The sequence below is a fragment of the Mesorhizobium tamadayense genome (genome assembly GCF_003863365.1).
GTDB lineage: Bacteria > Pseudomonadota > Alphaproteobacteria > Rhizobiales > Rhizobiaceae > Mesorhizobium > Mesorhizobium tamadayense.
The window spans coordinates 1-56914 of record NZ_RQXT01000017.1 but is presented as its reverse complement, the minus strand read 5'-3'; the positions used below and the strand labels follow the sequence as shown (position 1 = coordinate 56914).

Below are 56914 nucleotides of genomic sequence, written 5' to 3'. Positions count from 1 at the left end.
TCGCCTGAGCGCGCGTGCAGCCGTCGATCATCGCCGCTTCCTCCAGGTCCCTCGGGATGCCGTCGAAGAAGGACTGCATCAGGAAGGTGGCGAAGGCGGTGTTGAAGGCAGTGTAGATGATGATCAGCCCGGTCAGGCTGTTGGTCAGGCCCAGATCGCCCATGATGCGATAGATCGGCGGGATGACCATGACCAGCGGGAAGGTCTGGGTCAGAAGCAACAGGATGGCTAAAGTCGCCTTGCCGCGGAAGGTGAAGCGCGACATGGCGTAGCCAGCGAGCGTGGCGATGACCGTCACCAGCGCCGCAGTCGAAACCGAGACGATGACGCTGTTCAGGAAATAGCGCGGGAAGTCTGAGGCCTCCAGCACGGTGACGAAGTTCTGAAATGTCGTCTGCGACGGCCAGAAGGTGATGCCTTCCGAATAGAGCAGACGCTCCGGCGTCACCGAGATCTTCAGCGTCCAGAAGATCGGAAACAGCGCGAAGACAACAAAGATGCCGACCGCCAGGTAAAGCCCGATGCCGCCGGCGATGCGCGAAGTGGTGGAGCGACCGGCTATCATCAGACGTGCCTCACAAGCGTGCGGCGGATGGCGATCAGAGCCACTGCATAGGCAATGAGCAGCACAAGCAGCAGCACGGCGACGGCCGAGGCGTAACCTTTGTCCAGCGACTTGAAAGCGCTGACATAGATGTAGACCGGCACCGTGCTGGTCGCGCCCGCCGGCCCGCCCTCGGTCATGACGAAGATCAGGTCGGCGAAGGTGGCGATCCAGATGGTTCGCAGCATGACGGTGATGACGATTGTCGGCGCAAGAAAAGGCAACGTGACCTTGGTGAAGCGCTGCCAGGGTGAGGCGCCGTCGATCGCCGCCGCCTCATGCAATTCCGACGGAATCGACTTCAGCGCGGCCAGCAGCGTGATGGCGAAGAAAGGAATGCCGAACCAGATGTTGGCGACGATCGGCCCCCACATTGCGGTGGCCGGATCGGACAGCACATTGGTGGGCTCCGCCTTCAGCCCAAGCGCGAAGAGCCAATGCGGCAACGGACCGATGATCGGATTGAACAGCCAGGCCCAGGTAAGGCCGGATAAGAAGGACGGCACCGCCCAGGGCAGGAACACCACCGCCTGCACAACCTTGCGGCCATAGAACGGCTTGTCGAGCAGCAGCGCCAGGCCAAGCCCGAGGAAGAACTGGAAGAACAGGCTGGCGACCGTCCACCATAGCGTGTTGATGAGCGCCTGGCCGAGCACGGCGTCGGAGAGCATCGCCTGGTACTGGCCAAGCCCGACATATTCCGACTTGAAGGCCGAGAACTTGCGGAAGGAATAGCTGATGCCGATGATCAGCGGTACCAGCAGCACCACGACCAGCAGGACGATAGCCGGCGAAAGATAGAGCCATGGCTCGATCGCAGCCTTTGTCAGCCGCTTCTTTCGCGGCCGGCCGGCGGATCGGATTTCGGACACTGCGTAGGTCATACGGGTGCTCACGGTGGAAGATGGGTGCCGGCGTGGCAGCAGCGTCCTTCTCCCCGTTCACGGGGGGAAGATGCCGGCAGGCAGATGAGGGGCGGGGCGAACTTGCGAAAGCATGGCGCTGCCCCTCATCCGGTCCTTCGGACCACCTTCTCCCCGTTCAACGGGGAGAAGGAAAAACCTGCGTCTACTTCTTGTTCTTGGCCAACCAGGCCTGCTGCTCTTTGGTCAGGAACGCGGCCCATTCGTCGGCCACCTGCTTGGCGGGCTTCTGGCCGAGCAGCACTTCCTGGAAGTTCTTGATCGCCACCTGGTCGACGAAGTTGCCGAGATTCTCCAGATGGGTCGGCGGCGTCACCATTTCATATTTGGAGGTGTCGCTGAGCTCGGTGAACCAGCCCTTGAACTGCTCGGTCTTGAAATGGGCGTCCTGATCGGCGCCGTTGTGGATCGGGACGACGCCGACCTCCTTGGCCCATTCCAGATTGTCCTTCGGCGACAGCAGCGTCGCCATCAGCTTCCAGGCTTCGTCTTTGTGCTGCGAATTGGCGAACATCGCCCAGCCGGCATAGCCGAGCGTCGGATAGGATTTGCCGCTCGGGCCGACCGGCAACGGCGCGACCGCGAAGTCGTCGGCGCTCATCTTGTCGGCGATGCCGAGCAGCGCGTCCGGATCCTGGTTGAGCATGGCGCAGGTGCCGGAATAGAAACCGGTCACCGTCTCGTTGAAGCCCCAGCTGACGGCATCCTTCGGCGCCAGGCCGTTCTTGTACATGTCGGCCAGCATCTGCAGCCCCTTGACCGAGCCCTCATCGTTGATGGTCGAGGTGCCGTCCTCGGTGAAGTAGCCGCCCTTGCCGTCGGCGATGTTCATGAACATGTGCATGCCGTTGAAGGCGCCCGGGCCGCCGCGCAGGCAGTAGCCGTATTTGCCGGGGATGGCCGAGATCTTCTTGGAGAACTCGACGAACTCGTCGAGGGTTGCCGGCGGACGGTCGAGGCCCGCTTCCTTGAACAGCTTCTTGTTCCAGAACAGCGCGTTCACATAGTAGCCATAGGGGATCATGAACTGAGTGTTGTTGACGGTCGAGCCGAACTGCTTGGCGCGGTCGCCGAGCGTCTTGGCGTCGTCCCACTTGGCCATGTAGGGGCCGAGATCCTCGAGCTGTCCGTTGTTGGCATAGAGGCCCATCCAGCGTTCCGGCATCTCGACGACATCGGGCGTGTCGCCGGCCTGGACCATGGTGAGGAATTTCTCGAAAGCCTGGCCCCAGGGCAGCGAGACGAGCTCGACCTTGATGCCGGGATTGGCGGCTTCGAACTCGGCGATCTGCTTCTTCAGGAATTCGGTGCGGGGCGGGCTGGTGATGACCTCGACCATCTTGACGGTGGTGTCGGCCAGCGCGGCTCCGGCGGAGATCGCCAGGCCGGCGACGGCGGCGAGCATGACTGTCAGTCTTTTCATGTTCAGGACTCCCATTTTTAACGCGTTATTTTTTTGCCTTGTCGAAGGCCTGGGCGATGTCAGCCCAGAGATCCTCGACATTTTCCAATCCGACATTGAAGCGGATGGTTCGGGGGCTGACGCCGAAGCGCGCCATCGAATTCAGACCCGGCGTCTGCTCGAGCGAGGCCTTTGCCGGCACGACCAGGCTTTCATGGCCGCCCCAGCTGACGCCGATGCGGAAGAGCTTCAGCGCATCGACGAAAGCTGGGATGTCGACATCCTCGGCAACTTCGAAGGAGAACAGCCCGGCATAGCCGGCTAGCGTTTTCTTGCCGGGATGATTGGAATAGGCGGGGTGGTTGACCCGCTCGACTTGGCCATGCGCCTTCAGCCGTTCGGCAAGGGTGAGCCCGCTCTTCATGTGATGCGGCAGCCTGAGCGGTAAGGTTCGCAGGCCACGCAAGAGCAGCCAGCCCTCGAACGGCGACAGCTTGCCGCCGAGCGAGGAATAGGTCTGCTCGTTGATGTGCCTGATGTGCGCGGCCGAGCCCGCCACGACGCCGGCGACCGTGTCGCTGTGGCCGCCGAGATATTTTGAGGCCGAATGCAGCACCAGATCGACGCCGTGCGCGATCGGCTTCTGGAAGACAGGCGTGGCCCAGGAATTGTCGATGGTGGTGACGATCCCCTGCTCCTTCGCCAGCCGCGTCAGACGCTCAATGTCCTGCAGCTCGAACATCATCGAGGTCGGGCTTTCGAGGTAGAGCAGCTTGGCGCCGGGAAGCGCTGCGGCAACTGCGTCAGGATCGGAGCCATCGACATAGTCGACCTTGATGTTGAGGCGCGGAAACAGCCGCTCGAACAGACGGTAGGCGTCGCCATAGCAGTTGCGCACAGCAACGATGCGCTCGCCCGCGCCGACGAAGGCGAGCACGGTTGCGCTGATCGCCGCCATGCCGCTGGAGAAACCGCGCGCGGCCTCGGCGCCTTCCAGCGCTGCGACGCGCGCCTCGAACTCCATCACCGTCGGATTGTCGCCGCGCGAATAGATCGGCTGCCGACGACGGCCGGCGAAGGTGTCGGCCATGTCGGCGTAATTGTCGAAGGTGAACAGCGAGGTCTGGTAGATCGGCGGCACCACCGCGCCGCCGGGGAACGGATCGTCATGCGCGAGAAGCGTCGCCGCCTCGCCGAGATAGTCGCTGGCCAGGGGAGCCGGGTCGAAGGCGGCGGGGTGCTCGTTCATTTGCGGTCCAAAAGCTTGAGGTTGGCGGCGCCGCGCTTCAGATCGTCCTCGACGGTCGCGATGAGCTTCAGCGCCTCGGCGCGGGCCCCCAGCGGATCGTGCGCGGCGATGCAATTGAAGATGCTGCGGTGATAGGGAAAGCTGGCGTGGCCGAAGTCTCGCACGCCGAGCGGATGCTCCCAGAAGCGGTGGAACAGCTCGTGCATGGCGCTGATGATCTGCTCGAACAGCGGATTGCCAGAGGCGCGGTAGACCGACTGGTGGAATTCCCAGTCCTCCTCCGACGACATGCCGGCGCGGGTGCGGAAGGCCTCTTCCATGATGTCGAGCTTGCGCTCGATCTCGGCGATCTCGGCCTTGCCGGCGCGGACAGCGCAAAGCGCGGCGGCCTCGGCCTCGAGCGCGCGGCGGATCTCCAGCGTGCGCATCAGGCCGGCGAAGTCGTTGCCGCCCGCAAGCGTCAGCGGCATGTGCAGCATGTCGGGCGAGACCGCCGCCTTGAGATAAGTGCCGCTGCCCTGGCGCCGTTCGACGAGGCCCAGCCCCTCCCAGCGCGTCAGCGCCTCGCGCACCGTGTTGCGGCTGACCTTGAGCCGTTCGGCCAGAATGCGCTCTGTCGGCAGTCTTTCACCGGGGCCTAGCGACTCCTGCCTGACGAAGCCAGCCAACGCCTTCAGCACCGCGTCATCGCGGGCCGTGGTCTGAATGGGCGGGAGGCTGTCTGTCACGCCAGCGGGGCCTAAAGTGGTTCAATGGTCCAACCAATTTCTGCACAGACCGAATGGGAGAGTCAACAACCGAAATCGAGACAGAACCGAACGGAGATGCGCCGTTCGGCCCGATCGGCTCAGTCGCGGATGCGCGCCGGCGTGGTGGCCGAGCCGGCGCCGCGCCAGCGGGCAAACATTTCCTCGCGGGCCCGCCGCGAAGCCGCAAGGCGTTCTTTCGCCTGCGCCAGCACGGCCGGCGCAGCTTCAGCCGGCGTGCCTGACCGGAAGGGAGGAGCTGGAGCATATTCGAGCGAAAGCTGCACCGTTTCGGCCTCTGCCTGTCCGAGAAGCCTGGCGACCAACGCCAGGCCGAAATCGATCCCCGACGTGACGCCGCCGGCGGTGATCAGATTGCCGTCCTCCACAATTCGCGCATCGACAGGAACCGCGCCGAACTCGACAAGGAAATCATGCGCGTACCAATGCGTCGTCGCCCGCTTGCCCTTGAGCAGTCCGGCGGCGCCGAGCACCAGGGCACCGCTGCACACCGAGGTGACGTAGCGCGCCTGCGCCGCGCGCTGCCGCACGAAGTCGAGGACCTCCTGGTCCTCCAACAGCGCGTTGACGCCTCCCCCGCCTGGAACGCACAGCACATCAAGAGGCGGGCAATCCTCGAAGGTCACCGTCGGGCTGAGGGACAGTCGCGTCGACGAGACCACCGGACTGCGATCCTTCCAGATCAATTCCACCTCGGCGCCCTTTGCCGATGCCAGGACTTCGTAAGGACCGGTGAGGTCGAGTTGTTGGACATTGGGGAACACGAGGATGCCGAAACGAAGGGTCATGGAAATCTCCGCAGGTTGACTGCCGACACTCTAAGGCATCATGCTTTGGCGCGATTGCCAATCATCCCTCGTTTCAGGCCAAATCAAAATGCGCCGCATCGAAATCCTTGCCTATCCCGACGTCCAGCTCCTTGACGTAAGCGGGCCACTCCAGGTTTTCGCCAGCGCCAACGACTTCATGCTGCAGGCCGGCGAGCCGGCAGCGTATGAGGTAGTGGTCGTCGCCGCTTCCACGCGGATCAGGACGTCGGCAGGTCTCGTGCTGGAGACCGCGGCGCTCTCGCCGCTCGAAGCCGAGATCGACACGCTGATCGTGCCAGGTGGAAGGGGTGTCAACGCTGCCTGCGAGCAAGCGGAGCTGGTCGATTGGGTGGTCGGCCGCTCGCGCGGCGCCAGGCGAACGGCTTCAGTCTGCAGCGGCGCCTTCCTGCTGGCGACGACCGGCCTGCTCGACGGCCGTCGCGCGGTCACCCATTGGGGACGCTGCGCGGAATTCGCCCGGCGCTTTCCGGCAGTCCGGCTCGAGCCTGACCCGATCTTCATTCGCGACGGCAATGTGTGGACGTCCGCAGGCGTGACAGCGGGCATCGATCTGGCGCTTTCCTTCGTCGAGGCCGATCTCGGCCGGCGCATGGCGCTCGCGGTGGCCCGCCAGCTCGTCGTCTTCCTGAAACGTCCCGGCGGCCAGGCGCAGTTCAGCCAGACCCTCAAGCTGCAGGATGGTGACGAGCGCTTCGACAAGCTGCATGGCTGGATGCTGGACAATCTGGGCGGCGACCTTTCGCTGACGAGATTGGCCGAACGCGCCAATATGAGCCCACGCAGCTTTTCGCGGCACTATCGGGACGCAACCGGCCGCACACCCGCCCGCGCGGTCGAAGAGATACGGATCGAGGCGGCGCGACGGATGCTGGAGCAGGGACTGGCCGTCAACCAGGCGGCCCGCCGCTGCGGCTTCGGCTCGGAAGAGACGATGCGACGCGGCTTCCTGCGCGCCCTCGGCACGAACCCGCGCGACTATCGCGAGCGTTTCTGACGCGCGGGACAGTTGAATTCACAAAGCGCCAGACCTGACCGGCCACCTACAAGGAGCGAGGCGACGAGCCCTCGACCGCCCCATGTGACTGCAAGGCGGCCTGCCCGATTTCGGTCAGCGCGTAGATGCCGCGCTCGGCCCTGGCGAACCAGCCATAATAGTTGTGCAGCAGGATGCTGGCCGCGCGCGGCGAAAGGGTTTTGAGGTCGCGCGGCCGCTTCGGGCCGTCGGCCATGGCGGCGGCGCAGGCGATCGCTTCCTGCCGGTAGGCGGTCATGATCGGCTTTCGCCGCGTGCTGCCGCCGATGGACGGATCGCCCTTGCGCCGGTGATGCTCCTCGACCAGGCGCGAGCGCCGCCTCGGATCGCGCCGCGGCGGCACTGCGGCCGGGTTGAGCAGCAGCTCGACCTTGCCCTTTCCGTCAACCGCCAGCAGGCCGAAGCCGAGACGGCGGCAGAGCGCGCGAAAACGGCGGTCGTGCTCGCGGCCTTTGCCGCGCGCCGACATGCGCGCCGCAAGCCAGACCTCGTCGCAGGCCGCCGCGCGGTCGACGCCCTGCAGGACGAGCTCGAGATTGAACTGCAGCTTCAGCTCGCAGATGACGACCACGGGCGGCTCGCCTTCGCGCAGCCCAACGATGTCGCAACCGCCGACCTCGCCCTTGACGGTGAAATCCAGGCTCTCGAGGAACTGCTTCACCGGAGCATAGAGGGACGTTTCCTGCATGGGTGAGGCATAGCCGATTCGAGCCCGGCCGGCACGGCAGATGCGGCGGCGAGATCGCCCACCGCTATTGCCTGGTGAACGCTCCCGTGTAGGTCTGGCCGGCAAGCGCGTAGGTGGCGGACAATGTTCCGTCGGGCTGCATCGCAAAGGTGGCGTCGGCGCCATTCGGAAGGCGCCCGAGCTTCAATGTGTTCCCGACAATCCTGCCGGCGCCGTCGGCCACTCCCGGCTTGTTGTCGGCCACATCGCCCCATGCATAGCTGACCGTCACCTGCCCGCCCGAAGAAACGGTCAGCACCGCCAGCTTGCCTTCATACTGACCATCCAGCCGTCCGGCCCATATGCCTGAAAACGCGGCATATTTTGCCGGAACGCCCTTGCCGGGCGGAGTGACCGCCACGGTTTGATCCAACACCGCCGAATCCGGGGAAGCAGGAGCCGTGACAGAAGCCGGAGCAGGTTGGGGCGGCGGAGACGGCGGCGTTTCAGGCGCCGACTGGCAGGCAACGAGTGCGAATGCCACGCAGCCGAGCGTGAGAGAAAGACTGTATGGCGGAGCCAATCGGAGACTACCCTCTGTTCAAAAAATATAACAAAACCAAATAGATCGCTTGCATGCCGGGCGAGACAATGTACCCGGTTTATCTACCATTTTTGTACCCGGTTGCAAAGTTTGAGTTTCCTCGTGAGCACAATAGGCCGGCAGGACTTTTGCCAATCGTGCATTTGAGGCCTATGCTGCTCACATCGGTCGCCAGCGTTGCGGATGCAGCCGACAGTAAGAGGTACGTGCTCTTGCCCGTCAGGGAGAGCCCCGTGCCCCAATCCCTTCTTCGTAACCATGTATTGAAAGCCCTCTGCCCTGAGGATTTCGCGCTGCTGCAGCCGTCAATGCATCATGTCGAGCTTGACATCAAAGCCCGACTGGAAGTCGCGTATCAGCCGATCGAGCATGTGTATTTTCCGGAGGCGGGTATCGCTTCGGTGGTCGCCACCATGACCGGCGGGCGGCAAAGCGAGGTCGGCATCGTCGGCTTTGACGGCATGACAGGGGTTGCCGTCATCCTCGGCCAAGACAGCTCTCCCAATGAAACCTATATCCAAGTTGCCGGCAATGGCTGGTGCCTGCCGGTTGAAAATCTTCGCCCTGTGATCGCGGCAAGCCAGTCGCTTCGCGCATCACTGCTTCGTTATGCCCACGCGTTCCTTGTCCAGTCGTCCCGGACGGCATTGGTCAACGGTCATTCGAAGATCGAGGAACGGCTGGCCCGCTGGCTGTTGATGGTCGACGACCGAGTCGACGGCAAAAAGATTTATCTGACGCATCAATTTCTGGCGACCATGCTTGGCTCCCGGCGTCCCGGGGTTACGACTGCCCTCCAAATGCTTGAATATCGGGGGCTGGTGCACGCCAAGCGCGGCGAGATCACGATTGTCGACCGCGCCGGAATGGTAAAGCTCACACATGGTGCTTACGGCGGGGAGGAGCAACGTCTCTTCGGAATAGCCGGCGGCTGAATGTCTGTTATCGGACATAAGCTTGAAGCCCGCCGCATGTTGGCCGTAAATCGTGTTGGTTTTGGGTTCAGGAGGAACCTCGATGACCAACACTTTTCACACGGTCACGGTTGAAAGCGCGACCGAAGCCTATGTCCTCTCCCGAGGCAAAGCTCGCTTCCTCTCCATCGCACAGGCAATCCGCGCCATCCGAACGCTTATGCCGGCCTGCATGCTTACCGACCACGAGTTGGAGGAGATGCTGGCGGAGGCATGCATCGCTCATGGCGTGCCTGTCGCTTTCGACCTGACAACGGCGGGCGTCTCGGAAACGCGGCTCCATTCGTAGGCCTGGGCGTGGCGGCCCTCGCGGAGATGCCCACTATATCGGACGTTCGGCAAGCGATCGTCCGCTACCTGATCGACGATGCCGACAAACCTTGCGTTTCGATATCCGAGATGATCGGCGCCATGAGGGGGATCTTTGCCCTGTGCGAGCTCACAGATTGGCAACTCAGCGATCTTATCGCTCGAATCGCTATCGACGCGGGATTTGCAATTGAGTTCGACGCGGGGCGTCCCTGAGCGCAGGCGCTCCACCGTGCCAACGGCGTTCTTACAGCCATCTCCTCACCGCATTGATGCAAGGCGTCCCGGCGCATAGTCGCCCGGACACGTATCCGCAATCGGTAGGATGGTCTAGAGAGTGACTGGTGGAGCCAATCGGAATCGAACCGACGACCTCTTGAATGCCATTCAAGCGCTCTCCCAACTGAGCTATGGCCCCACTCCCGGCAGTCGGCCGGCGCCGTTTCCGGCGAAGAGATCCGGCGCGATTGGGAACCGCGCCGTCGTTTAGTGCTGGCGGCTTCTAGCGCCGCCTTCGGTCAAGATCAAGCCTTGAAAAGCCGCTTTTTCGTCACAGGCCAAAATGGCCGGCAAACGACCGCGCGAAGGCTAAAGGTCAGACCTCGTCCTCGTCGTCGCCGACGCCGATCATGTCGGCGACGTCGTCGTCCTCTTCCTCCTCGTCGGCAAGGAACGTGTCGTCGTCATCGTCGCCGAGATCGACATCCTCGTCTTCACCGAGATCGGGAAGATCGTCGCCACCGCCCTTGGTCTCCTCGTCCGCATCCTCGAGCGAGACGATCACGGCGCCTTCTTCTTCCTCGGCGTCGATTTCCTTTTCGGCGACTTCCTCATCCTCCTCGATGGCGGAAATCTTGCCTTCATCGAAATAGGAGCGCGGATAGCTCTTGCCGGTGTAGGGCGAGACAATCGGGTCCTTGTTCAGGTCGTAGAATTTCCGACCCGTTTCGGGGTCGATACGCTTCGTGCCAAGTTCAGGTTTTGCCACAGCAAGCCTCGTCAAAAAAAGAAGGGTCCCCTTAACCGCAGTTTACGGCGCTGTCAAAGCCAAAAGCCGGCAACGCAAAAGCTTGCATCCGAAGGCCTCGCGCGAGGGGATGACCATTGCCGCGCGCCGTGATACGAGACCGCCGCAACATGACGAACCGAGCCGGCCAGCCGGCATTTCATTTGGACGACACGATGTCTCACTCCGCCGCCCCGAAACCGGCCACGGCCCGCAAATCAGACGCGTTGAGCGGCACGGCTCGGGTGCCCGGCGACAAGTCGATCTCGCACCGCTCCTTCATGTTCGGCGGCCTTGCCTCCGGCGAGACGCGCATCACCGGCCTGCTCGAGGGCGAGGACGTAATGCGCACCGGCGCGGCCATGAAGGCGATGGGCGCGCATGTCGAGAAGAAGGGCGCCGAATGGGTGATCCGCGGCACCGGCAACGGCGCGCTGCTGCGGCCGGAAGGCCCGCTCGACTTCGGCAATGCCGGCACCGGCTCGCGGCTGACCATGGGCCTGGTCGGCACCTACGACATGGAAACGACCTTTATCGGCGATGCGTCGCTTTCCGGCCGGCCGATGGGCCGGGTGCTGGAGCCGCTGCGCCAGATGGGCGTGCAGGTGCTGAACGCCGCGCCCGGCGACCGCATGCCGATCACGCTGCGCGGCCCCAAGCACGCCGCGCCCATCACCTACCGCGTGCCGATGGCCTCGGCGCAGGTGAAGTCGGCGGTGCTGCTTGCCGGCCTCAACACGCCCGGCATCACCACGGTGATCGAGCCGGTGATGACGCGCGACCACACCGAAAAGATGCTGAAAGGCTTTGGCGCGAACCTGAGCGTCGAGACTGACGAGCGCGGCGTGCGCCACATCTTCATCGAGGGCCAGGGCAAGCTCACCGGACAGACGATCGCGGTGCCGGGCGACCCCTCCTCGGCCGGCTTCCCGCTGGTGGCGGCGCTCATCGTGCCGGGCTCCGACATTGTGATCGAGAACGTGCTGATGAACCCGACCCGCACCGGGCTGCTTTTGACACTGCAGGAAATGGGCGGCCGCATCGATGTCCTCAACCCGCGCAATGCCGGCGGCGAGGATGTCGCCGACCTGCGCGTGCGCTCCTCTGATCTGAAGGGTGTTGCGGTGCCGCCGGAGCGCGCGCCTTCGATGATCGACGAATATCCGGTGCTGGCGGTCGCGGCGAGCTTCGCCGAGGGCGAGACGCTGATGCAGGGGCTGGAGGAATTGCGCGTCAAGGAATCCGACCGGCTGTCGGCGGTGGCCAATGGCCTGAAGCTCAACGGCGTCGACTGCACCGAGGGCGAAGCCTCGCTCGCCGTGCGCGGCAAGCCCGGCGGCAAGGGGCTCGGCGCTCACCCCAACGGGCCGGACACGGCGGTGAAGACCCATCTCGACCACCGCATCGCCATGAGCTTCCTCATCATGGGGCTGGCGACGGAGAAGCCGGTGACGATCGATGATGCCAGCATGATTGCGACGAGTTTTCCGGAATTCATGGGCCTGATGACGGGGCTGGGTGCGGAAATCGAGTGAGATACGTCTACGTCCATTGGAAACATGACATACCGGAGGAGCCATCCCACCTATGGTATGAGATTGCAGACGACAGCTTTCAGAACCGCACCATAGAGTTCTATGCCGACGGATCCGCTGGCTTCGCCATTCGTGGAAGCGCCATCACGGATCGGATGACATCGAGGTCGGAGGAACAAGAAATCCCATCGAAGGCTTTCCCGATATCGAAGAGATCATTGCTGATAGCCAGTTCGAGGCTTCCGAAGTCACAGCGGCAGAGTTTGAACGTCAGTGGAGCAAAGCGCTTGAGGCGAGACCTCGCATGACCCACACCTTCACCATCGCCATCGACGGACCGGCGGGCGCCGGCAAGGGCACGTTGGCCCGGCGGCTCGCCGACCACTACCGGCTGAACCTGCTCGACACCGGGCTCACCTATCGCGCCGTCGCCCACAAGCTGCTCGAGCTCGGCCTGCCGCTCGACAACGTCTCGGCGGCCGAAACCGCAGCGCGCCAGGTTGACCTCTCGAACCTAGACCGGGCAGTGCTGTCCGCGCATGCGGTGGGCGAGGCCGCATCGAAGGTCGCGGTCATCCCAACTGTCCGGCGCATCCTGGTCGAAAAGCAGCGCGAGTTCGCCAAGGCGCCGCCGGGCGCGGTGCTCGACGGCCGCGACATCGGCACGGTGGTTTGCCCGGACGCCGACATCAAGCTCTATGTGACGGCAAGTGCCGAGGTGCGGGCGATGCGCCGGCTGGCCGAGATCGAGAGCATGGGCGGCAGCGCCGATTTCGCCACGATCCTCACCGACATCGAGCGCCGCGACGAGCGCGACATGGGCCGCGCCGACTCGCCGCTCAAACCGGCAGCCGACGCGCACTTGCTTGATACCAGCGAAATGGCTATAGAAGCCGCGTTCCTTGCGGCCATGGCGATCATCGACGATGTCCTGGCCAAGAGAAGCAAGGCCTGAGCCGGGTTTTCCTAGGCTTCCGTTGCCGGAAGCGATGAAAATACCCATATCGGGCACGAACCAGCCTGCCAGCATTCTTCATGCGCCGGACTCGCCGCTCAGAAAGCGGCCAAGGGCTCTTCAGCCCGGAACGCCGGCAGGCTTACGCAACGCTAACCCACGGCGCCCGCTCCGCTTGTTGTGCGGAGCACTCCAGGAGAAACAATGTCAGCTGCAAATCCCTCTCGCGACGATTTCGCGAGCATGCTCGAAGAATCATTCACCGCCGGCCATTCCGGCGAAGGCCAGGTTGTCCGGGGCACGATCACCGCGATCGAAAAGGACATGGCCATCATCGATGTCGGCCTCAAGGTCGAAGGCCGCGTGCCGCTGAAGGAATTCGGCGTCAAGGGCAAGGACACGACGCTCAAGGTCGGCGACACGGTCGAGGTCTATGTCGAGCGCATCGAGAACGCGCTAGGCGAAGCCATGCTGTCGCGCGAGAAGGCTCGCCGCGAGGAGAGCTGGGTCCGCCTCGAGGAGAAGTTCACTAAGGGTGAGCGCGTCGAAGGCGTCATCTTCAACCAGGTCAAGGGCGGCTTCACCGTCGATCTCGACGGCGCCGTGGCGTTCCTGCCGCGCAGCCAGGTCGACATCCGTCCGATTCGCGACGTCTCGCCGCTGATGCACAACCCGCAGCCCTTCGAGATCCTCAAGATGGATCGCCGCCGCGGCAATATCGTGGTCTCGCGCCGCACCGTGCTCGAGGAGAGCCGCGCCGAACAGCGTTCGGAGATCGTGCAGAACCTCGAGGAAGGCCAGGTGGTCGAAGGCGTGGTCAAGAACATCACCGACTACGGTGCGTTCGTCGACCTCGGCGGTATCGACGGCCTGCTGCATGTCACCGACATGGCATGGCGCCGCGTCAACCATCCGACCGAGATCCTCAACATCGGCCAGACGGTCAAGGTGCAGATCATCCGCATCAACCAGGAAACCCACCGCATCTCGCTCGGCATGAAGCAGCTCGAGAGCGATCCGTGGTCGGATATCGGCACCAAGTTCCCGATCGGCAAGAAGATCAAGGGCACTGTCACCAACATCACCGATTACGGCGCATTCGTCGAGCTGGAGCCGGGCATCGAGGGCCTCATCCACGTTTCGGAAATGTCGTGGACGAAGAAGAACGTGCACCCCGGCAAGATCCTGTCGACGACGCAGGAAGTCGACGTGGTGGTGCTCGAGGTCGATCCGGCCAAGCGCCGCATCTCGCTCGGCCTCAAGCAGACGCTGGAGAACCCGTGGGAGGCCTTCGCGCGCAGCCACCCGGTCGGCAGCCAGGTCGAGGGCGAGGTCAAGAACAAGACCGAGTTCGGCCTGTTCATCGGCCTGGAAGGCGACGTGGACGGCATGGTCCACCTCTCCGACCTCGACTGGACCCGTCCGGGCGAGCAGGTCATCGAAGAGTACAATCGCGGCGACATGGTCAAGGCGCAGGTGCTCGACGTCGACATCGAGAAGGAGCGCATCTCGCTCGGCATCAAGCAGCTGGCCAAGGACACGGTCGGTGAAGCGGCAAGCAGCGGTGAGCTGCGCAAGAACGCCGTCGTCACCTGCGAGGTCATCGGCGTCAAGGATGGCGGTCTGGAAGTGCGGCTGGTCGAGAGCGGCCTCGAGACCTTCATCAAGCGTTCGGACCTTTCCCGCGACCGCGACGAGCAGCGCCCCGAGCGCTTCACCGTCGGTCAGAAGGTCGATGCCCGCGTCATCGCCTTCGACAAGAAGACCCGCAAGCTGCAGGTCTCGATCAAGGCGCTGGAAATCGCCGAGGAGAAGGAAGCGGTCGCCCAGTACGGCTCGACCGACTCCGGCGCCTCGCTGGGCGATATCCTGGGCGCGGCGCTGAAGAAGCAGGGCAACTAAGCCCGCTCTTCGCAGGACCAAACAAAAACCCCGCCGGATCGCTCCGGCGGGGTTTTTCTTTGTCCGATGTGCCGGCGGCTGCTCAGGCCCGGCCGTAAAGCGGCACCAGCGTGCCGCTCATCGCCTGGTTGGCGGGCGAGGCGAGATAGGCAATCGCCTCGGCGGCGGCTTCGAGGCTGACCCATTTGGTGAAATCGGCGTCCGGCATGTCGGCGCGGTTGGCAGGCGTGTCGAGCGTCGACGGCGCGACCGCATTGACCAGGATGCCCTTGTGCTTCAGCTCCTCGGCCATCGCCAGCGTCATGGCCGCAACGGCCGCCTTGCTGGCGGCATAGGCGACCATGCCGGAACCACGGCGCGGCTCGAGCCCGGCGCGCGCGCTGACGTTGACGATGCGGCCCGCCGTGCCCGATGCCAGCATGGAGCGCACCGCGGCGCGGCTGCAGAGGAAGGCGGTGCGGGCGTTGGTGTCCATCATCTCGGCAAAGGACGCCGACTCGATCTTCTCCACCGGCGCCGCGGTGAACCCGCCGGCGAGATGGATCGAGCCCCAGAGCCCGGGCACCTGATGGTAGAAGGCTTCGACCTTGGCGGAGTCCGAGAGGTCGACATTGTGGGCGAGATGGACGCTGGCGTGGGCTGCGTAGGGGAAATTCGGGGGGGCAGCCGCATGGGCATTGGGCACGTGGCAGATCGCACCCTGCTCCAGCAACCTGCCGACAACCGCGCCGCCGAGCGCCCCAGTGCCGCCCGTCACCACGACATGCCTGCCGTTAAGCGTTTCCGTCATATTTCGACCGCTCCTGTCATTTTTCTTATGGTTATGCCGCCCCAGGCTCGAACGTCGCGCCTTTCGCGTTGTCACTCAATTGAAATATCGACATGGCAGGCGTCCCGTCTTTGCATGCGTCAGGCCGCCGCGGAAGATCGCGCCGCCGCGTCTTGGATTGGACCGGATTCGTGCTCTGCGGGCCCGGCGCCGGCAATGTCGAGGGTCGGCAGATGCCTGCAGGCGCCAAGCCTTCAATCGACCGTGATTTCAACAACGCGCGGCTGCCCGGCCGCCCGCGCCCGCTTCAGCGCATCGGACAGGCCGCCGATGCCGGCCAGCCGCTCGGCCTCTATGCCGTAGGCCTCGGCGAGCTTGCAGAAATCCGGCGGCGCCGGCGACACGCCGACCGGCTCGACGCCGACATCGAGCATCGAGGTCTCGATCTCGCGATAACCGCGATTGTTCCAGACGACGAAGATCACCGGCGCCCCGGCATCGAGCGCCGCGCCCAGCTCCGGCAAGGTGAACTGGAAGCCGCCATCGCCGGTCAGGCAAACGACGGGCGCCTCGGGCACGGCAAGGGCGGCGCCTATCGCCGCCGGCGAGCCGTAGCCCAGCGCGCCGAAGCCGGTCGCGGCGTTGAACCAGCCGCCCGGACGGTCATGGTCGTAATAGAGGTTGGCGGCGTAGATCGGTTGCGTCGAGTCGCCGACGATGATGGCGCCGGGCAGCGTGTCGCGGATCGCCTCCACGGCGCGCACCTGCGCGACATAGGCCGGGCTCAGCTCGGCGAGCGCAGCCGCTCGCGTTGCTGCCGCGCGGGTCTCGCCGTCTTTCGCAGCGACATAAGCGGAGCCGAGTTCAGCCAGCAGGGCACCAAGCGCCTCGGCGCAATCGGCCTGGATGCCGACCGTCACCGGACGCCGCGCGAGTTGGTCGGCGCCGATGTCGATGCGGATCAGGTTGGGCGGCAGCACGAAGCCGCCGTCGCCATAGCCGTCATAGTCGGTCGGGCCGAATTCGGTGCCGGCGGCGATGACCAGATCGGCGTCCGCCATCAATGCCCGCACCGCCTTCAGGCTGGGGCTTGCCGGCACGCAGAGCGGATGGCCATGCAGCAGGCCGCGCGCATTGGCGGTCTCGATGACCGGCGCACCCAGCATTTCGGCGAAGCGCCTGAGCGCCGCATCGGCCTGTTTGGCGCCACCACCGGCGAGAATGAGCGGACGACGGGACGCTTTGATCAACCTCGCCGCTTCGGCGACCGCCGAAGCTGCGGGAGCGGGCGGCGCGGCATTGCTGAGGACGGCCGCAATATCGTCAGCGGGCTTCACCATGACGTCGGTCGGGATCTCGATATGGACCGGGCCCGGACGCGCGGACGAAAACCGCGCGAAGGCGCGGGCGAGCGCGCCTGGCAGTTGTCCGGCCTCGGTGATGCGCTCGGAGAACAGCGCCACCTTCTCCATCATGCCGCGCTGGTCCGGCAATTCGTGCAGGAAGCCGAGGCCCTTGCCCAACGTGTCGGTAGCGTTGACGCCGGAGATCACCAGCATCGGCACGGAATCGGCGCGCGCCTGGCCCATGGCGGTGATGGTGTTGGTGAGCCCCGGCCCGGTGATGACGAAGGCTACGCCCGGCCGTCCGCTGGCGCGCGCATAGCCGTCGGCCATGAAGCCGGCGCCCTGCTCGTGGCGCGGCGTGACGTGGCGGATGTTCGAGCGCGCCAGGCCGCGATAGAGCTCGACCGTATGCACACCCGGAATGCCGAAGACGGTGTCGACGCCATGCGCCTCGAGCAAGGTGATGAGCGCTTCGCCGACCGTGGTCCCGAAGGTCGTCGCAGGGGTTGTCCCAAGCGCGGTCATTGGCGCAGCACCGGGCGCGTCAGGCAGGTCGGGCCGCCCTCGCAGGCGATGCAGAGCGCGTCCGCCGCGAAGGTCGAGACCGTGCAGCCGGCGGCCTCCATGGCGGCGGCCGTCTTCGGGAAGCCGGCGACGGCGATCACCTGATGCGGCGCGGTCGGCAGCACGTTGAGGCTGAGGCCATTGGAGGCGAAGAACTCGTCGGCGTCGCCCTCGACCAGCCTGATGCCGCGTGCCCGCAGCATCTGGTAGAAGGGCGCCGGCAGAAGCGGCGCGTAGACCAGCGCTAAATCATCGGCCAGCGGGCTGATCACCGACATCAGATGCAGGCAGGCCTCCTCGCCATGCCAGAGCGGCAGGTCGAAGCCGTAGACCTGGATGCCTTTCGGCGTCAGCAGATTGGCGAGCTGCTGGATGCCGTCCTGGTTGGTGCGCACGCCGCGGCCGACGGCAAGCGTCGTCTTGTCCACCCACACACAGTCGCCGCCCTCGACCTGGCCCGGATGCTGGATGCGGCCGAGGACCGGCACGCCCATGCGCTCATAGGCCTTCTCGTGCAAAGCCGGCTCCGAGTGGCGCAGCGCCTTGCCCATGGCAAGAATGATCGCGCCATGGTCGGTCATCAGCGAAGGATCGTGGGTGAAGACGGAATCGGCCAGCCCGTCATCGGCATCGGTCAGCCATTCGATCTCGGCGCCCGAGGCGGCGACCAGTCGCGTCAGCGCATCGTGCTGGGCGGCCGCCTTGTCCGGGTCGAAGCCAGCACCGTAATGCCATTCCTGCGGTTTGGCGTGACGCATGGCGCTTTCGGCCGAACGCATCAGCACGCGCTTCAGCCGCCCGGCCATCGACTGCGATCCGAATGCTTTGTCCACCAAATTCTCCAGAGTTCTCCCGTCGCCAGCCAATAGCCAGTCAGGCAGCCGTGATCAATGGTCCAAAAACCGTGGTTGACGGAGGCAAGCGGAACGGTCCATCTTGCGAACGGGAACTTATGTTTCGTGACGGGTAATGGGTAAAAAATTCCAGCAGCGACGAGTCCTCCGCGGAGCAGGGCGCGCATAATGGCGCAGGCTACAGCTCTCGCTGAGAAGCACAAGGCGCCGGACGGCGCCGCCGAAGCCATCCATGTCGAGAACCTGCACAAGAAGTTCGGCCAGCTGCACGTGCTGAAGGGTGTTTCGCTGTCGGCGCGCGACGGCGAGGTGATCGCCATCATCGGCGGCTCGGGCTCCGGCAAGTCGACGCTGCTGCGCTGCATCAACTGCCTGGAGAACCCGACCAGCGGCATCATCCGCGTCAATGGCGAGGAGATCAAGCTGAAGGCCGACAGCCACGGCCACACGGTTCCCGCCGACCGCAAGCAGATCGAGCGCATCCGCTCCAAGCTCGGCATGGTGTTCCAGAACTTCAACCTGTGGAGCCACATGACGCTGATCGAGAACGTCATCGAGGTTCCGGTGCATGTGCTCGGCGTCAAGCGCGACGAGGCGATCGCCCAGGCCGAGAAGCTGCTTGCCCGCGTCGGCCTCGCCGAAAAACGCGACGTCTATCCGGCATTCCTCTCGGGCGGCCAGCAGCAGCGCGCCGCGATCGCCCGGGCGCTCGCGATCAATCCGCGCGTCATGCTGTTCGACGAGCCGACTTCGGCGCTCGATCCGGAGCTGGTCGGCGAGGTGCTGAAGGTGATCGGCGACCTGGCGCGCGAGGGGCGCACCATGGTTCTGGTCACGCATGAAATGAAGTTTGCCCGCGAGGTCGCGACGCATGTCGTCTACCTCTATAACGGGCTGGTCGAGGAAGAAGGACCGCCGGAACAGCTGTTCGGCGCGCCCAAATCCGAAAGGCTCAAGCAATTCCTCCGCAACGTCGGCTAGAGCCGGCGTCAAGCGGGCGAAAAAACCGGGAACAACAACAAACTGGGAGTCCTGACATGAAGACTGTTCTCAAGACATTTGCCGCGGCGCTGCTCTTCGGCGTCGCCGCCATCGGCGTGGCCAAGGCCGATCAGGTCAAGATCGGCGTCGCCGCCGAGCCTTATCCACCCTTCACCTCGCCGGACGCCAGCGGCAAGTGGGTCGGCTGGGAGATCGACTTCATCGACGCCGTCTGCGCCGAGGAGAAGCTCGACTGCGTCATCACCCCTGTTGCCTGGGACGGCATCATTCCGGCGCTGACCACCAAGAAGATCGACCTCATCGTTTCCTCGATGTCGATCACCGACGAACGCAAGAAGACGATCGACTTCTCGGATAAGTACTATAACACGCTGCCTGCGATCATCGGCCCGAAGGACCAGAAGTTCGGCTCCTCGCCGGACGACCTCAAGGGCAAGGTCATTGGCGTCCAGGTGTCGACCACACACGCCGTCTACGCCAAGAAGCACTTCACTGGGGCGCAGGAAATCAAGGAATACCAGACACAGGACGAAGCAAACCAGGATCTGGCCGCCGGCCGGCTCGATGCGGTGCAGGCGGATTCCATCGCACTTGTTGAATACCTCAAGAGCGACCAGGGCAAGGCCTGCTGCGATCTCAAGGGGATGGTGGCGCCGGACGACGAGGTGCTGGGACCAGGCATCGGCGCCGGCGTACGCAAGGAAGACACCGCGCTGAAGGAAAAGATCAACGCCGGCATCAAGGCGATCCGCGCCAGCGGCAAGTATGACGAGATCACGAAGAAATACTTCGATTTCGACATCTACGGCGGCCCTTCGCAGTCGAACTGACGCTCCCAGGGGAATAACGAGCATGGCGCCGGTGCCATGCTCCAACCTTGCCACGCATGCCTGCCGCTGAACGCCGCGTCAGCGGTTTGCCAGCAATTCGGGGGCGAAGCTGATCAATGCCTTTCTTCCGGCCTCGGCGGCCGGCATCATCGAACTCCTGTCGCCCGTGCCGCCGGGCTGGGGTGGCACCCTGCTGGTCGGGCTGCTGCATTCGATCGAGATCGCCATCGGCGCCACCTGCCTTGGCCTGCTGATCGGCACCGGCGGCGCCTTCGGCAAGCTCTATGGCGGTCCGGTGACGCGCGACCTGCTTGCGGTCTACACGACCGTGGTCCGCGCCGTGCCGGAACTGGTGCTGATCCTGCTGCTCTATTATGCCGGCACCGACCTGATCAACCAGGTGCTGGCGGCGATGGGCTACCAGCGCGTCGACATCAGTGGGCTGGCGGCCGGCATCTTCGTTCTCGGCGTCGTCCAGGGCGCCTATTCGACCGAAGTCATCCGCGGCGCCATCCTGTCCATCCCGCAGGGTCAAATTGAAGCTGCCCGCGCCTATGGCATGTCGCCGGGCCTGATGCTGAGGCGCATAACGCTACCGGCGATGCTGCCCTTCGCCATTCCAGGTCTCGCCAATCTCTGGCTGATCGCCACCAAGGACACCGCCCTGCTTGCCGTCGTCGGATTCTTCGAGCTGACGCTTGCGACGCGGCAGGCAGCAGGCGTCACCAAGGCCTACCTGGTTTTCTTCCTCGCCGCAGGCGCGCTCTATCTCGCTTTGTCGCTGTTCTCGAACCTGATCATCGGCCGCGTCGAGGCCCGGTCCAGGCGCGGCATGCCTTCGGTCAAGGAGGCGCGCTGATGACCGGTGAGACCGCCGTGATCAACGTCGCGGCGCGCGCCTCGCTGTGGCTGCGGCCACACCGCATCGTGCTCGTCCTTATCGCGCTGGCGCTGGTCCTGTTCGCCGCCTTCTTCATGCGCTGGGATTGGCTGCCGCAATATTGGGAAATGGGCCTGCTTGGAATCTGGCGGTCGCTGTGGATCCTCGCCGTCACCTGCGCGCTGGGCTTTATGCTAGCCGTGCCGCTCGGCCTGGCGCAGGCCGGCGGGCCGTTCTGGTTCGCCGTGCCGGCCAAGGTCTTCTGCACCATCATCCGCGGGACGCCGCTGCTCCTGCAGCTCTGGCTGCTCTATTACGGCCTGGGCTCGCTCTTCCCGCAATATCCGTGGATACGCGGGTCGTGGATGTGGCCGTATCTAAGGCAAGCCTGGCCCTATGGCGTGCTGGCGCTGACCTTGTCCTTCGCCGGCTATGAGGGCGAGGTGATGCGCGGCGCCTTCGCCGGTGTCCCCAAGGGGCAGTTGGAAGCCGCCCGGGCCTTCGGCATGAGCCGCTTCAAAATCTTCCGCCGCATCTGGCTGCCGCAGGCCTTCTACCGCGCGCTGCCGACGCTGACCGGCGAAACCGTGCTGCAGCTCAAGTCGACGCCGCTGGTGGCGACGATCAGCGTCATCGACATCTTCGCCGTCTCCTCCAAGGTGCGGCAGGACACCTACCTGACCTACGAACCCTTGCTGCTCCTGGCGCTGATCTATATGTCGGTCACCGGCATTCTCGTCCTCGCCTTCAGCCGGATCGAGGCGCGGATTCCGGTCAAGATCGGGTAGAAGCGAATAGCGAACGGCTCGTTGCTTTCCCTACTCGCTACTCCCTATTCGCTATTCGCTTAGGAACCAAATCGCCATGCAACTCACTCTCGACCAGGCGACAGGGCTGTGCCGGATGGCGGCATTGGGCGCCGGCGCCAATGAGGAGGCGGCGCGGTCGCTCGCCGCCTCGATCGTCGCGGCCGAGGCCGAAGGGCTTTCCACGGTCGGGCTGTCGCATTTGATCGATTATCTCGAAGCGCTGGAAGCGGGCCGCATCGACGGCAATGCCGATCCGGTCATCACCAGGCCGGCGCTGGCCATCTATCTCTCGGACGCACGCGGCGGGCTTGCCCATACCGGCTTCGACCGCACGATCGATGATCTCGCCAAGGCGGCAAGGCTGTTCGGCGTCGCCATCTTCTCGCAGAAGAACGCCTATACCTGCGGGGCGCTCGGCTATTTCACCGGGCGGTTGGCCGGACAGGGTCTGGTCTCCTTCGCCGCCACCAACGGGCCGGCGGTGCTTGCCGGCTCCGGTTCGGTCAAGCCGGTCTACTGCACCAATCCGATGTCCTTTGCCGCGCCGGCCGCCGACGGGCCGCCGCTGGTCATCGATCAGTCGTCGAGCGCCACCGCCTTCGTCAACATCCGCAAGGCAGCGGAAGACGGCAGGAAGATCCCCGAGGGCTGGGCGCTCGACGCCAGCGGCAATCCGACCACCGACCCGGCGGCGGCGATGAAGGGCGCGATGCTCGCCTTCGGCGGCCAGCGCGGCGCCAACATCGCGCTGATGGTCGAGGTGCTGGCGGCAGGTATTTCCGGCGCCAACTGGTCGCTCGACGCGCCCTGGTTCAGCGGCGGGCCGGACAGTCCCGGAACCGGGCTCTTCGTGCTCGCCGTCGAGCCCAAGCTGCTCGACCCGGACTTCGAACGCCGCATGAAGGACCAGCTTGACCGGCTGCGGCGGCGCTACGGCGTGCATATTCCTGGCCGCGCTCGGGCCGACGCCGCCGAGAAAGCGAGCGCCCGCGGCATCGACGTGCCGAAGGCGGTCGTGCAGCGCATTTCCGAATTCGCCGAGCGCTATTCGGCCTGACCAAGACACGGCACAAGACTCGGCGTTTCTTCACGAGCCTCCTGAACCTTTTCCCATTCTGCACCGACCCATCACCGGCACCCCACATCGCAAGCCGCAAAGGGTGGCTTGGGTCGCGGCTTGCGGTTGGCGGCGCCGCGCCGGGCATCCAGGGCCGGGGCGGGCGTGCTTGCTTCACGCCGCCTTGATGCCGTCTCAGGTCAGGCCGCCTCGTTGACCCTGTTTCGGCGCGAGCACTGCCCGGAGAACCCCGCTTCGGCGGGGTTTTCTGTTCGCTGCGGCAATCGCGCTTTTGGTCACGGTATGGCGGCAACCGGCATTCGGTCGACGCACGTGTCGGCAAGGCCTTCCAAGCGGAGCAAAAACCAGGCGGCGGCGACCTCCGGTCGCTCTTTGCCTTTGACGCGAAACGGATTAAGAAGCGGCTCTAGCCAAGCTTTTGCGCGCGGAGCCAACCATGACCGAAATCCTGCAGACCCCCAAGCTTGTCGTCGTCTTCGGCGGCTCGGGATTCGTCGGCCGTCATGTCGTTCGCGCGCTCGCCAAGCGCGGCTACCGTATCCGGGTCGCCTGCCGGCGGCCCGACCTTGCCGGCCATGTGCAGCCGCTCGGCAATGTCGGTCAGATCCAGCCAGTGCAGGCCAATGTGCGCGTGCGCTGGTCGGTCGACCGCGCCGTGCAGGGCGCCGACCATGTCGTCAACCTCGTCGCCATCCTGCACCAGACCGGCCGGCAGAAATTCGGCTCCGTACACGAGTTCGGCGCGCGCGCCGTCGCGGAAGCCGCGCGCTCGGTCGGCGCCGGCCTCACCCATATCTCGGCGCTCGGCGCCGATTTGAACTCGCCGTCGGACTACGCACGCACCAAGGCGCTCGGCGAGAAGGCGGTGTTCGAGACGATTCCCGACGCCGTGATCTTCCGGCCGTCGATCAATTTCGGACCCGAGGACAGCTTCTTCAACCGCTTCGCCAACATGGCGCGCTACTCGCCTGTCCTGCCGCTGATCGGCGGCGGGCAGACAAAATTCCAGCCGGTCTATGTCGGCGACGTCGCCGAGGCCGTGGCGCGCTCGGTCGACGGCAAGGTCGAGGGCGGCCAGATCTATGAACTCGGCGGCCCGCAGGTTCTGACCTTCAAGGAATGCATGGAGGAGCTGCTTGCCGTGGTCGACCGCAAGCGGATGCTGTTGCCCGTTCCGTGGTGGGTGGCGAACCTGCAGGCCTCGATCCTTCAGCTGCTGCCCAATCCGATGCTGACCAAGGACCAGGTGCTGCAGCTGCGCGAGCACAATGTCGTCTCCGAAGAAGCCGCTAACGCTGCCAGGACGCTCGCCGGCCTCGGCATCCAGCCGCAGGCGATCGCCACGATCCTGCCGAGCTATCTCTGGCGCTTCCGCGCCGCCGGCCAGTTCCAGCAGCGCCGCCCGATAGCCGACCGATAATCAAACGCGCGCTAGTATTTGTTTTACGCAATTCCGGACGGAAGGCTACGGCGAAGTCGCCGAGCCTACCGTTACACACTTTTCCTGGAATTGCTCTGGCCGCGGCGTGAAACCTGCATCGGCAGGCCGCCCTGCGGCTGCGTGGTCAGCTTCTGCACCGGCCATGGCCGGGTTTCGGCCGTCACGTCGAAGCGGAAGCGCGACAACAGGATGGCTAAAGCGATGATCGCCTCCTGCATGGCGAAGCTGGCGCCGATGCAGACGCGCGGCCCGGCGCCGAAGGGCAGGTACTGGAAGCGGTCGATCCTGTCGCGGTTTTCCGGATGGAAGCGCTCCGGCATGAAGGCGTCCGGCCTGTCCCACAGCTTGCGGTGGCGATGCACGACCCAGGGCATCACCAGCACGGCGGCGTGTTTCGGGATGTAGAGGCCGTTCCACGTCTCCGGCTCGATCGGCTCGCGGTTGATCGAGGGCGCCGGCGGATAGAGCCGGAGCGCTTCCTCGAAGGCGGCGCGGGTGAGCGGCATGGCGTCCAGCCATTTCGTCGGATCGGGCTCCCTCGCCAGCACCGCATCGATCTCCTGCTCGATCCTGTCGCGCTCCCAGGCCGCCTCGGCGAGGCAGTAGATCGTCCAGCCCAGCGCCCGCGCCGTGGTCTCGTGACCGGCGCCGATGAAGGTGATGATGTTGTCCTCGACTTCCGCGCGGGTCAGCCCGTCCGGCCCTTCGGCCTTCAGCAGAAGCGTCAGGAAATCCTGCGGCACGCCGTCGGGATCGCGCTTCAGCCGCTCCTCGCGCATCCTCACCGTGCCGGCGACGATGTTGCGGAAATAGGCCATGGTCTTGCGGCCGCGGATGCGGGTGAGGCGCGGCAGCCATTCCGGCGCGCGCAACAGGTCGAGCGGGTCGACACGACCCATGGTTTCGAACAGGTGGTCGATCTCCTTGGCGAAGCTGCCCGGCTCGTCGGCGATCTCGCCGGAAAACAGCGTCTCGGCGAGGATGTCGTAGGTCAGCAGCGTCATGTCATGGGCGATGTCGGACGTGCCGCCGGCCTCGTAGCGGGTGACGAATTCCAGCGTGCGCCTCAGCATCGGCTCGGCGAAGCCGAAGATGTGGCGCGGCGTGAACACCGGCGCCATCGCCTTGCGCGAGCGCTTCCACACTTCGCCCTCTGCGGTGAGCAAGCCGTCGCGCAAGATCGGGCGCAGGATCAGCTGGCGCACCGTCGCCATCTTGTAGTTCCTGGCGTTGTCGACCAGCACATGGCGGATCAGGCCGGGATCGTTGGCGACGACCAGCGGCCCGCCGATGCCGGTCACCGATATCCAGGGCTCGTTGTAGGTATGCTCGCCCCACAATTCGAGCGGATTGCGGTAAACGATGCGCATCATTTCCAGCGTCGAGGGCGGCGTGGTGCGCGGCTTCGGCGCCGGCGGCACGAAGGGGGCGGGCTTGGTGTCCATTGGCATGCTCCGCTGGCAGCCAAATGTAATGCGCGGCGAAGCGGGCGTCCATGTGACGAACGGCAAGGCCTTTGCGCCGGCTTTTGCAAGTGTCGGCGCGTTCTTTACGGCTTGCGCGTCGCTCGCCGGCCAAAGACCACGAAAGCAATCTCGATCCCGGTTGCCGCCAGCCGGCAAAATGCCCGCAAAACCTTGGAAAAACGGCCATTTGCGCCTATATCTAGGACATCAAAACGGCGCGATTCGGCGCCATTTTTCCGCGCCGGATCAGCGACATCAATCAGACAGGTATTTATGAGCGACCAGACCGAGAGCGCCATTGGCGCGGAAGCCGAGTACGGTGCCGATTCCATCAAGGTTTTGAAGGGGTTGGACGCCGTCCGCAAGCGGCCGGGCATGTATATCGGCGACACCGATGACGGCTCGGGCCTGCACCATATGGTCTACGAGGTGGTGGACAACGCCATCGACGAGGCCTTGGCCGGCCACGCCGACCTCGTCTCGGTGACGCTCAACCCCGACGGCTCGGTGACCGTGATCGACAATGGCCGCGGGATTCCGACCGATATCCACTCCAGCGAGGGTGTTTCGGCGGCCGAGGTCATCATGACGCAGCTGCATGCCGGCGGCAAATTCGACCAGAATTCCTACAAGGTCTCAGGCGGCCTGCACGGCGTCGGCGTGTCGGTGGTCAACGCGCTGTCGGCCTGGCTGAAGCTCAAGATCCGCCGCAACGGCGAGATCTTCGAGATGGGCTTCACCCACGGCAATGCCGACGCGCCACTCAAGGTGACCGGCACCTATGAGCAGCACAAGCGCCCTGGCACCTATGAGGGCCGCAGCGGCACGGAGATCACCTTCTTTCCGTCGGCCGAGACTTTCACCATGGTCGAGTTCGACTATGGCACGCTGGAGCACCGGCTGCGCGAGCTCGCCTTCCTCAATTCCGGCGTGCGCATCGTGCTGACTGACGCGCGCCATGCCGACCTCGTGCGCCACGAGCTGCATTATGACGGCGGCCTCGAGGAATTCGTCAAATATCTCGACCGGGTCAAGAAGCCGCTGATCGAGAAGCCGATCGCCATCCGCGCCGAGCGCGACGGCATCACCGTCGAGGTGGCGATGTGGTGGAACGACAGCTACCACGAGAATGTGCTGGCTTTCACCAACAACATCCCGCAGCGCGACGGCGGCACGCATCTGGCCGGCTTCCGCGGGGCGCTGACCAGGCAGATCACCGGTTATGGCGAGTCCTCCGGCCAGACCAAGAAGGAGAAGGTTTCTCTCACCGGCGACGATTGCCGCGAAGGCCTGACCGCGGTGCTCTCGGTCAAGGTTCCGGATCCGAAATTCTCCTCGCAGACCAAGGACAAGCTGGTCTCATCGGAAGTCCGGCCGGTGGTGGAAAGCCTAGTCAGCGAGGCGCTCGGCACCTGGCTGGAAGAGCACCCGGCCGAAGGCAAGGTGGTGGTCGAGAAGGTGATTCAGGCGGCCGCCGCGCGCGAGGCGGCGCGCAAGGCACGCGACATCACCCGCAAGAGCTCGCTCGGCGTCACCTCGCTGCCCGGCAAGCTCGCCGACTGCCAGGAGCGCGATCCGGCGAAGTCCGAGATCTTCATCGTCGAGGGCGACTCCGCAGGCGGCTCGGCCAAGGGCGGCCGCTCGCGCCAGAACCAGGCGATCCTGCCGCTGCGCGGCAAGATCCTGAACGTCGAGCGGGCGCGCTTCGATCGCATGCTCAGTTCCGACATGATCGGGACGCTGATCACCGCGCTCGGCACCTCGATCGGCAAGGACGAGTTCAACGCCGACAAGCTGCGCTACCACAAGATCATCCTGATGACGGACGCCGACGTCGACGGCGCCCATATCCGCACGCTGCTGCTCACCTTCTTCTTCCGGCAGATGCCGGAGCTGATCGAGCGCGGCCATCTCTACATCGCCCAGCCGCCGCTCTACAAAGTGACCCGGGGCAAGAGCTCGCAATACCTCAAGGACGAGAGCGCCTATGAGGAATATCTGATCAACTCCGGATTGGAGGAGGCCTCGCTGACGCTCGGCTCCGGCGAAGTGCGGACCGGACAGGATCTGCGCAGCGCCATCGACGACGCGCTGGCGGTGCGCCACCTGATCAACGGGCTGCACACGCGCTACAACCGCAGCGTCGTCGAGCAGGCCGCGGTCGCCGGCGCGCTCAACTCCGACGTGCTCGCCGATCTCGGCAGCGCCAACGCCATGGCCGAGCGCGTCGCCAGGCGGCTCGACCTGATCGCCGAGGAGACCGAACGGGGCTGGACCGGGCACCTGTCGACCTCCAATGACGGCTCGGGCGGCTATGTCTTCGAACGCACGGTGCGCAGCGTCAAGGACTCAGTCCAACTCGATGCCGGGCTGATCAATTCTGCCGACGCCCGCCAGCTCGACCGCTACGCGCCGCGTCTCGCCGAAGTCTACGCGGAGCCTCCGGTGCTGCGCCGCAAGGAGGTTTCAGAAGTCGTTTCGGGACCGCTGGCGCTGCTCAACGCAGTGTTCGCCACCGGCCGCAAGGGCCTGACCATGCAGCGCTACAAGGGCCTCGGCGAGATGAATGCCGAGCAGCTCTGGGAAACCACGCTCGACCCGAACGTGCGCTCGCTGCTGCAGGTCAAGGTGAACGACGCGACCGACGCCGACTCGCTGTTCTCGCGGCTGATGGGCGACGAGGTGGAGCCGCGGCGCGAGTTCATCCAGGACAACGCGCTGTCGGTCGCCAATCTGGACATCTGAAATGGATCCGGCCGACAGCCTTGTGCAACAAAAAAGCCCGGCGGACTGCCGGGCTTTTTTGTTGCAGAAGCTGTGGCTGATCAATGATCAAAAGCCTTGACGATTTCCTCGGTCATCTTCTTGGCGTCACCGAGCAGCATCATGGTGCCGTCCTTGTAGAACAGCGTGTTGTCGATGCCGGCATAGCCGGAGCCGAGCGAGCGCTTGACGAACAGGCAGGTGCGGGCCTTGTCGACGTCGAGGATCGGCATGCCGTAGATGGGCGAGGCCTTGTCGTCGCGCGCGGACGGGTTGGTGACGTCGTTGGCGCCGATGACATAGGCGACGTCGGCCTGCGCGAATTCGGAGTTGATGTCCTCCAGTTCGAACACCTCGTCATAGGGCACGTTGGCCTCGGCCAAGAGCACGTTCATGTGGCCGGGCATGCGGCCGGCGACCGGATGAATGGCGTATTTGACCTCGACGCCGTTCGCCTTGAGCTTGTCGGCCATCTCGCGCAGCGCATGCTGCGCCTGGGCGACCGCCATGCCGTAGCCGGGCACGATGATGACCTTCTGCGCGTTCATCATCAGGTAGGCCGCGTCGTCGGCCGAGCCCTGCTTGACGGTGCGCTCGATGCCGTCGTTGACCACGGCCGCCGTCTCGCCGCCGAAGCCGCCGAGAATGACCGAAATGAAACTCCGGTTCATTCCCTTGCACATGATGTAGGACAGGATCGCACCGGACGAGCCGACCAGCGCGCCGGTGATGATCAGCGCCAGGTTGCCGAGTGTGAAGCCAAGCGCTGCCGCCGCCCAGCCGGAATAGGAGTTCAGCATCGACACCACGACCGGCATGTCGGCGCCGCCGATCGGGATGATCAAAAGCACGCCCAGCACCAGCGAGGCGATGACGATCAGCCAGAAGACGAGCTTGGATTCGGTGGCGACGAGCAGCACGATCAGCACCACCAGGGCGACGCCGAGCGCGATGTTGATCAGGTGGCGGCCGCCGATCATGATCGGCTTGCCGGACATGCGGCCGTCGAGCTTCAGGAAGGCGATGACCGAGCCGGTGAAGGTGATGGCGCCGATGGCGACGCCCAGGCTCATCTCGACAAGCGCCTGGGCATGGATGTCGCCCGCCGTGCCGATGCCGAAGCTTTCGGGCGCATAGATGGCCGCGGCCGCAACCATGACGGCGGCGAAGCCGACGAGGCTGTGGAAGGCGGCGACCAGTTGCGGCATCGAGGTCATGGCGATGCGGCGGGCGACATAGGCGCCGACACCGCCGCCGATGGCGAGGCCGAGCACGATCAGGCTGAAGCGGCCGGCCGAGGGCAGCGCCAGCGCCAGCGTGGTGCAAAGAGCGATGCCCATGCCGATCATGCCGTAGAGATTGCCCTGGCGGCTGGTTGTCGGATGCGAAAGCCCGCGCAGCGCCAGGATGAATAGGATGCCGGAAACCAGGTACAGGAAGGAAGCGAGATCGACGGTCACGTCACTTTTCCTTCTTCTTGTACATGGCGAGCATGCGCTGGGTAACGAGGAAGCCGCCGAAGATGTTGACCGAGACCAGCACCAGGGCGACGAAGCCGAAGCCCGAGGCAAGGCCGGAGGCCGCGATGCCGACGGCGAGCAGCGCGCCGACGACGATGACCGAGGAGATGGCGTTGGTGACGGCCATCAGCGGCGTGTGCAGCGCCGGCGTCACCGACCAGACCACATAATAGCCGACGAAGATCGCCAGCACGAAGATGGCGAAGCGGAAGACGAAGGGATCGATGGCGCCGCCCGAGAGCGCATGCGCGGCGTTGCCGGCAGCCTCGGCGCCGGCGGGCGCATTGGCCAGATCCTGCACCGCGAGGCGAACGGCGGCGGCCGCCTGATCGAGCTGGTCGAGGGCTTTCTGCAGCTGTTCCATCACACGGTCCCCTTCGGCTTGGCAGCGGACTTCTTCTTCGGCGTCGGTTTCTTGTCAGCGGCATCCGCGACTAGGAACGTGGCCGGGATCGCAGCCGGTTCCGTGCGCGGCGCCTCGGCGGCGTTGGCGAAATTGGGGTGCACGACCTTTCCGCCATCGGTCAGCATCGTCGCCTTGACCAGCTCGTCGTCGCGCTTGATGGCAAGCTCTTTCGCCGCCTTGTCGACCATCGTCTCGAGGAAGGCGTAGAGATTCTTGGCGTAGAGCAGCGAGGCCGACGCCGCGACGCGGCCCGGCACATTGAGATGGCCAACGATCTTGACGCCGTTTTCGGTCGTCACGACCTTGCCGGGCACGGCGCCCTCGACATTGCCGCCGCGCTCGACCGCGAGGTCGACGATCACCGAGCCCGGCCGCATCGAAGCGACCATGGCGGCCGAGACCAGCTTCGGCGCCGGACGTCCAGGGATCAGCGCCGTGGTGATGACGATGTCCTGCTTGGCGATATGCTCGGCGGTGAGGGCCGCCTGCGTGGCCTGATATTCCTTCGACATTTCCTTGGCGTAGCCGCCAGCGGTCTCGGCCGCCTTGAACTCCTCGTCCTCAACGGCCAGGAATTTTGCGCCGAGCGACTGCACCTGCTCCTTCACCGCCGGGCGCACATCGGTGGCGGTGACGACGGCGCCAAGACGGCGCGCGGTGGCGATCGCCTGCAGGCCGGCGACGCCGACGCCCATGATGAAGGCCCTGGCCGCCGGCACGGTACCGGCCGCCGTCATCATCATCGGCAGCGCGCGGTCATATTCGGCTGCCGCGTCGATCACCGCCTGGTAGCCGGCAAGGTTGGCCTGCGAGGAAAGCACGTCCATCGACTGCGCACGCGTGATGCGCGGCATGAACTCCATCGAAAAGGCGGTGACGCCGGCCTTGGCCATGGCGGCCACCGCCGCGTCGTTGCCGTATGGGTCCATGATGGCGATGACGGCCGCACCCGACTTGTAGCCCTTCAGCTCGGCATCGGTCGGCCGGCGCACTTTCAGCACCACATCGGCCTTCCTGGCGTCGGCCGCCGCTCCGATCGCGCCGCCGGCGCTGGCGAAATCCAGGTCGGGGATGCGGGAGCCGAGACCGGCACCCTTTTCGACGATCACCTCGAAGCCCAGGCCCACCAGCCGTTTCACCGTCTCAGGCGAGGCTGCGACACGCGGCTCGTTCGCGTCAAGCTCACGAGGGATGAATACCGTCTGCCCCACCGCATGATCCTTTCGGCTGGAACCTTGCTGCGCAAGGCGTCGGCCGGGACCTCCGGCGGAACGTCGAACGCAATGGTTTTGGAGAGTCTACCGCAGAATGAAATAGCCGAGGGCCATGATCAGGATGAACAGGATGGTCCCCGAAAAGAACCCACCGACGAAGAAACCGAAAGCCATTGCCAGGAGGAGGGCGGCGCAGGTGAGCGAACCGTATTTGGCAAGCGCGAGGAAGCCCCTGTAGGTGCGGTCATGCTCGGCATAGTCCATCTGCGCGCCTAGCTCGACAGGACCGGTCGGCGTGTGATCAGCCATAGGAATACCCCTTCGAAAATGCCTTCGAGGCACATAGCGAAAAGCCGGACCAAGAGCAATGGCGCGATTGCCGCACGGCCGGCGACAACAGCCTCAAATGAAAGTTGAAATTGGGACGGAACGCCGGCGGGGCGATTCCTGGGCCTCAGCCGGCGAGCTGCGGAAACAGCCCGAGCAGGCCGACGACGATCAGGTAGAGCGCGACGATGTAGTTGAGCAGGCGCGGCATCACCAGGATCAATATGCCGGCGATCAGCGAGATCAGCGGCGCGAGCGCAAGCGAGTGGATGGTCATGACCGTATTCCTTCCCATGAACAACCCGATATGAGCCGGCGAAACGCCTGCTGGGCAAGAATGCGGCGTCGCCCGATCGCGACGCCGCTACTCGTAACGCGGGAATCGCAGGAAAGGTCCATGATGCGCGCAAGGACGCCCGTTCAGGCGGCGTCGCGGTAGTATTTCGCCGTCGGCACGATGGACAGGGGGGTCAGCCGGTTGATGGCCGGATTGGCGAACATCATCCGCTGCTCCACCGGCGTCGACTTGAAGAACGGGAACCGTTCAAGCGTCTGGCGCAAGTTTTCGCCGCAGGGGATCTCGAACAGAGCGATCGGCGCAAGAACGCCCGGAAACACCTTGCCCTCGGTCCGCTGCACGGCATGGAAGATGCGGGTATAGTAAGCGGAATGCTCAACCTTGACCGGCGTGAGAACCGCGGTCTGGCCAAAGTAGCTGGACGCCACCATGCCGAGCCTGAGTGTCAGGAAAGGCAGGACCCCCGGCGCAGGCGCGCTGTCTGAATCGGTTGCAAAGCGGGTTCCGTCGATGAAAGTCTCTCCGCGGGCAAGCCGCTCGGCCAGTATTTCCGGATAAGCGTCGACGGAGGGCGAATAGGGGTGCTCGCTGGAAATGTAGTGGAGCCGCAGCGTGCTGACCAAGTGGCCGTCGAAATAGACGCCGAACCGGTAGGAATTCGGCAGGTTGTCCCAGCGATCCTCGAACATCCCGCTGGCGATCGGACCGCACATGCCTGAGCGCAGGTAGGATTGATAGCGAAGGCGGTAGATCGCCTCCAAATCCTCGCCCCCTGTGATGAGACGATAATCGACATGCTCCAGCAATTGCATGATCGAACGATTCAGCGCCGATCCAGCATTTGCGCCGGCGCCAGCCTGCGCATCGTTTCCCGCAGCATCCATTACCAAGTCCTCGTATCCGCCTGTGAATAGGCTATTCGAGTCGAAATGAGACACAAGCCGAAAATTCAACCCTGCTGATTTACCTTTCGTTAACCTTAACAACCGGCGGAACTCCCTTCCGACAAAGTTGCGCGCCGATCGGGCGCCCAGAACTAAACTCACGCTTGATGTGGAGGAGGTCACGAATTCGGCAGCGGGAAGCACCGATCCGGTTCAGAATCCGATAGAATCGTCGATCTACTAAAGATAGCTGACCTTATGCAGTTTTCGATAGAAACCTTCCGCGCTTCGACGACGATTATTTGGAAGCTAACCACCAAGATCGGGCTTTAAAGCTTCTGCTTTTGTGCAAACCGCCGTGCGGTCAAAGCAACGCGCATTATCAGTCCTGGTCGGCGAAATTTACGAAATACGCTACCTGGCTGTCCGCTTGGCGGCGAGACGCAGGTCCGCGGCGAATGGCCATGTGACGTTCGACATCGTCTCGATGCCGGACGCGCTGAGCGCGGCACCGAAGAGGAACCCTTGCACGAGGTCCGGTTTGACCGAATGCACCAATATCTTCAGCTGCTCGAAGGTCTCGACCCCTTCGATGGTGACGGTAAGGCCCAGCGTCCGGGTCAAGCCGACGATACCCTTCAGAAGGTCGAGCGACTTGGGACTCTGGGTCACGTCGATCAGAAAGGAGCGGTCGATCTTGATCTTGTCGAGCGGCAGCTTGTGCAGGTAGCTGAGGCTGGAGTAGCCGGTGCCGAAGTCGTCGAGCGCGATGCGGACACCCAGGGTCTTCAGCTCCTCGATCAACTCGCGGGTCAGCGATTTGTCGTCGAGCAAGGCAGTCTCCGTGACCTCGATCTCGAGCCGGTGCGGCGCAAGGCCAGCGGCCGCCAGGGCATCGCGCACCTTCTGCACGACCTCGCGGTTGCGGAAATCCTTGGCCGAGAGGTTGATCGAGACGCTGGTCTGGGCCGGCCATTTGGCGCATTCGGCGCAGGCCGCCTGCAGCACGAAGCTGCTGATCTCGGAGATGATGCCCATCTCCTCGGCCAGCGGAATGAAGATGCTCGGCGAAACCGGGCCGAGATCGGGATGATCCCAGCGGCAGAGCGCCTCGCAACTGGCGATGCGCATGGTGCTCATGGACACGATCGGCTGGTAGACGACACGCAACTCCTTGGCTTGCACGGCGCTGCGCAGGTCGGCCTTCATAAGCTGGCGGTTGCGGAAGGCGGCATCCATCGATGCCTCGAACAGCCGCCAGCTGTTCTTGCCGAGCTCCTTGGCCTTGTAGAGCGCAAGGTCCGCCTTGACGATCATGGCATCGACGTCGGTGTCCTTGACAATCGACAACACCGCGCCGCCGCTGGTCTGGATGCGTAGACCGTGGCCGGCAACGTCGACCTCGCCCTGCAAGTCCGCGAAGATATCGTCGAGCAGGCTGCTGAGATGGCTCTCATCCTCGATGCGGTCGAAATAGATCATGAACTCGTCGCCGCCGAAGCGGCTGACGTTGATGCCAGGCCCGGCGACCGCCGCCAGCCGCTCGGCCACGGCGTAGATCAACCCGTCGCCGACCGGGTGGCCGAGCGTGTCGTTGACGCTCTTGAAATCATCGAGGTCGAGCACCGCCAGGCCGCAGAGCCGGTCGCGGTCGCCGGACGCCATGGCCTCGCCGGCCAGCTCGTGGAAGTAGGCGCGGTTCGGTAGACCGGTGAGGTTGTCGTAGCGCGCCATGAAACGAATCTTTTCCTCCGCCTCGACGCGGGCCGTAACGTCCTCGAAGGTGATGACGCCGAGTTCCTGGCTGCCTTCGCGCGCGGAGAATTCGTAGTGCTGGCCGTTGGCGAGCGAAACCAGCACCTTGCGGTCCCGGCCTTCGCGCAGAGCGCGCGTCAGCTGCGCCTCGATGTAGCGGCAGTCCTTCGGCGCCAGCATGCCGCCGGCGACGCCGCGCATCAGAAGGCCGTGGATCGAGCGCCCGAGAAGCGCGTCGGCCGATTTCAGCGACATCAGGTGGGCGGCCTCGGCATTGGCGACCGCGACGCGCCCGTCCGGGCCGAGCATGACCAGGCCGTGAGACATGGTATTGAGCGCGCGGTCGAACCTGCGCGTCAGGTTCCTCGCCTGCTTGTGGCCGATGACCGCCGAGAACAGCACGTTGCGGACATGGTCGGCGCCTGTGATGGTGATGAACGTCATCGGGATAATCATCAGGCCGAGGACGACGGAGGGCGCGTCCATGCGCAGCAGGAGCGCGAGAGCGGCCGGACCGATGAAGGTGACGGAAAAAATCCGCACCATGCGCGGAGACCCGTAGTTGCGGGCGACAACCGTGACCAGGGTCGCCAGGGTCAGCGACATCGCAGCCAGCTCGGCAAAAGGATCGGGATATACATAGATCGACACGAAGCACAGCGAGCCCAACCCGAGGCCCTGCAAGCAGCCCTTGAGGATGTAACTGCGCTCCAATCGCTGCGCGTGCTCGACATCGGCAATCACGCCGCCTGTCTTCAGGAAGCCGCGAATGCCGAAGTAACGGATAAGGCTGACGGAGAGCAGAGCAAAAGAAAACGCCAGGAACAGGGGGTTGCGCGTGCGCAGATAGATCATGACCCCGAGGATCGAGTAGCACGCGCCGCCGATCAACAACATGTGCGCGTTGTCGAACAACGACCGCACAAATTGGATATAAACATCCGCGGGGATGCTTTCGGTCTTTGTTCTGCCCATATGGTCGGCCCAACGCTAAGCCTTGTCATGACACAACCGCCTTAAGAAAGGCTTAGAACAGCGGCTTCGGCAGCCCGCCAAGGCGCGGGAACAATGGGACAGGCTGGTAAATCAGGCTTCGGACAGACAGTCGGCGCAATCACTCCGCCGCGCGGAGAACCGGCTCCGGCGCGGCCTTTCGCAGGCGTTCGAGCAGCCTGGAGCGCTCGCCGGCGGCCTTCTCGGCGCTGGCCTGCCGGACATGGCCATAGCCGCGGACGAGCGCCGGCACGGAGGCGAGAGCGGCGGCGGCCTCGATCCTGCCCGGCGCAAGTACTGCGGCGATCAGCTCGAGATCGCCCTCGTATTGCGCAAGCAGCTGCCGCTCGGCGCGCCGTTCGGCGGTATGGCCGAACAGGTCGAACGCCGTGCCGCGAAGGCCTTTCATACCGGACAGCAGCCGAAATGCCTTCATCATCCAGGGGCCGAAGCTCGATTTCCTCGGCTTGCCGTCATTGCCGCGCCGTCCGAGGATCGGCGGCGCGAGGTGGAATTCCAGCCTCTCGTAGCTCTGGAACTGCCTTGCGAGATCGGCGGCGAAGGCGCCGTCGGTGTAAAGCCGCGCCACCTCATATTCGTCCTTGATCGCCATCAGCTTGAACAGGTTTTTCGCGGCGGCCTCGGTCACGGACGTCGAGCCGGGAACCGCTCTCGCCTCGGCGGCACGCAACGCGGCGACCCTGTCGGCGTAGCGCTTGCCATAGGCCGCATTCTGGTAGGCGGTGAGGAAAGCCACGCGCCGGGCGATGATGTCGTCGAGCGTTTCGGCGGCCGCGGACGCCGGCTTGCCGGTCTTGCTGACTAAGTTGCGCACGAACTCCGGCTGGTGCGCGGCGCGACGGCCCCAGCGGAAGGCGGCGACGTTCATCTGCACGGCTTCGCCGTTCAATTCTATGGCCTTTTCAACGGCTTCGGCCGACAGCGGCAGCCCGCCATGCTGGAAGGCGAAGCCGAGCATGAACATGTTGGCGCCAAGCGAATTGCCGAACAGCGCGGTCGCCGTGCGGGTGGCATCGAAGAAGTGGGCCCTGTCGTCGCCGGCGGCAGCGCGGATCGCCTTCTTCAGCCGCTCGATCGGCAGGGAGAAGTCGGCGGAACGGGTGAATTCGCCGGGCATGATTTCGGCGGTGTTGGCGAGGAACACGGTATTGCCCTCGCGCACCGCGGCGAGCACTTTCTTGGCGCCGGAGACGACGAGATCGCAGCCGAGCACGAGATCGGCCTTGCCGGCAGAAACGCGGATGGCGTGGATGTCCTCGGGCGTCGGGGCAATGCGGACATGAGTGAAGACCGAGCCGCCCTTCTGGGCAAGGCCCGCCATGTCGATCATGCCGCAGCCCTTGCCTTCGAGATGGGCGGCCATGCCGAGCACCGCGCCGATGGTGACGACACCGGTGCCGCCGACGCCGTCGATGATCGCCGCCCAGCCCTGGTCACCGAGCGGGAATTCGGCGGGCGCGGGCACGCCGTCGAGCGGATCGGCCTTGCCGGCAATGCCTTCGGCCTTCCTGATCTTGGCACCGTGCACCGTCACGAAGGACGGGCAGAAGCCGTTGAGGCAGGAGAAATCCTTGTTGCAGCTCGACTGGTCGATCCGGCGCTTGCGGCCGAATTCGGTCTCGACCGGCTGGATCGAGACGCAGTTCGACTGAACGCCGCAATCGCCGCAACCCTCGCAGACCAGCTCGTTGATGAAGACGCGCTTGTCGGGGTCTGGGAAGGTGCCGCGCTTGCGACGGCGGCGTTTCTCGGCGGCGCAGGTCTGGTCGTAGAGGAGCACCGACACGCCTTTCACGCTGCGCAATTGGCGCTGGACGAGGTCGAGATCGTCGCGGTGATGGATGGTGGCGCCGGCCGGGAAATCGGCCTTGCCGGCATATTTGTCCGGCTCGTCGGTGACGACGGCGATGCGCTCGACGCCCTCGGCGCGCACCTGCCTGGCGATCATATCCACCGTCAGACCGCCTTCATGCGGCTGGCCGCCGGTCATGGCGACCGCGTCGTTGTAGAGGATCTTGTAGGTGATGTTGGCGCCGCTCGACAGCGCGAAGCGGATCGCCAGCGCGCCCGAATGGTTATAGGTGCCGTCGCCGAGATTCTGGAAGATATGGTCGCGCTTGGAGAACGGCGCCTGGCCGACCCATTGCGCGCCCTCGCCGCCCATGGCGGTGAAGCCGACGGTGTTCCTGTCCATCCACAGCGCCATGAAGTGGCAGCCGATGCCGGCGGCGGCGAGCGAGCCCTCTGGCACCTTGGTCGAGGAATTGTGCGGGCAGCCCGAGCAGAAGAAGGGCGTGCGCGAAGCGATGTCGACGGTGTCGGCGAGCATCGCCTGGAACTGGCGCAGCTTCGCCACTCGCGCGGCTATCTCCTCCGAGGGGCCAATGGTGCGCAGGATCCGCTCGCCGAGCGCGATCGCGATCTCGTTCGGGTCGAGCGCGCCCTTGGCCGGAAACAGCCAGTCGCCGCGCTCGTCCTTCTTGCCGACGATGGCCGGCTGGATGGCGGAGCCGTAGAGGTTCTCGCGCAGTTGCACCTCGATCAGCGAGCGCTTCTCCTCGACGACGACGATGGTGTCGAGGCCGCGGGCGAAGTCGGCGATATGCTGATAATCGAGCGGCCAGGGGCAGCCGACCTTGAACAGGCGGATGCCGATGCGGTTGGCAGCCGCTTCGTCGACGCCGATGTCCTCGAGCGCCTGGCGGACGTCGAGATAGCTCTTGCCGATGGTGATGACGCCGAGCTTCGGGTTGCGGCCGCCCGAATAGACGATCCGGTTCAGTCCGTTGGCCTGGATGAAGGCGGAAGCGGCGGCGCGCTTATACTCATGCAGCCGCTCCTCCTGGCCGAGCATGTCGATCTCGTGGCGGATGTTGAGGCCGCCGGGCGGCATGTCGAAGTCCGGAATGACGATGTTCAGCCGCTCGATCGAGGCGTCGACCGAGGCCGTCGATTCGATGTTGTCCTTGACGCATTTGATCGCCGCCCAGGTGCCGGCGAAGCGCGACATGGCAAAGCCGTAGAGGCCGTAGTCGATGATCTCCTGGACGCCGGCCGGATTGAGGATCGGCGCCATGGTGTCGACGAACAGGAATTCGGTGGCATGCGCGTTGGTCGAGGACTCGGCCATGTGGTCGTCGCCCATCAGGGCGAGAACGCCGCCATTTCTCGACGAGCCGGCGAGGTTGGCGTGGCGGAAAACATCGCCGGAGCGGTCGACGCCCGGTCCCTTGCCGTACCAGACGGCAAAGACGCCGTCATGCGTGCCTTCGCCGAGCAGCTCGGTCTGCTGCGACCCCCAGCAGGCAGTGGCGGCGAGCTCTTCGTTGAGGCCCGGCTGAAAGACGATGTCGGCCTGCGCAAGCTGCCTCTTCGCTCGCCAAAGCTGCATGTCGAGGCCGCCGAGCGGCGAGCCGCGGTAGCCGGAAACGAAGCCTGCGGTGTTGAGGCCCGCGCGGCGATCGCGCTCACGCTGCATCAAAAGCATGCGCACGACGGCCTGCGCGCCAGACAGGAAGACGCGCTCCTTGCCGAGGTCGAACTTGTCGTCGAGCGCGACGTCATGCAGCGTCATCAGGCATTTCCTCTGCGGAGGCGCCTCAGATCAGGCGGCCAACGTCGGAGTGGGACGTCGCAGTCTTTCTTCCCTTGCGGGAGAGGTCAAACAAAATCGCAGAGGCCAGACGGGACGCAACAAATGGTCCGGGTGAAACCGCGCGGCGCATTTAAGTTGAAGCTAAACGCTTCATGAAGCACGAAAATTTCGGTGGCCGGCGCCTTGTGTTTGAGCACGATCTTTTCCGAACCGGAGGTTCGGGATCGTGCTCCAGGGTGTGTTGAGATTCAGGTCAGGCCGAGCCGAGAATGGTGGCTTCCGAGAACCGGAGCGGAGCGTACTTCCAGTACGTGAGCACCGGAAGCGCAGGAAACCACCGTTCGCAGGCCGGCATCACCTGAATATCAACACAGCCTAGACCGCCTTCGAGCAATCCGGCTTCGGCGCATCGGGCAGCTTGCCGTCGGGATGGCCGGCGAGGTCCGGGTTGAGCTCGTATTTCGGCCCGATCACCAGCGGCCGGTCCGGCAGCATGGTCTGGTCCTCCGACGAGGTCATCGTCGTGTCGAGGCTCTGGAGCAGCGTGCCGCTGGAATCCTCGATGCGGATCGAGACGGAATAGGGCTTGTCCTTGACGACGCAGGTGAGCGGAGGGCTGGTGAGGGTGATGTGGGGAAGCTTCGGCCAGATCTTCTGGTTGACCACGAGCGGGTCGCCGCCGGCCGGATTCTGGAAATTCACCACGGCGACCTGTCCCTCGCCCATCGGCCGCAGCGGCCTTAGCGTGATGACGTAGGTGGCGATGCCAAGCCGGTAGTTGAACTCGAACAGCTTGCCGGAAATGGCGAAGAGCTGCTCCTTGCCGGTATCGCGGCAGGCGCCGAGCGCGGTCGCGGCGATCAGGGCCGCGCCGAGGGCGATCGAACGGAATTTTCTAGGCATTGGTGATCTCCCTGGCCGCCGTGCGGCGGCGATAATAGCGGTTCGCTTTCTGGCGGTTGCCGCAGACGGCCATGTCGCACCAGAGGCGGCTGGAGTTACGGCTGCGGTCGATGAAGAGCCAGCTGCAGTTCGGACAGATCCTGAGCCTCGCAACGGTGTCGTCCCGCAGCAGCGAAAGCGCCGAGACGGCCAAAGCCGCCTCGAAGGCGATCGGCGTCGCCGGATCGCCAAAGGGCCGGCCCGGCGCGCCGATTTCGGTGCTACTGCCGGAGAGGCCGCCGGCGCAGGCCATCAGGAAATCCGGCAAATGGCCGGCGGCGATCGCGCCTTTCGCTATGGCATGGCGGAACAGGCGGTCGGTCGCCTCGCGGATCGACAGCACGACCGGGGCGATGGTGCGCGGTTCGGGCGCCTCCAGCCGCCGGCCGCCGAGCTCGGCGGCGCGAAAGCCGCTCGCCGCCTCGGCGAAGCGGGCGATCTCGGCCGGATCATCGAAACGGTCGAAGGTCTTTTCCGGGTCGTTGCGCAGCACGACCGTGTTCGCCGTGTCGAGCGCGAGGATGCCGCCGGTGAAGCGGTGCGGGGTCCAGGATACCGTCATGCCAGAAACCTAACCGATAAAACACATTTGACAAGTTAGATTCCGGGTGCAACGTTCCCAACGGGCCAGGTCGCACAGCCCTAGGAATGCTTCATGCTCTATTTCTACCAGCAGGTGCTCAACGGGCTGCATTCCGGCGCGCTCTATGCGCTGCTGGCCTTCGGCTATGTGCTGACCAACGGCATCCTGCACCGCACGAACCTTGCCTATGGCGCGCTGTTTGCCTTTTGCGGCCACACCATGATCCTGACCGCTGCCTTCGGCTACCAGGCGCTTTGGCTGACGCTGTTCGCCTCGGTCGCGCTCGGCATCGTTGCCGCCCTGCTCTATGCGGTGCTGATCAGCCAAGTGCTGTCGCGCAGCGTGTTCGAAAGGCTCGCCGACCGGTCGCCCAACGCCATCGTGGTGACGACGCTCGGCATCTTGCTGTTCCTGTCGGAAGCGAGCCGCATCGCCGCCGACACCCACGATCTCTGGCTGCCGCCGATGCTCGCCCAACCGGTCATCTTCGCCCAGGACAGCCGCTTCAAAGTCACGCTCACGGTCATCCAGCTTTTGGACTGCGCAGCGGTGATAGCGGTGGTGGCGCTGGCCGCCTGGCTGTTTTCGCATTCGCGCTTCGGACGCGCCTGGCGGGCCGTTTCGGACGATCCGAAGGCGGCCGCGATGTGCGGCGTCGACGTGCGCGCGGTGTTCCGCCGCGCGGTGCTTTATAGCGGCTTCTGCGCCGCTTTTGCCGGCCTGCTCGCCGGCTTTTATTACGGCAATATCAGCTTCGGCACCGGCCTCGTCTATGGCCTCAAGATCCTGTTCGTGACGGCCGTCGGCGGCTACATGTCGCCGCTCAAGGCAGCTCTCGGCGCCGCAGCCTTCGGCATGGCCGAATCGCTGTGGGCCGGCTACTTCCCAATCGAATGGCGCGATGGCTGGATATACCTGTTCCTCGTCGCCATGCTGGTGCTGATCGGCGCCGGCCGCGATCAGGCCAAGGTCGCCTGAAACCCATCAGACTTTGGTTGCATGACGTCCCGTGAGGGTGACCGGTTTTTGCCGTTGCTCACTGCTTGGGCCGTCGGCGCGTCCTTTGCCATGTTGACCAGCCGGACCACGCACTGCATACCGTTAGGCCAAGCGGCGCGACACCGGTTGGGGGAATCGGGCGCGCAGCCTGATCAGGGAGGAAATGCATGGCAGGGCTCATCGCTCTATCCAGGACGATCGACCGCATCAATGAGTTCATCGGCCGCTGGATATCCTGGCTGATCCTGCTTGCGATCCTGGTGAGCGCCGGCAATGCCGTCATCCGCAAGGTGCTCGACATCTCATCCAACGCCTGGCTGGAGCTGCAATGGTACCTTTTCGGCGCCGCCTTCATGCTGGCGGCCGCCTACACGCTGAAGCAGAACGACCACATCCGCATCGACATCGTCTACGGCATGTTCTCGCGCCGCGTGCAGCACTGGATCGACCTTCTCGGCCATCTCCTCTTCCTGATGCCGTTCGTGACGCTGATGGTGATCTATTTCGTCCCCTATGTGTCGCTGTCGTACCGCAGCGGAGAAATGTCAAACAATTCCGGCGGGCTGATCATCTGGCCGGCAAAGGCCATCCTGCTGGTCGGTTTCTTCCTGCTGGCGTTGCAGGGCATCTCTGAGATCATCAAGAAGATCGCCATCATGCGCGGTCACCTGGAGGATCCCAATCCCTTCATATCGGCACATGAGCAGGCAGAGCTCGAGGCGAAAGCGCTCGCCGAAGAGGCGAAGGCGCTGGCCGGCGAGGTGCGCCCGTGATCGAGTTCATCGCGCAGAACATGGCGCCGATCATGTTCGCCTCGCTGATCATCTTCCTGCTGATCGGCTACCCCGTCGCCTTCTCGCTCGCCGCCAACGGCCTCATGTTCTTCTTCATCGGCGTCGTGCTGTCGCCCTATTCGGGCGGATCGATCAACCTCGCCTGGCCGCTGCTGCATGCGCTGCCCGACAATTTCTACGGCAGCCGGGTGATGTCGAACGACACGCTGCTGGCCATCCCGTTCTTCACCTTCATGGGCATCGTGCTCGAACGGTCCGGTATGGCCGAGGATTTGCTCGACACGATCGGCCAGCTGTTCGGACCGGTCCGCGGCGGCCTCGCCTATGCCGTGATCTTCGTCGGCGCGCTGCTCGCCGCCACGACCGGTGTGGTGGCGGCGTCCGTCATCGCCATGGGGCTGATCTCGCTGCCGATCATGCTGCGCTACGGATACAACCGGCGCCTGGCATCCGGCGTCATCGCCGCCTCCGGAACGCTCGCCCAGATCATCCCGCCCTCGCTGGTGCTGATCGTGCTGGCCGACCAACTCGGCCGCTCGGTCGGCGACATGTACGCCGGCGCGCTGATCCCCGGCCTGGTTCTGACCGGCATCTACATGGCCTACATCCTGATCATGTCGATCATCCGGCCGAAATCGATGCCGGCCTTGCCGCTGGAGGCTCGCACGCTCGGCCATGGCGTGCTGTCGCTGTTGGCGGCGCTGCTGGTGGCGGTAGCGGCTTCCTATGCGGCCTATCTCTATCTGGCGCCAACGCATGGCGACAATGCCGACATTCTCGGCGCCTGCGTCGGCGTGATCCTGATCTATGTCGTGGCGATTGCCGACAAGGGCCTGAACGTCAACATGATGTCCAGGCTGACGCAGCAGGTGATCATCGTGCTGATCCCGCCACTGGCGCTGATCTTCCTGGTGCTGGGCACCATCTTCCTCGGTATCGCCACGCCGACCGAGGGCGGCGCCATGGGCTCCGTCGGTGCATTGATCATGGCGGCGGCAAAGGGGCGACTGTCGCTTGATGTGGTCAAGCAGGCGCTGGCCTCGACGACCAGGCTGTCGTCCTTCGTGCTGTTCATCCTGATCGGCGCGCGCGTCTTCTCGCTCACCTTCTACGGCGTCAACGGCCATATCTGGGTCGAGCATCTCTTGACGTCGCTGCCGGGCGGCGAGGTCGGCTTCCTGATCGGCGTCAACATCCTGGTGTTCGTGCTCGCCTTCTTCCTCGATTTCTTCGAACTCGCCTTCATCATCGTGCCGCTCTTGGCGCCGGCCGCCGACAAGCTCGGCATCGACCTGATCTGGTTCGGCGTCCTGCTCGGCGTCAACATGCAGACCAGCTTCATGCATCCGCCCTTCGGCTTCGCGCTGTTCTACCTGCGCTCGGTCGCCGCCCGCGTGCCCTATCTCGACCGTCTCACCGGCAAGAAGATCCAGCCGATCACCACAGGCCAGATCTATTGGGGCGCGGTGCCCTTCGTCTGCATCCAGGTGCTGATGATCGGACTGACCATCGCTTTCCCGCAAATGGTCATGCACTACAAAGGCACGGTGGCCGAACCGAGCACGATAGATATCAAGCTGCCGGACATGCCGGGACTTTCGCCGCTCGGCACGCCGCCGGCGGACAATGGCGCGGCCCCCGCAAATGGCGGCAAGCCGCCGGCCGCGCCGGGAACGTCCGATCTGTCGCAGCCGCCGAATTTCGGCGACACCGCCCCCGCCAAGCCAGCGGCGCCGACGCCGGACCTTTCGAAGCCGCCAAGTTTCAACTGAGGTGACGACGTCATGAGAGCCTTACGGCTGGAAGCAATCGGCAGCATCGCGCTTCGCGACGTCGACAAGCCTTGCCCGGGGCCGGAGGATGTCCTGGTGCGGATCGAAGCCTGCGGCGTCTGCGGCACCGATAGGCATCTTCTCCACGGCGAGTTTCCGTCAAGGCCACCCGTGACGCTCGGCCACGAGTTCTGCGGCATCGTCGAGGCTGTCGGAGAGGCCGTCGCCGATGTCGCCGTCGGCGACCGCGTCACCGGCGATCCCAATATTTCCTGCGGGCGCTGCAGCCAGTGCCGCGCCGGCCGCGTCAATTTGTGCAGCAATCTCAGGGCCATCGGCATCCACCGGGACGGCGGCTTCGCCGACTATGTCGTGATGCCGCAAAGCCAGGCCTTCCTCCTGCCCGCCGATCTCAAGCCGACGCATGGCGCCTTCTGCGAGCCGCTGGCGTGCTGCCTGCATGGCGTCGATCTCGCCGCCATCAGACCCGGCGCCTCGGTGGTGGTGCTCGGCGGTGGCGTCATCGGCCTGCTTACTGTGCAACTGGTGAAGCTGGCGGGTGCCGCGACCATCGTCCTGTCGACCAGACAGGCCTCGCGCCGGGCGCTAGCCGAGGAACTCGGCGCGACGGCAACGATCGATCCCAGCGCCGTCGATCCTGTCGAGGCGATCGCCGGACCGGCCGGCCTGGTGCCGGGCGGCGTCGACGTGGTGCTCGAATGCGCGGGCGTCCCGGACACCATCGAGCAGTCGATGCGGCTGGCCAAGTCCGGCGGCACGGTGGTGATCGTCGGCGTGATGCCGCAAGGCGAGAAGGTAGCCTTCGAGCCCTTTGACATCCTGTTCCGCGAGCTGAAGGTTCTCGGTTCCTTCATCAACCCCTTCACGCACCGCCGCGCCGCGGACCTTGTCGCGTCGGGCGCGATCGAGATCGACAAGCTGATTTCCAGGCAGGTTTCCCTCGAGGAGGCTGCGCAGGTGATTTCGAATCCCGCGGCCCCCGGCGAGGTCAAGGTGCTGGTCGTGCCGAACGGCTGATGTGGCCTGCCGCGCCGGCTTTGCCCGCGTAAACGAAAAGACCCCAGACAAAGCCGGGGTCTTCGAGATCAAAAATCGCCTAGATGCCTACAGCTTGCCGTTGCGCTGCTGGACCATCATGAAGGTGTCGTAGTTGTATTCGGCGACCTGAGCCCAGAGATAGTGCTCCTTACGGAAGGCCTTGATCGAGTCCCAGATCTTCTTGAACGGCGCGTTCGAGGCTTCCATCTCGGAATAGACCTCATTGGCCTTCTCGAAGCAGGCGGCCATGATCTCCTGGCTGAACGGCTGCAGCTTGGCGCCGCCGGCGACCAACCGCTTGACCGCCGCCGGATTGAGATAGTCGTATTTCTGCAGCATGTTGGCATCGGCCGCCTGGGCGGCCGTGTGCACCAGCGACTTGTAGGCCGGCGACAGCTCCTCGTACTTGGCCTTGTTGAACATCAGGTGCACGGTCGGGCCGCCTTCCCACCAGCCGGGATAGTAGTAGTAGGGCGCGACCTTATAGAAGCCGAGCTTCTCGTCGTCATAGGGGCCGACCCATTCGGCGGCGTCGATGGTGCCCTTTTCCAGCGCCGGATAGATGTCGCCGCCGGCGATCTGCTGCGGCACCACACCGAGCCTCTGCACAACCTTGCCGGCAAAGCCGCCGATGCGCATCTTGAGGCCCGAAAGATCGGCGACCGTGTTGATCTGCTTGCGGAACCAGCCGCCCATCTGAACGCCGGTGTTGCCGCCAGGCAGGCCGAACAGGCCTTGCGTGGCGAGGAACTCATTGAACAGGTCGATGCCGCCGCCATGGTAGTGCCAGGCATTTATGCCGCGCGCGTTGAGCGAGAACGGCACCGCCGCGCCCAGTGCCCAGGTCGGGTCCTTGCCCCAGTAATAGTATGCCACCGTGTGGCAGGCCTCGACGGTGCCGGCGGTGGTGGCGTCGGCCGCCTGCAGGCCGGGCACCAGTTCGCCCGAGGCGAAGACCTGGACCTGGAAATTGCCGTCGGTCGCTTCCGACAGCATCTTGGAGAAGACTTCGGCACCGCCATAGATCGTATCGAGCGACTTCGGGAAGGACGATGCCAGCCGCCACGTCACTTTCGGATTGGACTGGGCTATCGCCGGTGCGGCAAGCGCTGCGGCTGCTGCCGCGGCGCCGACACCGGACGCACCGGCCTTGCGGATGAATGAACGACGATCCATGCAGTTTCCTCCCATTTTGGATCAACAGACCGACGTTAGGACATCCTCGCTGCCCGGATCGGTTGGAGAAGAAACATACACAGGCGACAGGTCGTGTCCAGCATCGCAGCCGAGGTTCCGGCCATTCGCGGGCCTGCCTGCAACTATAGTTTAACGCAGATGAACCTGGCCCTTGCAAGGCGGCGAAACTTGCCATGGCAAAGTGCCTTCAGATCGCCTATTTAGTAGGCAGAATAGTTCGTTAGCCTCGATGGAACCCATATCCAAAATGCAGCAGCCGCTCGTTGCCGTGTCGTCCGATGTCCGCCAGTTCGACAACTACACCTGGCATGCCGCCCCGCAGCAATATCTCGAGGCGGCGCTTGCCGGCGCCGGGGTGTTCCCGCTGCTGGTGCCGTCCTTCGGCGACCGGCTCGATTTCGACGAGCTGCTGTCCTCGGTCGACGGCGTCATGGTGACGGGCTCGAAGTCCAATGTGCATCCCTCGCTCTACGGCGGCGATCCCAGCGAGGCCAACGGCCCCTACGACCCGGCGCGCGATTCCACCACGCTGCCGCTGATCCGCAAGGCCATCGAGCGCGGCGTGCCGCTGCTCGCCATCTGCCGCGGCATCCAGGAGCTCAACGTGGCGCTGGGCGGGACACTGGGCACCGAGATCCAGGAGCGCGAAGGCTCGCTCGACCACCGCGCGCCGGTGAGCGACAATCAGGATGAGCGCTTCAGCATCCACCAGACGATTTCGATCAAGCCCGCAAGCTGCCTCGCCGGCGTGTTCGGCGCCGGCGAGATCAAGGTCAATTCATTGCATCGCCAGGCGATCGACCGGCTCGGATCGAAACTGCAGGTCGAAGCTTTAGCCGCCGACGGCACGATCGAGGCGGTGTCGGTCAAGGACGCCCGCGCCTTCGCCGTCGGCGTTCAGTGGCACCCCGAATATTGGGTGAAGTCGGACAGCAACTCGGCAAAGATCTTTCGCGCCTTCGGCGACGCCGTGCGGCTGCATGCGGCGGCGAAGGCGGGAGCACGCGCGGCGGCGGAGTAGGCCCGCAGCCCGGATCTCAATCGTTGTTCAGCGCCAAAAGCGGCAGGGCCGGCGCGTAGGATTCGTAGCCGTCGCCGTCGGCGACGCTGAAAGTGACGACCGGATCGATGCCGTTCTCGCTGAAGGCGACCGTGCCGTCGGCCTGCTCGCGCCAGAATTTTGCGTGCTCGATACCGGGTAGCAGCTTGCGGCAGTTTGGGGCAATTGTCAGCAATGAGAGGCCGTCCGAGACCTCGGCGCCGCGCTTGACCGCGCAGGCCGCTTCGTCGCCATTGGCGGTCAGCCGATAGCTGTTGGATGGGGCGGCTTCTTCGGCCGCGCTTTGGCCGTTGCCGCCATGCAGGAACTGCACGCCCCCGTATAAAGCGACTGACGCAACCAACCCGGCCAACAGCTTCACTTTGCCTCTCCGCACCAAAAGCGCGTCGCGCTTTTTGCCTCTGGTCCCTGCATCTCGTCGTCCGCAAAACCGCTGCGCACTTTCAGGCGACATGCATAACGAAGTATGCAGAATGATTCCAAAGGGTTAAGCAGGCGTTAATAAACGTGGCGAGCCTGCCGGGTCAGGCGCGCGGCTTGACGTCGATCGTCTCCGGCACCGGGGTCAGCGGCCGGCGCTCGCCGAACCAGGAGATGAGATTGTCGACGCACAGATCCGCCATGGCCCGGCGGGTATGGTCCGACGCCGAGCCGACATGCGGCAGAAGCGAGGTGTTGGGCGCATCGAGCAGCGCCTTGGGCACGTTCGGTTCGTCGGCAAAGACATCGAGCCCGGCAGCGGCGATGGCGCCACTTTTGAGCGCGGCGGCAAGGGCTGCCTCGTCCACCGTGCTGCCACGGCCGATGTTGACGAAGACGCCGTTGGGGCCCAGCGCCGACAGGATCTCGGCGTTGATGGCTTTCTCCGTCGCGGCGCCGCCCGGCGCCACGCAGATCAGCGTGTCGACCGCTTCGGCGAGACCTTTCAGCGTGGCATGGTATTCGTAAGATAGGCCCTCGACCTTGCGGCGGTTGTGATAGGCGATCGACAGACCGAAGGCCTCGAGGCGATGCGCGACGGCAAGACCGATGCGGCCCATGCCGAAGATACCAACACTGCGGCCACGCAAAGTAAGCCGGCTCAGGCAATAATTGCCTTTTTTCACCCAGTCGCCGTCGCGCAGCCATTTCTCGGCGGCATACATTTCGCGCACGGTGTTGATCAACAGGCCGATCGTGGTGTCCGCGACCTCTTCGGTGAGCACGTCGGGCGTGTTGGTGACCATCACGCCGCGCTTGGCCGCGTGATAGGCGTCGACCGAATCGTAGCCGACGCCGAAATTGGCGATGATTTCGAGACTGGGCAGCGCGTCGATCATGGCCGCGTCGATGCCGCCGAAGGAGGCGATGCCGCGCACGGATTTGCGCATCTCGGCCGTCACCAGCGCCGGATCGGCGCGCTCGATCCGCACGCGCTGGAACGCCTTGTCGATCCGGCCGATGGCATGGTCGTTGAAATGGCCCGGCACCAGGATGGCGACCGGGAGCGTTCCTTCAGTTTTGGTCATTGCCGCTCCACCGGCTTGCCGGTCGACTGACGCACATGCAGCTCCGGCTTGATCAGTTCCTGCGATGGCCGCACGGCTTGCCCGTTCAGCTTGTCGAGCAGCGCGCTGGCGGCGCGGCGGCCGACCTCGCGCTGGCCGTTCCAGACAGTTGTCAGCGCCGGTGTCGCTATCGCAGCCTCCTCCAGGTCGTCGTAACCGGTGACGGAGATATCGACGCCCGGCACCAGGCCGGCGCGCGCGATGCCGTTCATCAGCCCGATCGCAACCAGATCATTCCAGCAGCAGGCGGCGGTTGGCTTGTCTTTCAGCGCCAAAAACTGTCCTGCGGCCTCGAAACCGGCCTGCTTGGTGCGCGGTCCAGGAATGCGCCAGGATGGCTTCACCTCCAGCCCGGCCGCCTCCATGGCGTTGACATAGCCTTGGTAGCGGTCGCGGCCGGTGGACGTCTGGTCGGTGCCGCCGATCATGGCGATGCGCTTGTGGCCGAGCGAGATCAGATGATTGGTGGCAAGCGCGGTGCCGTAGGCATCGTCACCGCGGAAGACCGGCACGTCGGCTCCGGCGACGGTGCGTGCGATCAGGACCGCCGGCAGGCCGTTTTCCTCGGCCATGATGATGTCCTGGGCCGGCGTGCCTATTGCCGGCGACATGATGACGCCGTCGGCGCCGAGCTGCAGCAGCGTGTCGATGAAGGTGCGCTGCTTTTCCAGCTGGTCGTAATGGTTGGACAAGATGAAGGTCTGGCGGCTGCGGTCGAGCTCGCTTTCGATCGAGCGCAGGATCTCGGCGAAGAACGGATTCATGATGTCGTGCACGACGACGCCGACGATGCCGGAGCGCGAGGTGCGCAGTGAAGCGGCGCGACGGTTGTAAATATAGCCGATGGCGCGCGCATGCTCCTTGATACGCTCGCGCGTGGTGCCGGCCACCAGCGGGCTGTCGCGCAGCGCCAGCGATACCGTTGCCGTGGACACGCCGAGCGCATCCGCGATCGTCGAAAGCTTGATCTTCTGTGCCAGCCTTTTCGCTCCCCCCGACCGGGCTTAAACTGTTTAAATGCGGCCTTATGCCATCGATCTGGAGCAATTCAAAGTTTTTTTGCCAGCGTCCCGGCTTCGGTATCCAGCGAGGCGGAATTGCGCAGACGCAGCCTGTGCTCGCGATGGATGATGTAGAGGCCGCTGGCGACGATGATGGCCGCCCCAAGCAGCGTCCAGCGGTCGGGGAACTGGTGGAAGATCAGCCAGCCGGAGATGATCATCCACACCATCTGCGAATAGGGATAGGGCGCCAGCGCCGTCGTGGTCGCGAGACGATAGGCCTGCACCAGCAGCCAATGGCCACCGGCGCCGAACACGCCCAGCATCAAGAGGATGAACCAGTGCCAGCCGTCCTGCGGCAAGGACGGCGCAAAGGGCAGCATGGGCAGGAGCAGCACAGCCGGCGCCAGCGCCGAGAACAGGATCAGGCTCTCGGATGTCTCCGTCGAAGACATGCGGCGCGTCATGATGACGTAAAAACTGTTCGACAGCATCGATCCCAGCGCGAAGAGGTGGCCGACGCCGAACGCGCCGACGCCGGGCCGGGTGATGATGAGCACACCGATGAAGCCGGCGAGGATCGCCAGCCAGCGCCGCCAGCCCGCCCATTCGCCAAGCAGCGGGCCGGCAAGCGCGGTGATCACCATTGGACCGAAGAAATAGATCGAGGTGGTTTCGGCGAGCTGAAGTGTCCGCAGCGCCTGGATGTTGAACATGGTAGAGCCGAACAAAAGCATTCCGCGCAGGATGTGCGCCGGCAGGTTGTTGGCGCGGAAGCGTGACGGCTCGCGCCAGCCGCGCAGAAAGACGCCGACAAGCATGACATGGACGGTGAAGCGGGCCCAGGCGACGATCAGCGCCGAAACGCCGGCAAGCACCAGATATTTGCTTGAGGTGTCGAGAAAGGTGAAGCAGACATAGACGCAAAGCATCAACAGCATCGCCGCCGGCGGCGTTGCGCTTTCGTCTTGGGTTTTGGGAGTGTTCAAGTTCAGGCCGGAGGAAAGGTAGACCCCACCCTTTTGCGGCAATCGCCACCGGCCAGCAAGCCAAAAGCGACTGGCCCAACAAGCGCCTGGTATAGGCTTAGAGCGCACTGCTGTTGGCCGATTAGCCTGGAGCGCTCCTCGCAGTCGTTATTCTATGGCGGAGCAAGGAGCGAAGCGACGCGGCGCAGACCCTAGGATCCAGTGACGTTAAGGCGTCGCAAGGTCCAAAATTCTGCTCCGTTGCATTCCTCGGCTAAGGTCACGGCATGGATCCTTGGGTCTTCGCTCCGCTTCGCGTCGCTATGCCCAAGGATGACGACGTTGGGGAGGCTTCTGCTAATCTCGAGGTTGCGATAGCCCGCTCAATCGAACCATGTGCATCCTGGCGGCCAGCAGCCTGCGACCGGTCAAAAATCACTCGTGCCGACAAACTAAGCATGCATGCGGGCGCCCTTGGTGATCTTGTCGACGAGCTTCTTTTCGGCGCGCAGCGCGATGCCGACGATCTTGGCGTCGTCGGGCGTGAATTCGGCGAAGACGGCGCGGTTGGCCACGTCATGGCCGGTCGCGAACATCTCCTCGACATAGGCGGATGCCGTTACGCCGCGCTCCAGCGCCCTGCGATGGATCGCTGCGAGCGTCGTGCCGTCCGCCGACAACACGATGACAGGCTGGATCGAGAGCGGATTGAAGAGATTGCCGGCGCGGTCGCGATAGGGCTCGCCGATGATCTCAGGGAACTGCGCGACGATGCCGCTGGTCAGGAAAGCGGTGACGTTGAGCTTCTGCCAGACCGCGAGGTCTTCTCTCAGCACGATTGCAAATTTCGTGTCGATCACCAAATTCATTCTCCGAGTGGTCCAGGAAGGGCATGTGATGGCGCACGGTCTAGGCGGTGAGGCGGTGGAAGGTCTTGAACGTTCGTGCGTACAGGACGACCGGATCGTTGCGGCGCCCGGCGCTGCCGGCCTCGAGCGCATTGAGGCGCGCTTCCACGGCAATGCCTTCGATCTGCACCGGCACGACACCTATGCGATCGGCGTGACGCTCGACGGCGTGCAGCGCTTCCATTATCGGGGTGCCGTCCAGCACAGCCTGCCCGGCCAGGTGATCGTGCTGCACCCCGACGAACTGCATGACGGCGGCGCCGGCACCGAGGACGGCTTACGCTACCGGATCCTCTATCTGGAGCCGTCGCTGCTGCTCGACTGCCTCCACGGTTCACTGCTGCCTTTCGTGCGGGACGCCGTGGTGAGCGACCCGGCCTTGCGCGGCACGCTGCTGTCGGCGCTAACGCCGCTGGACGAACAAATCGACGATTTGTTCGTCGCCGATTTCATCGCGCAGCTGGCGCAGCATCTGAAACACCATGCCGGACAGCCGGCAAAGCCGACAGGAAGGACCGCGTGGCGGGCTGCAGCGCTGGCCCGAGACTATCTTGAAGAAAATGCTGAACGGCCGGTGCGCTCCGACGAGTTGGAGGCGATCACCGGTCTCGACCGCTATGCGCTGTCGCGCCATTTCCGCGCGACCTATTCGACCAGCCCGCACCGCTTCCTGTTGATGCGCCGGCTGCAGCGGGCGCGGCGCATGATCGAGGCGGGAGAGCCGCTCGCCGAAATCGCCGCCGCCGCCGGCTTCAGCGACCAGAGCCATTTCAACCGGCATTTCAAGAAGGCGTTCGGGCTGACGCCGGGACGCTGGGCGGCGCTGGTGCGCGGCACGGCGGCGGCCGCTTAGGATTTTCGGACGACGCTGACACATCACGCTTTGGCGGGACTAACGTGTTGCCTTACGCGACGACGCTGATGCGTCGCGCTTTAACGGGGCGACGCTGCGCATCGAAGCGAGACGACGCTTACGCGTCGCTCGTTAATCATCCAGCTCGGAGTCGTCGTCCATGAGGACCAGCTCTTCGTTCGACAGATTGGCCTCGATGCGTGCCAGCAGCTTGAACAGCGCCTTCTGGTCCTTCTTGTCGAGGCCTTTCAGCGCCTGCTTTTCGGTCTTCTTGACCGACTTCTCGATGGCGCGGATGGTCTCGCGGCCGGAATCGGTGAGGAAGATATGGGCCTGGCGCGCGTCGGCATTGGAGGCGCGCTTTTCGAGGAAACCCTGCGCCTGCAGCCTGTTGATGGTCTTGGTGATGGTCGGCGGACGCACGCCGAGCTTGCCGGCAAGATTGCCCGGCGTCTGGCCGTCCTCGCGGTCGAGCGCCAGCATGATCTGGTCCTGGCCGGCATAGAAGCCGTGCGCCAGAAGCCGCGCCGCAAGCGCCGTCCGCGCCAGCCGCGCCGCCGAATGCAGCCGGCTCATTGTCGCTGTCTTGTCCGCCTTGGCCATGGTCGTTCCCTCTTCGGCCGAACCGGCGCGGGCAGCATAGAGGCTGTCCGACGGCTGGCAAATGACGATTTAAAGAGTCCGGCTTGCAGAACGCTTTGCCGGCAAGCATTGCGGTGCCCGCGCAGGTGATGCCAGATGTTTATTTCAGTTAGATGACAAACGACTTTTGAGCCGGTGGGATTCAGGAGCAGAGTGCGCGCAGGAGTGAGGTGACGTTCGTGCGGCTGCCGTCTTTGGCCACGTTGATCGCCGCTATTTCGCCCTACGCGCCTGTTCCGATCGGGACCCCGCTGGTCCATCGGTTTGCCGCGTGCAAAAGCCTGGCTCCCATCCTATATGAGGCCCGATAAATCCTTTAGGGCACAGATTTTCGAGGCAAGCCATGAGCGATGCACAGACGCAAATACCCGTAACCGTCCTTACCGGCTATCTCGGCGCGGGCAAGACGACGCTGCTCAACCGCATCCTGTCGGAGAACCACGGCAAGCGTTACGCCGTCATCGTCAACGAGTTCGGCGAGATCGGCATCGACAACGACCTGATCGTGGAATCCGACGAGGAAATCTACGAGATGAACAACGGGTGCGTGTGCTGCACGGTGCGCGGCGACCTGATCCGCGTCGTCGAAGGCCTGATGCGCCGGCCCGGCCGCTTCGACGCCATCGTGGTCGAGACCACGGGCCTGGCGGATCCAGTGCCGGTGGCGCAGACCTTCTTCATGGACGACGACGTGCGCTCCAAGACCAAGCTCGACGCAGTGGTGGCGCTGGTCGACGCCAAGCACCTGCCGCTCCGTCTGAAGGACTCCAAGGAGGCTGAGGACCAGATTGCCTTCGCCGATGTCGTGGTGCTGAACAAGACCGATCTCGTCACTGCCGAAGAACTCGAAAAGGTCGAGGCGACGATCCGCGCCATCAACCCGGCGGCCAGGATCCATCGCACCCAGCGCGCCGGCGTGTCGCTGGGCGAGGTGCTCGACCGCGGCGCCTTCGACCTGTCCCGCGCGCTGGAGAACGATCCGCATTTCCTCGATGCGCACGACCATGATGATGATCACCACGATCATGATCACGACCACCATCACCACCACGATCATGACGGGCACGATCATCACCATCACGACCATCCTTCCGACATCCACGACGTGACGGTGAAGTCGGTGTCGCTGCGTGGCGGCGAGATGGACCCGAAGAAGTTCTTCCCCTGGATCGAGAAGGTGACCCAGATGGAAGGGCCGAACATCCTGCGGCTGAAAGGCATCATCGCGCTCAAGGGCGACGATGACCGCTATGTCCTGCAGGGCGTGCACATGATCCTCGAAGGCGACCACCAGCGCGCCTGGAAGGACGGCGAAAAGCACGAGAGCCGGCTGGTCTTCATCGGCCGCGAGCTTGACGAAGAGCGGCTCAGGAAGAGTTTTGAGGCCTGCCAGGCGGCTTGATTTCCTGACCTCCACCTTCTCCCATTATGGGAGAAGGTGGATCGGCGCGCAGCGCCGAGACGGTCGAGGGGTGTTGGACGGATCGCCGCCTTTGCCAAGCTGGAACACCCCTCATTCGACCGAGCTTCGCTCGGCCACCTTCTCCTACAAGGGGAGAAGGAGAGCCCAACGCTGGCACCCATCACCACAAGGTGAAGGGCAGAAATCTCGAATGGACAAACTACATGCCCACAGTCGCCCCGCTTGATCTCGAAGGCCATTGCGTCGCCGCCGTTTTCCTCGGCGACGTGCCGCATTTCGCGCTCGCCGACGGCGCGATCCACCGGCTCGACAATGGGCACAAGACCGTGCAGGCCAATGACGGGCTGCTCTGCGCCTTCCATGACGCGGCGAACGACCGGCTGATCACCGGCGGCGAGGACGGCAAGGTATTTGCCGTCAAGACCGGCGGTGAAGTGGTGGAACTGGCCAGCGCCGGCAGGAAGTGGATCACCAGCGTTACCGCCGGCCCTCAGGGCGTGGTCGCCTATGCCTCGGGCAAGACGGCTTTCGTCCGTTTCGCCGACGGCAAGACCAAGGAATTCTCGCATCCGCGCTCGGTCGAAGGGCTGGCCTTCTCGCCCAAGGGCATGCGCTTCGGCGTCGCCCGCTACAATGGCGCGACGCTGCATTTCCCGGCCGCCGAGGGCAAGCCGGTGGAGCTCGAATGGGCCGGCGCCCATACCGGCATAATTTTCTCGCCGGACGGCGCCTTCCTCATCACCACCATGCAGGAGAACGCGCTGCATGGCTGGAAGCTCGCCGACGGCAAGCACATGCGCATGAGCGGCTATCCCGGCAAGGTCAAAAGCCTGTCGTGGGCGCCCAAGGGCAAATGGCTTGCGAGTTCCGGCGCGCCGGCGGCGATCGTCTGGCCGTTCGCCAGCAAGGACGGCCCGATGGGCAAGGCGCCGCTGGAACTCGGCACGCGCGGCAACACAATGGTGACCTGCGTTGCCTGCCATCCAAGCCAGGAGGTCGTCGCGATCGGCTATGAAGACGGCATGGTGATCGCGGCGCGCTTCGCCGACGCCAAGGAGGTGCTGCTGCGCCGCCCCGGCAAGGGCGCCGTCACCTCGATGATGTGGGACAAGGAAGAACGCCGCATCGTGTTCGGAAGTGCTGCCGGCGACTGCGGCGTCATCGATATCACGGCTTAGTCTCTCATGTTCCCTGTCAAGGTTGAAGGCAAGAAGGCTCGCCTGCTTGGCACGTTTGCGAAGCAGTCGGATCGGTTGAAGCTGCACAGGGCTGGGGGTGGAACTCAGAGACGACGGTTGATCAGACTCTCATCCGCGGGTTGGGTACCGGCCTTCCGTGTCTTCGTCTCGGGGCTGTCCTCGGTCTAGAGGGCGGGCGTCGGGCGCATCGGCTCGGCCACATAACTCTTATGACCGTGGTCAAGAATGATGGATGACCTTTTTCGCCCTATGCCTTTTGCCACAGGTTTTGTTTGCCATTGATGAGGGCAGCACGGAGACGGGATGGGCCTTGAGACGACGGTTGATCCAGCTCTTATCCGCGGGTTGGTTAGCGCACTTCCGTAATCCGTCCTGGGCCATCCCTGTCTAGG

General features: G+C 64.4%; 52 protein-coding genes, 1 tRNA gene and 3 pseudogenes (1 of these 56 cut by a window edge). 24 read left to right on the top strand and 32 right to left on the bottom strand.

Features of this window, described 5'->3' with window-relative positions:
- From EH240_RS15680 to EH240_RS15655, 6 genes are all read right to left on the bottom strand, one after another.
- On the bottom strand, positions 1-565 hold the 5' portion of the coding sequence (locus tag EH240_RS15680; protein ID WP_124999685.1) for a carbohydrate ABC transporter permease. Its footprint begins 284 nt before the window's first position; only the first 565 of its 849 coding nucleotides appear in the window; the start codon lies at positions 563-565; its stop codon lies beyond the left edge, outside the window.
- The gene (locus tag EH240_RS15675; protein WP_124999683.1) at positions 565-1488 is read right to left on the bottom strand and encodes a carbohydrate ABC transporter permease; all 924 of its coding nucleotides are present in this window, start codon (positions 1486-1488) and stop codon (positions 565-567) included. Before EH240_RS15675 ends, EH240_RS15680 begins: the two co-directional genes overlap by 1 nt.
- Before the next feature lie 184 nt (positions 1489-1672).
- Positions 1673-2950, bottom strand: coding sequence for an ABC transporter substrate-binding protein (locus EH240_RS15670; RefSeq protein WP_124999681.1), 1278 nt, complete (start codon positions 2948-2950; stop codon positions 1673-1675).
- A gap of 25 nt (positions 2951-2975) precedes the next feature.
- A complete protein-coding gene (locus EH240_RS15665) occupies positions 2976-4178 on the bottom strand; it encodes a PLP-dependent transferase (protein ID WP_124999679.1) in 1203 nt (400 codons plus the stop codon).
- Positions 4175-4906 carry a FadR/GntR family transcriptional regulator gene (locus EH240_RS15660; protein WP_124999677.1) on the bottom strand — a complete coding sequence of 244 codons (732 nt, stop codon included), beginning with the start codon at positions 4904-4906 and terminating at the stop codon, positions 4175-4177. Before EH240_RS15660 ends, EH240_RS15665 begins: the two co-directional genes overlap by 4 nt.
- Positions 4907-5025: 119 nt before the next feature.
- On the bottom strand, positions 5026-5733 hold the full coding sequence (locus EH240_RS15655) for a DJ-1/PfpI family protein (RefSeq protein ID WP_124999675.1): 708 nt from the start codon (positions 5731-5733) through the stop codon (positions 5026-5028).
- Positions 5734-5821: 88 nt separating this feature from the next.
- On the opposite strand from EH240_RS15655, the gene EH240_RS15650 reads away from it, so the two are divergent.
- Positions 5822-6769 carry a GlxA family transcriptional regulator gene (locus EH240_RS15650; protein WP_124999673.1) on the top strand — a complete coding sequence of 316 codons (948 nt, stop codon included), beginning with the start codon at positions 5822-5824 and terminating at the stop codon, positions 6767-6769.
- Positions 6770-6815: 46 nt separating this feature from the next.
- Here the strand turns inward: EH240_RS15650 and EH240_RS15645 are convergent, their stop codons facing one another.
- Both EH240_RS15645 and EH240_RS15640 read right to left on the bottom strand, forming a co-directional pair.
- Positions 6816-7496 (bottom strand): DUF2161 domain-containing phosphodiesterase, encoded by a 681-nt coding sequence (locus EH240_RS15645; protein ID WP_124999671.1) that lies wholly within the window; start codon positions 7494-7496, stop codon positions 6816-6818.
- A gap of 64 nt (positions 7497-7560) precedes the next feature.
- A complete protein-coding gene (locus EH240_RS15640; RefSeq protein WP_245436077.1) occupies positions 7561-7896 on the bottom strand; it encodes a hypothetical protein in 336 nt (111 codons plus the stop codon).
- A 416-nt stretch (positions 7897-8312) separates the two neighbouring features.
- On the opposite strand from EH240_RS15640, the gene EH240_RS15635 reads away from it, so the two are divergent.
- The 3 genes from EH240_RS15635 to EH240_RS15625 all read left to right on the top strand — a co-directional run bounded on the left by EH240_RS15635 (position 8313) and on the right by EH240_RS15625 (position 9578).
- Complete coding sequence (locus EH240_RS15635; RefSeq protein WP_124999669.1) at positions 8313-9014, top strand: Crp/Fnr family transcriptional regulator; 702 nt, start codon at positions 8313-8315, stop codon at positions 9012-9014.
- Between the two features lie 82 nt (positions 9015-9096).
- Complete coding sequence (locus EH240_RS15630; RefSeq protein WP_124999667.1) at positions 9097-9342, top strand: hypothetical protein; 246 nt, start codon at positions 9097-9099, stop codon at positions 9340-9342.
- Positions 9343-9350: 8 nt separating this feature from the next.
- Entirely contained in the window at positions 9351-9578 is a 228-nt protein-coding gene (locus EH240_RS15625) for a hypothetical protein (RefSeq protein WP_124999665.1), read from the top strand.
- A gap of 126 nt (positions 9579-9704) precedes the next feature.
- Here EH240_RS15625 and EH240_RS15620 read toward each other — a convergent pair.
- Together EH240_RS15620 and EH240_RS15615 are read right to left on the bottom strand one after the other, a co-directional pair.
- Positions 9705-9780, bottom strand: a tRNA-Ala gene (locus EH240_RS15620).
- Positions 9781-9957: 177 nt separating this feature from the next.
- Positions 9958-10350, bottom strand: coding sequence for a TIGR02300 family protein (locus tag EH240_RS15615; protein WP_124999664.1), 393 nt, complete (start codon positions 10348-10350; stop codon positions 9958-9960).
- Between the two features lie 194 nt (positions 10351-10544).
- On the opposite strand from EH240_RS15615, the gene aroA reads away from it, so the two are divergent.
- From aroA to rpsA, 5 genes and pseudogenes are all read left to right on the top strand, one after another.
- Entirely contained in the window at positions 10545-11903 is a 1359-nt protein-coding gene (gene aroA, locus EH240_RS15610) for a 3-phosphoshikimate 1-carboxyvinyltransferase (protein WP_124999662.1), read from the top strand.
- Positions 11900-12061 (top strand): annotated as a pseudogene (locus EH240_RS40090) (DUF6881 domain-containing protein); the annotation flags it as partial. The gene aroA and the pseudogene EH240_RS40090, both read left to right, overlap by 4 nt.
- A pseudogene (locus tag EH240_RS40085) lies at positions 12016-12180 on the top strand (DUF6881 domain-containing protein); the annotation flags it as partial. The pseudogenes EH240_RS40090 and EH240_RS40085, both read left to right, overlap by 46 nt.
- 27 nt (positions 12181-12207) lie before the next feature.
- Positions 12208-12858, top strand: a complete 651-nt coding sequence (cmk, locus tag EH240_RS15605; RefSeq protein WP_124999660.1) for a (d)CMP kinase — start codon at positions 12208-12210, stop codon at positions 12856-12858.
- Positions 12859-13062: 204 nt separating this feature from the next.
- A complete protein-coding gene (rpsA, locus tag EH240_RS15600; RefSeq protein ID WP_124999658.1) occupies positions 13063-14760 on the top strand; it encodes a 30S ribosomal protein S1 in 1698 nt (565 codons plus the stop codon).
- An 82-nt stretch (positions 14761-14842) separates the two neighbouring features.
- Here the strand turns inward: rpsA and EH240_RS15595 are convergent, their stop codons facing one another.
- The 3 genes from EH240_RS15595 to EH240_RS15585 all read right to left on the bottom strand — a co-directional run bounded on the left by EH240_RS15595 (position 14843) and on the right by EH240_RS15585 (position 18245).
- Positions 14843-15550 (bottom strand): SDR family NAD(P)-dependent oxidoreductase, encoded by a 708-nt coding sequence (locus EH240_RS15595; protein WP_124999656.1) that lies wholly within the window; start codon positions 15548-15550, stop codon positions 14843-14845.
- 233 nt (positions 15551-15783) lie between these two features.
- Positions 15784-17400 (bottom strand): 5-guanidino-2-oxopentanoate decarboxylase, encoded by a 1617-nt coding sequence (locus tag EH240_RS15590; protein WP_124999654.1) that lies wholly within the window; start codon positions 17398-17400, stop codon positions 15784-15786.
- Positions 17397-18245 carry a dimethylarginine dimethylaminohydrolase family protein gene (locus EH240_RS15585; protein WP_124999790.1) on the bottom strand — a complete coding sequence of 283 codons (849 nt, stop codon included), beginning with the start codon at positions 18243-18245 and terminating at the stop codon, positions 17397-17399. Before EH240_RS15585 ends, EH240_RS15590 begins: the two co-directional genes overlap by 4 nt.
- Before the next feature lie 216 nt (positions 18246-18461).
- On the opposite strand from EH240_RS15585, the gene EH240_RS15580 reads away from it, so the two are divergent.
- The 6 genes from EH240_RS15580 (at position 18462) to EH240_RS15555 (ending at position 24312) form a co-directional block, all read left to right on the top strand.
- Entirely contained in the window at positions 18462-19274 is an 813-nt protein-coding gene (locus EH240_RS15580; protein WP_124999652.1) for an ABC transporter ATP-binding protein, read from the top strand.
- Between the two features lie 56 nt (positions 19275-19330).
- The gene (locus EH240_RS15575; protein WP_124999650.1) at positions 19331-20125 is read left to right on the top strand and encodes a transporter substrate-binding domain-containing protein; all 795 of its coding nucleotides are present in this window, start codon (positions 19331-19333) and stop codon (positions 20123-20125) included.
- Positions 20126-20318: 193 nt separating this feature from the next.
- Entirely contained in the window at positions 20319-20984 is a 666-nt protein-coding gene (locus EH240_RS15570; protein WP_167484034.1) for an ABC transporter permease, read from the top strand.
- A complete protein-coding gene (locus tag EH240_RS15565) occupies positions 20984-21793 on the top strand; it encodes an ABC transporter permease (protein ID WP_124999646.1) in 810 nt (269 codons plus the stop codon). The genes EH240_RS15570 and EH240_RS15565 overlap by 1 nt, the downstream gene beginning before the upstream one ends.
- A 76-nt stretch (positions 21794-21869) precedes the next feature.
- Positions 21870-22871, top strand: coding sequence for an Ldh family oxidoreductase (locus tag EH240_RS15560; RefSeq protein ID WP_124999644.1), 1002 nt, complete (start codon positions 21870-21872; stop codon positions 22869-22871).
- Positions 22872-23328: 457 nt separating this feature from the next.
- Positions 23329-24312 carry a complex I NDUFA9 subunit family protein gene (locus EH240_RS15555; protein WP_124999642.1) on the top strand — a complete coding sequence of 328 codons (984 nt, stop codon included), beginning with the start codon at positions 23329-23331 and terminating at the stop codon, positions 24310-24312.
- 71 nt (positions 24313-24383) lie between these two features.
- Here EH240_RS15555 and EH240_RS15550 read toward each other — a convergent pair whose 3' ends face one another.
- Together EH240_RS15550 and EH240_RS15545 are read right to left on the bottom strand one after the other, a co-directional pair.
- Positions 24384-25778: a cytochrome P450 gene (locus EH240_RS15550; protein WP_124999640.1), complete on the bottom strand. Its 1395-nt coding sequence runs from the start codon at positions 25776-25778 to the stop codon at positions 24384-24386.
- A 104-nt stretch (positions 25779-25882) separates the two neighbouring features.
- Positions 25883-26098: a hypothetical protein gene (locus tag EH240_RS15545; protein ID WP_124999638.1), complete on the bottom strand. Its 216-nt coding sequence runs from the start codon at positions 26096-26098 to the stop codon at positions 25883-25885.
- On the opposite strand from EH240_RS15545, the gene gyrB reads away from it, so the two are divergent.
- Entirely contained in the window at positions 26073-28544 is a 2472-nt protein-coding gene (gyrB, locus tag EH240_RS15540) for a DNA topoisomerase (ATP-hydrolyzing) subunit B (protein ID WP_124999636.1), read from the top strand. The genes EH240_RS15545 and gyrB overlap by 26 nt on opposite strands.
- A gap of 80 nt (positions 28545-28624) precedes the next feature.
- On the opposite strand, the gene EH240_RS15535 is transcribed toward gyrB, so the two are convergent.
- The 10 genes and pseudogenes from EH240_RS15535 to EH240_RS15490 all read right to left on the bottom strand — a co-directional run bounded on the left by EH240_RS15535 (position 28625) and on the right by EH240_RS15490 (position 41079).
- The gene (locus EH240_RS15535) at positions 28625-30022 is read right to left on the bottom strand and encodes an NAD(P)(+) transhydrogenase (Re/Si-specific) subunit beta (RefSeq protein WP_124999634.1); all 1398 of its coding nucleotides are present in this window, start codon (positions 30020-30022) and stop codon (positions 28625-28627) included.
- A gap of 1 nt (position 30023) precedes the next feature.
- Positions 30024-30446 carry an NAD(P) transhydrogenase subunit alpha part 2 gene (locus EH240_RS15530; RefSeq protein WP_124999632.1) on the bottom strand — a complete coding sequence of 141 codons (423 nt, stop codon included), beginning with the start codon at positions 30444-30446 and terminating at the stop codon, positions 30024-30026.
- Complete coding sequence (locus EH240_RS15525; RefSeq protein WP_124999630.1) at positions 30446-31699, bottom strand: Re/Si-specific NAD(P)(+) transhydrogenase subunit alpha; 1254 nt, start codon at positions 31697-31699, stop codon at positions 30446-30448. Before EH240_RS15525 ends, EH240_RS15530 begins: the two co-directional genes overlap by 1 nt.
- An 87-nt stretch (positions 31700-31786) precedes the next feature.
- Complete coding sequence (locus EH240_RS15520; RefSeq protein ID WP_124999628.1) at positions 31787-32011, bottom strand: aa3-type cytochrome c oxidase subunit IV; 225 nt, start codon at positions 32009-32011, stop codon at positions 31787-31789.
- Between the two features lie 145 nt (positions 32012-32156).
- Positions 32157-32306 (bottom strand): DUF3096 domain-containing protein, encoded by a 150-nt coding sequence (locus EH240_RS15515; RefSeq protein WP_124999626.1) that lies wholly within the window; start codon positions 32304-32306, stop codon positions 32157-32159.
- A 143-nt stretch (positions 32307-32449) separates the two neighbouring features.
- Positions 32450-33415: an N-acyl amino acid synthase FeeM domain-containing protein gene (locus EH240_RS15510; RefSeq protein ID WP_245436075.1), complete on the bottom strand. Its 966-nt coding sequence runs from the start codon at positions 33413-33415 to the stop codon at positions 32450-32452.
- A gap of 210 nt (positions 33416-33625) precedes the next feature.
- Complete coding sequence (locus tag EH240_RS15505; RefSeq protein ID WP_124999624.1) at positions 33626-35941, bottom strand: putative bifunctional diguanylate cyclase/phosphodiesterase; 2316 nt, start codon at positions 35939-35941, stop codon at positions 33626-33628.
- A 139-nt stretch (positions 35942-36080) separates the two neighbouring features.
- Positions 36081-39584, bottom strand: a pseudogene (locus tag EH240_RS15500) (indolepyruvate ferredoxin oxidoreductase family protein); the annotation flags it as partial.
- Positions 39585-39950: 366 nt separating this feature from the next.
- Complete coding sequence (locus EH240_RS15495; protein ID WP_124999620.1) at positions 39951-40478, bottom strand: hypothetical protein; 528 nt, start codon at positions 40476-40478, stop codon at positions 39951-39953.
- Entirely contained in the window at positions 40471-41079 is a 609-nt protein-coding gene (locus tag EH240_RS15490; protein WP_124999618.1) for a CGNR zinc finger domain-containing protein, read from the bottom strand. Before EH240_RS15490 ends, EH240_RS15495 begins: the two co-directional genes overlap by 8 nt.
- Positions 41080-41172: 93 nt before the next feature.
- Between EH240_RS15490 and EH240_RS15485 the strand changes: the two genes are divergently transcribed.
- The 4 genes from EH240_RS15485 to EH240_RS15470 all read left to right on the top strand — a co-directional run bounded on the left by EH240_RS15485 (position 41173) and on the right by EH240_RS15470 (position 45703).
- The gene (locus tag EH240_RS15485; RefSeq protein WP_124999616.1) at positions 41173-42078 is read left to right on the top strand and encodes a branched-chain amino acid ABC transporter permease; all 906 of its coding nucleotides are present in this window, start codon (positions 41173-41175) and stop codon (positions 42076-42078) included.
- A gap of 188 nt (positions 42079-42266) precedes the next feature.
- Complete coding sequence (locus tag EH240_RS15480) at positions 42267-42872, top strand: TRAP transporter small permease subunit (protein WP_124999614.1); 606 nt, start codon at positions 42267-42269, stop codon at positions 42870-42872.
- Complete coding sequence (locus EH240_RS15475; protein WP_206075273.1) at positions 42869-44665, top strand: TRAP transporter large permease; 1797 nt, start codon at positions 42869-42871, stop codon at positions 44663-44665. Before EH240_RS15480 ends, EH240_RS15475 begins: the two co-directional genes overlap by 4 nt.
- A gap of 12 nt (positions 44666-44677) precedes the next feature.
- The gene (locus EH240_RS15470) at positions 44678-45703 is read left to right on the top strand and encodes a zinc-dependent alcohol dehydrogenase family protein (protein WP_124999612.1); all 1026 of its coding nucleotides are present in this window, start codon (positions 44678-44680) and stop codon (positions 45701-45703) included.
- Between the two features lie 87 nt (positions 45704-45790).
- Here the strand turns inward: EH240_RS15470 and EH240_RS15465 are convergent, their stop codons facing one another.
- Positions 45791-46900, bottom strand: a complete 1110-nt coding sequence (locus tag EH240_RS15465) for a TRAP transporter substrate-binding protein (RefSeq protein WP_124999610.1) — start codon at positions 46898-46900, stop codon at positions 45791-45793.
- Positions 46901-47168: 268 nt separating this feature from the next.
- On the opposite strand from EH240_RS15465, the gene EH240_RS15460 reads away from it, so the two are divergent.
- The gene (locus tag EH240_RS15460; RefSeq protein ID WP_124999608.1) at positions 47169-47942 is read left to right on the top strand and encodes a gamma-glutamyl-gamma-aminobutyrate hydrolase family protein; all 774 of its coding nucleotides are present in this window, start codon (positions 47169-47171) and stop codon (positions 47940-47942) included.
- A 16-nt stretch (positions 47943-47958) separates the two neighbouring features.
- Here the strand turns inward: EH240_RS15460 and EH240_RS15455 are convergent, their stop codons facing one another.
- From EH240_RS15455 to EH240_RS15435, 5 genes are all read right to left on the bottom strand, one after another.
- Positions 47959-48342 (bottom strand): hypothetical protein, encoded by a 384-nt coding sequence (locus EH240_RS15455; protein ID WP_124999606.1) that lies wholly within the window; start codon positions 48340-48342, stop codon positions 47959-47961.
- Between the two features lie 163 nt (positions 48343-48505).
- On the bottom strand, positions 48506-49489 hold the full coding sequence (locus tag EH240_RS15450; protein WP_124999604.1) for a 2-hydroxyacid dehydrogenase: 984 nt from the start codon (positions 49487-49489) through the stop codon (positions 48506-48508).
- Entirely contained in the window at positions 49486-50508 is a 1023-nt protein-coding gene (locus EH240_RS15445) for a LacI family DNA-binding transcriptional regulator (RefSeq protein ID WP_124999602.1), read from the bottom strand. The genes EH240_RS15450 and EH240_RS15445 overlap by 4 nt, the downstream gene beginning before the upstream one ends.
- A gap of 68 nt (positions 50509-50576) precedes the next feature.
- Positions 50577-51461 carry a DMT family transporter gene (locus tag EH240_RS15440; protein ID WP_167484033.1) on the bottom strand — a complete coding sequence of 295 codons (885 nt, stop codon included), beginning with the start codon at positions 51459-51461 and terminating at the stop codon, positions 50577-50579.
- 488 nt (positions 51462-51949) lie between these two features.
- A complete protein-coding gene (locus EH240_RS15435; RefSeq protein WP_124999599.1) occupies positions 51950-52357 on the bottom strand; it encodes a DUF2000 family protein in 408 nt (135 codons plus the stop codon).
- A gap of 37 nt (positions 52358-52394) precedes the next feature.
- On the opposite strand from EH240_RS15435, the gene EH240_RS15430 reads away from it, so the two are divergent.
- On the top strand, positions 52395-53258 hold the full coding sequence (locus EH240_RS15430; protein ID WP_124999597.1) for an AraC family transcriptional regulator: 864 nt from the start codon (positions 52395-52397) through the stop codon (positions 53256-53258).
- 132 nt (positions 53259-53390) lie between these two features.
- On the opposite strand, the gene EH240_RS15425 is transcribed toward EH240_RS15430, so the two are convergent.
- Entirely contained in the window at positions 53391-53861 is a 471-nt protein-coding gene (locus EH240_RS15425; protein ID WP_124999595.1) for a MarR family winged helix-turn-helix transcriptional regulator, read from the bottom strand.
- Between the two features lie 382 nt (positions 53862-54243).
- Here EH240_RS15425 and EH240_RS15420 point away from each other — a divergent pair, with 382 nt between their 5' ends.
- Entirely contained in the window at positions 54244-55302 is a 1059-nt protein-coding gene (locus EH240_RS15420) for a CobW family GTP-binding protein (protein ID WP_124999593.1), read from the top strand.
- A 224-nt stretch (positions 55303-55526) separates the two neighbouring features.
- Positions 55527-56501, top strand: a complete 975-nt coding sequence (locus tag EH240_RS15415) for a WD40 repeat domain-containing protein (RefSeq protein WP_124999591.1) — start codon at positions 55527-55529, stop codon at positions 56499-56501.
- Positions 56502-56914 lie beyond the last annotated feature (413 nt).

Coding starts and splice junctions, on each gene's coding strand:
- EH240_RS15675 (WP_124999683.1), bottom strand. CDS start 1,488: ATGACCTACGCAGTGTCCGAAATCCGATCCGCCGGCCGGCCGCGAAAG.
- EH240_RS15670 (WP_124999681.1), bottom strand. CDS start 2,950: ATGAAAAGACTGACAGTCATGCTCGCCGCCGTCGCCGGCCTGGCGATC.
- EH240_RS15665 (WP_124999679.1), bottom strand. CDS start 4,178: ATGAACGAGCACCCCGCCGCCTTCGACCCGGCTCCCCTGGCCAGCGAC.
- EH240_RS15655 (WP_124999675.1), bottom strand. CDS start 5,733: ATGACCCTTCGTTTCGGCATCCTCGTGTTCCCCAATGTCCAACAACTC.
- EH240_RS15650 (WP_124999673.1), top strand. CDS start 5,822: ATGCGCCGCATCGAAATCCTTGCCTATCCCGACGTCCAGCTCCTTGAC.
- EH240_RS15645 (WP_124999671.1), bottom strand. CDS start 7,496: ATGCAGGAAACGTCCCTCTATGCTCCGGTGAAGCAGTTCCTCGAGAGC.
- EH240_RS15630 (WP_124999667.1), top strand. CDS start 9,097: ATGACCAACACTTTTCACACGGTCACGGTTGAAAGCGCGACCGAAGCC.
- aroA (WP_124999662.1), top strand. CDS start 10,545: ATGTCTCACTCCGCCGCCCCGAAACCGGCCACGGCCCGCAAATCAGAC.
- cmk (WP_124999660.1), top strand. CDS start 12,208: ATGACCCACACCTTCACCATCGCCATCGACGGACCGGCGGGCGCCGGC.
- rpsA (WP_124999658.1), top strand. CDS start 13,063: ATGTCAGCTGCAAATCCCTCTCGCGACGATTTCGCGAGCATGCTCGAA.
- EH240_RS15595 (WP_124999656.1), bottom strand. CDS start 15,550: ATGACGGAAACGCTTAACGGCAGGCATGTCGTGGTGACGGGCGGCACT.
- EH240_RS15590 (WP_124999654.1), bottom strand. CDS start 17,400: ATGACCGCGCTTGGGACAACCCCTGCGACGACCTTCGGGACCACGGTC.
- EH240_RS15585 (WP_124999790.1), bottom strand. CDS start 18,245: ATGGCCGGGCGGCTGAAGCGCGTGCTGATGCGTTCGGCCGAAAGCGCC.
- EH240_RS15580 (WP_124999652.1), top strand. CDS start 18,462: ATGGCGCAGGCTACAGCTCTCGCTGAGAAGCACAAGGCGCCGGACGGC.
- EH240_RS15575 (WP_124999650.1), top strand. CDS start 19,331: ATGAAGACTGTTCTCAAGACATTTGCCGCGGCGCTGCTCTTCGGCGTC.
- EH240_RS15565 (WP_124999646.1), top strand. CDS start 20,984: ATGACCGGTGAGACCGCCGTGATCAACGTCGCGGCGCGCGCCTCGCTG.
- EH240_RS15560 (WP_124999644.1), top strand. CDS start 21,870: ATGCAACTCACTCTCGACCAGGCGACAGGGCTGTGCCGGATGGCGGCA.
- EH240_RS15555 (WP_124999642.1), top strand. CDS start 23,329: ATGACCGAAATCCTGCAGACCCCCAAGCTTGTCGTCGTCTTCGGCGGC.
- EH240_RS15550 (WP_124999640.1), bottom strand. CDS start 25,778: ATGGACACCAAGCCCGCCCCCTTCGTGCCGCCGGCGCCGAAGCCGCGC.
- gyrB (WP_124999636.1), top strand. CDS start 26,073: ATGAGCGACCAGACCGAGAGCGCCATTGGCGCGGAAGCCGAGTACGGT.
- EH240_RS15545 (WP_124999638.1), bottom strand. CDS start 26,098: ATGGCGCTCTCGGTCTGGTCGCTCATAAATACCTGTCTGATTGATGTC.
- EH240_RS15530 (WP_124999632.1), bottom strand. CDS start 30,446: ATGGAACAGCTGCAGAAAGCCCTCGACCAGCTCGATCAGGCGGCCGCC.
- EH240_RS15520 (WP_124999628.1), bottom strand. CDS start 32,011: ATGGCTGATCACACGCCGACCGGTCCTGTCGAGCTAGGCGCGCAGATG.
- EH240_RS15515 (WP_124999626.1), bottom strand. CDS start 32,306: ATGACCATCCACTCGCTTGCGCTCGCGCCGCTGATCTCGCTGATCGCC.
- EH240_RS15505 (WP_124999624.1), bottom strand. CDS start 35,941: ATGGGCAGAACAAAGACCGAAAGCATCCCCGCGGATGTTTATATCCAA.
- EH240_RS15495 (WP_124999620.1), bottom strand. CDS start 40,478: ATGCCTAGAAAATTCCGTTCGATCGCCCTCGGCGCGGCCCTGATCGCC.
- EH240_RS15490 (WP_124999618.1), bottom strand. CDS start 41,079: ATGACGGTATCCTGGACCCCGCACCGCTTCACCGGCGGCATCCTCGCG.
- EH240_RS15485 (WP_124999616.1), top strand. CDS start 41,173: ATGCTCTATTTCTACCAGCAGGTGCTCAACGGGCTGCATTCCGGCGCG.
- EH240_RS15480 (WP_124999614.1), top strand. CDS start 42,267: ATGGCAGGGCTCATCGCTCTATCCAGGACGATCGACCGCATCAATGAG.
- EH240_RS15470 (WP_124999612.1), top strand. CDS start 44,678: ATGAGAGCCTTACGGCTGGAAGCAATCGGCAGCATCGCGCTTCGCGAC.
- EH240_RS15465 (WP_124999610.1), bottom strand. CDS start 46,900: ATGGATCGTCGTTCATTCATCCGCAAGGCCGGTGCGTCCGGTGTCGGC.
- EH240_RS15460 (WP_124999608.1), top strand. CDS start 47,169: ATGCAGCAGCCGCTCGTTGCCGTGTCGTCCGATGTCCGCCAGTTCGAC.
- EH240_RS15450 (WP_124999604.1), bottom strand. CDS start 49,489: ATGACCAAAACTGAAGGAACGCTCCCGGTCGCCATCCTGGTGCCGGGC.
- EH240_RS15440 (WP_167484033.1), bottom strand. CDS start 51,461: ATGCTTTGCGTCTATGTCTGCTTCACCTTTCTCGACACCTCAAGCAAA.
- EH240_RS15430 (WP_124999597.1), top strand. CDS start 52,395: ATGGCGCACGGTCTAGGCGGTGAGGCGGTGGAAGGTCTTGAACGTTCG.
- EH240_RS15425 (WP_124999595.1), bottom strand. CDS start 53,861: ATGGCCAAGGCGGACAAGACAGCGACAATGAGCCGGCTGCATTCGGCG.
- EH240_RS15420 (WP_124999593.1), top strand. CDS start 54,244: ATGAGCGATGCACAGACGCAAATACCCGTAACCGTCCTTACCGGCTAT.
- EH240_RS15415 (WP_124999591.1), top strand. CDS start 55,527: ATGCCCACAGTCGCCCCGCTTGATCTCGAAGGCCATTGCGTCGCCGCC.